Consider the following 57,081-nt stretch of genomic DNA (forward strand, 5'->3'; position numbering starts at 1 on the left):
CAGCAAGGCACTGCTGGTCACGGTGGGCGGACAGCCCCCGGCGCCGACGGGCTCCCGGCCCCTCCTGCTTGCGCGGGGGTGCCGGGCGCCCGGTGCTTTCCGCAGGAGGCATCACAGGGCCCCCTACGGCGGGCAGGTCAGATGTGGTCGTGCGCTGCCGCGGGCGCGGCGTGTCCGGGTGACGTACCGGCGCCGGGCTCTGAGGTGGGGGCGGTGGAGTTCAGGCGGCGGGACGGGGCACGACGCAGCCGCCGGATCGGGGTGACCGCGATCAGCGCCGCCGCGCAGCCTGCGCTGATCACGGCGGCGGCGAGCAGCAGTTCGTGGACGCCGACCAGGGAGCTGGCAGGTCCGGCGATCATCTGCCCCAGCGGGACGGCGAGGATCGAACCGGCGATCTCGTACGCGGAGACCCGGTTGAGCCGGTCCCCGGGGATCTGGGTCTGCACGGTGGTGGCCCACTGCACGCCCCAGAAGGCCCAGCCGACGCCGCTGACGGCGTAGCCGAGCAGAAGCACCGGCAGCGCCGGGACGAGGGCCGCGGTCAGCGGCATGAGGGGGAAGAGGAACAGGGCGACGGCGCCGCCGAGCAGCGGCCGGGCGGGGCGGACGCGGATGGCGAGGAGGCCGCCCGCGGCGCAGCCGGCGCCGAACGCGGCCTCGGCGTAGCCGAAGGCGGCGGTGCCGTGGGCGCCGGTGACGGACGCCGCACCGAGCGGCGTGAGCGGGCCCCAGACGAAGACGCCGAGGACCCACCAGATGAGGATGACCGCCCACAGCCAGGAGCGGGAGCGGAACTCGGTCCAGCCGGTGCGCAGGTTCTCCCAGGTGGAGGTGGTGCGGTCGGCGGTGAACGGCGGCAGCCGCAGGGACAGCAGGGACAGTCCGCCGGCGGCGAAGGTGGCCGCGGTGGCGGCGAAGGCCCAGGCGGGTGCGGCGGCTGCGACGAGCAGTCCGGCGCCCGCGGGGCCGGCCATGGTGGAGATGCCCTGGCCGACCCGCAGGACGGCGTTGGCCTTCTGCGCGTCGGCGGCGACCTGCGGCACCAGGCCGTTGACGCCGGGCTGGAACATCGCGGTGGCCAGACCGCCCAGGGCGGCGGCGGTGACGATGAACCACAGCGGGGGCCGGCCGGCGGCAACGTACCCGGCGAGGGAGGCGATGAGCAGGAACCGCGCCGCATCGGCGGCGATCATCACCGGGCGGGGATGGAAGCGGTCCGCGAGGACCCCGCCGAACACCACGAACACCGCGAAGGCGGCCATCCACGCGCCGAGCGCGAACCCGACGGCGCTCACCCCGTAGCCGAGGGTGAGCATCGCCACCGACAGGGCGACCGGCAGCATCGCATCGCCCAGCATCGACGCGATCCGGGCAGTGAAGTAGAGCGTGAAATTCCGTGTCCACAGCGGAGGTTGCACGCCTGCGGAGTCGCTCATCCTGCTGATCCTCCCCCGGGGGCACGGCGGGCGGCCCGTCCGCGCAGCACAGCATCGTAGGCGGAGCGGCGCCGCACGGGACACCGGGTTTTTTCGGCTCCCGCGTCCGCCGCCGGGCGTGGGAGCCGCCGGAGGGGTCAGGCCGGGGACGGCTGCCGGTTGGAAGACGGGGCCGAGCCTCCCGCACAATGGCTCCGCAGTCCACACCCCCAGACGAGAGGAACGCCGTCGCATGGCCGGCAACGCAGACATGGTGGCCTTCATCGAAGCACGGCTCGCCGAGGAGGAGCGGGTCGCGCTGGATGCCGGGGGCGCGAACTGGCGGTGTCCGGCCGACGTGCCCGGGGAGGTCCACGACCGGACGTCCGGGATCGCCTTCACGGTCAGGGACGCCGGCTACGACCGGCACATCGCACTCCAGGATCCCGCCCGCACGGTGGCCCGCATCGAAACCAACCGGGTCCTGCTCAGCGAGTACGTCGAGATCGCGGAACGGGACACCGACCGTCCGGAGGAGGACTTCACGTCCGGACGCGCCGTGGGCCTCGGCTTCGCGGTACGGCAGCTGGCCGCCGAGTACGCCTCGCATCCCGACTACACCGCGAAATGGCTCCCCCGCTTCATCCGCTGAGGGCTGGGCAGCCCCCGAGCTTTCAGGGGCTGTCGTACCCGGGCGAGGGGTCGTGCCGAGGGCCCCGGCGCCGGGCAGCGCGGGGCCCTCGGGTGCGGATCACGGTCAGGCGCCGGACTCGCTGATGTTGACCATCCAGCCGATCCCGAACTTGTCCGTGCACATGCCGAACACATCGCCCCACATCTGCTTCTCCAGCGGGACCGCCACCGTCCCGCCGTCGGAGAGCTTGTCCCAGTAGCCGCGCAGCTCGCCCGGCTCGTCGCCGCTGAGGCTGACGGCGAAGTTGCTGCCCGGCTTGTGCTCCATGCCGGGAGGAGTGTCGGCACCCATCAGGGTGAAACCGCTCGGGGTCTCCAGCTGACCGTGCATGATCTTGTCGGCGAACCCGGGCGGCGCCTCGCCGCCGAAGTCGCCGAAGGTGTTGACCGTCAAGGTGCCGCCGAACACGCCCTTGTAGAACTCCAGCGCTTGCTTGGCGTCACCGGCGAAACTGATGTACGGGTTGAGTCGAGAGGACACAGCATGATCCTTTCGTGACGTTTTGTCAGGAATGCAGCGTAGCCCCGGCCGGCCCCGGGGGAAGGGTCCCGCGCCTCGGTCCGTCGTGGAGCGGTGTGCCGCTGGACGGCCGGGGGCGGTGGCGGGCACCGGCGGGCGGCTGCCTCCGGGGTGCCGTTCGGCGTGCCGTTCGGGGTCAGGAGACGAGGTCGCGGGCCCGGCGGGCGGCCTGTGCGACGGGTCCCCGGTGGAGGGGGCCGTGGCCGGGAAGGAGCGTGTCGCCCGGCACGTCCTCGATGATCCGCAGCGAGGCCAGAGCACGCTCGCGTTCGGTGTCGAACATGACGGGAAGCAGCTGCGGCCCCTTGTGCCGTGAGGTGGGGTGGCCGCTGACGAGGGCGTCGCCCGAGATGAGGATGCCCGCATGCGGCAGTGCGTAGCAGGAGTGCCCTGCCGTGTGCCCCGGGGTGTGGACGGGGACCGGGCGCCCAGGCAGGTCAAGGGCGCCCGGGGTGGGGAACGCCCGCGGAGCCGTGACCCGTGTGTCCGTGGTGCCGCCCGAGCGCAGGGCGTGCACCGCCCACGGCAGGACACCAGGGCGCCAGGCGTTTCGCAGCACGGTGGTGATGCCGACCTGGTGCAGGAACTCCCGGCGGGCGTGCGGCACTTCGGCCTCATGCATCAGGACCGGGGTACCGAAGGAGTTGCTGAGGTGTTCGGCGGATCCGATGTGATCGTTGTGCGCGTGCGTGACGAGGACGGCCCTGACCGACTCGGGTGCGTGACCTGTCTCGGCCAGTGAGGCGAAGAGCAGTTCACGGTCGCCCGGATAGCCGCAGTCGACGAGGGTCGCCTCGTCGCCTTCGCTGAGGATGACCCAGTTCGTGTTGGAGCCGTGGACCAGGTGGACCCCGTCGGCGACCTGGATGAGCGAGAGTTGGGGCATGACCTGCCTGTTTCTCCGGAAAGGGGCAAGGGGGCGGACCGGGCCGTTCGGCGGTTCAGGCGGGGCGGCCCGCGAGATAGAACGCGAGGACGTGCGGGAGGTGCGCGGACCACTCCCGCACGCGCGCCTGCCGCCTCGCGCTCACCCGGCATTCGTAGAACGCCCCGTTCGCGTGCACGACACCCACCATCAGGCACGTACCGCGCACGGTGTGGTGGACGGTGCGGATCTCCGGCCAGGCGAAGGCGGCATGCCGGCCCTCCTGGTCGAAACAGACCCCCTGCGGATCCACGAGCACCGCGTTCCTCGTGTCGGCCGCCGCGAACTCGGGCCCCGCGGCGGGCGCGGGTGCGAGGGCGGGTTCGGGCGCGGGCCACGACGCGGGGGCGGGGGCCGGGGGCATGGGCGCAGGAGGTACGGGCGCTGCCGCGGGGGCCGGTCCGGGCGGCGGTGCGGGCTCGTACGGCGCGCCGAAGACGCCCGTGGGCGCAGGGACAGTGCCGGGCGCGCCGACCATCGGCGGCGCCGCAGCCGGACCGGGCACGTCGGCTGCGGGCGTCAGGAACGGTGACGGCGCAGGCGCAGGCGGGGGTGCAGGCGGGGGTGCTGATGCCCGTGCCGGTGCCGGGACCGTCTCGCGGGGCCGGTCGAGGTCCGCCCCCGGCATCAGTTTCGCCATCGCCCGGCGCAGTTCCTCCTCGGTGCGCGCCTCGTACAGCGGCAGCATCATGGGACTGGAACCGAACTGCCAGACCGCGCCGGTGCGCTTCACGACGATGTCGGGGCCGTTGCCGTACGTCATCGCGGAGGTGTCGCCGTCGAGGTACGCGTCGGGCTGGGTGTCGACCGACCAGGCGAACCCGAGGTCGCGGATCCGCCCCTCGGCATGGCGCGGCCCGTACCGCGCGCTCACCCATTCGGCCAGGTGTCGAGAAGTCAGCACGCCCCCGACCCTATGCCTTGTCCCGCGCCTCTTTGTCCGCGCCCTCGGTGAGTGCGGCGACGACGCGGTCGGTCAAGTCCTCTCGCGGATTCAGGGTGGTGGGGGTGTAGGAGAGCACGAAACGCCGCTGGTGGTCGCGGGTGGAGAACATGCGGGTGCGACAGCCGTACCACTCCCCCGTCTTGCCCCAGAACGTCACGCCGTTCACGGTGGCCTTCTGCAGGCCCATGGAGTAACGGGCAGCGCTGCCGTCCGGCATGCGCACACTCGCCGGCGGCAGCGTGAACAGCTTCTCCGTCATCCGGCGCGGCAGCAGCACTCCGCGAAACAGCGCCTCCAGGAAGCGGGACAGGTCCTCGACAGTGGAAACGAGTTCGCCCTCGCCCCAGCTCGAGGACGGGTTGTAGACGGTGATGTCGCGCAGAGAGCTGTCGCTCATGCGCAGATATCCGTGCACGTGGCTGCCGTGCAGGCGCGGATCGTCACCGGGCAGCCAGGTCCTCGTGAGGCGCAGCGGGCGAAGGAGAGCGCGCCGGATCTCCTCGCCGTAGGGCCGGCCGCTCAGGCGCTCGACGAGCAGGGCGAGCAGCACGTAGTTGATGCCGCGGTACTCCTGCACGGTGCCCGGCGGGAACTTCAGCGGTGCGTGGGTCACCGTCGCCACCAACTGCCGCGGCGTCCACCGGTCGTACCGGTGGTGCAGCACGTCTTCCGGTGTGGCCAGGTCCGGCAGGCCGCGGTGGTCGGGCAGGCCGCTGGTGTGCTGCAGCAGGTGGGCGACGGTGATCCGGGCCTGCTCCTGCGGCAGCAGGCCCGGGAGGTAGCGTCCGATCGGGGCGTCGAGTTCGACCTCGCGGCGGCCCGCCATCCGCAAAATGACAGTCGCCACGAACACTTTGGTGACGCTGCCCGCGCGGAACGCGTCATCCGGCCGTACCGCACGGCCCGTTGCCGTGTCGGCCACTCCCGCCGCGCCGTACCAGCAGCCCCGCGTGCCAAGGACGCGCAGCTGTGCGGAGGTGGCCGGCGGGTGGGTGAGGTCGGCGATGGCGGCGCGCAGTACGTCCGGGCGCAGTGGAGGGAGACGGGCGGCTTCGGTGGCTCGGCGCTGCGCACCCGTCGGAGCAACTGCCCGGGCGGGGGTACCTCCTGCCGCGGCGAGGAGGGCCGCGGCCGCGGCGCCGCCGACGAGGGATCGGCGCGAACAGGGCTGGAATGTCATGGAGTTCATGCTGTCGGCGCGATATCGGCGGGCCATCAGGGATGTCCCGCACGCCTCCCCGACCGAACCAGGACGCTCACCCGGGCATCTCCGCCGAGCCCTGTCTCTCGCCCCGCGGAGGTCGCGGCTGCAATGTCGCCGCCGGGGGGAGGAGCGGACCGCTTGCCGACCGGTTCGGGCAGGACTGGCTCGCGCGGGAGTGGCTCGGCCTGGGCGAACGCGCCGTTTAATCGCGCCAGTTGGGGCCAGAAGCGCATTAACGATCTTGGAAATGTGTGGGGGTGGCGGCAACATGACGGTTCCTGTGCGGCGATCAGGGGTGGTGCGGCGGCGGTCGGCATTCAGTCTGCGTCAGACGGCTCTCGGTTTCGCTCTGGTGGCGTCGCTGGTCTGCGGCGGCGGGCTGATGCTGAAGGCGCTGGTGAAGTCCGCCGACTCCAAGGAACTACTCGGTGTCGCGGCGGCGGCCGGCCTGGCCTTGTCGGCGCTCGCCGTGGTCCGCCGGACACGACGCCGGCACCGGGCCGGGAGTGTCCGCGCGGCGGCTCGCGACGCCGTCGGCACACAACTGCGGGCCGGGCCCGCGGAGCCTGTCCTCGTGCCCGACGCGCCCGTGCCGTCGGTGGCCGACAGCGAGGGGCACGTGGGAGCGGCGGACGGGGCGGGACAGGAGACGTCGCTGCTGGGCCTGTTGGACCCGGCCGCCTTCGAACAGGCCGTGGCAGCCCTGTGCGAACGCGACGGCTGCCGGGACATCGAGGTCGTCGGCGGTGCGGGCGACCTCGGCGCGGACGTGGTGGCGACAGCGCCGGACGGCCGGCATGTCGTCATCCAGTGCAAGCGCTACGGCCCCGTGAACAAGGTCGGCTCGCAGGACGTCCAACGGTTCGGCGGTACCTGTTTCGCCGTGCACGAGGCCCAGGTCGCGGCGGTGGTGACCACCGGCGCCTTCACCCTGCCGGCGACCGAGTACGCCGAGCAGTGCGGGATCGTCTGCTTCGACGCCGATGCCCTGGCCGCCTGGGAGACCGGCACCGGGCCGGCGCCGTGGGAGGCGCAGGTGGCCGCCGACGCTGACGCGGCCGACTGCTGAACACAGGGCCGGACCGCCTGCCGGGCTGCGGCTCTCGTGACACGGCCGTCGGCGACCCGCGGTGCCCGGGCGCCGCACGGCCTGGGGCCGCTCCTTCTACGGTGCGGCGCCCGGGTTTTCGAGGGCGCGCAGCACCCTGGCCGCCGCCCAGCGCACGCCGCCCGAGGCGTCGGACGTCAGCGCTGTGAGCACGCCGATCGCCGCCTCACCGCCCGGCGGGAGGGCACCGTGCTCCTGCGCGTACCTGCCGAGGCCGATCGCGGCCTGGTAGCGCACGTCGTCGTCCGGGTCGCTCAGATACGTCAGGAAGAGGCGTCCGTCGGCCTCGTCGGTGTCGTCCAGCAGGGACAGCACCGTCGCGCGGACACCGGGTACGGCATGGTCCAGTAAGTCCCGTGCCCGGGGAAGGATTTCGGGGTAGCTGCGCAGCGCGCTGCCGGTGTGCCAGAGCACCTGGGGGTCGGTCACCAGGCAGTGCATCAGCGCCTCCGCGGCCCGGTGGCGCTGATGCGGGGGCAGCCGGTGGTGGCCGAGACGGCCCAGGCCGGTCAGTGCCCCGGCGCGGACCTGCCGGTCCTCGTCGTTGAGGAGCGGGAGCAGCAGGTCGAGGGCTTTGCGGTCGCCGAGTTCGCCGAGGGCGGTGGCCGCGGCCGCCTGGATCGCGGGGTGGCATGGCCACTGGGTGAGGACCGACCGGATCTGCAGGACGGCGGTCGGAGTGCCGATGTCGGCCAGGACGTCCACGGCGACCGGGCCCACGTCGGGATGGTCGAGCCACGACACGGCTGCTGCCAGGACGCGGCGCCCGCCCCGCCGTCCGAGTGCGCGCAGCAGCCGGCGGGCCACGTCCGGGTGCCTCTCCTCCTGAAGGGCCGTCATCAGGAGGCCGGCCGTTACGCGCTCCTTGAGGTCGAGCAGTTTGCCCACCACCGCCTCGCGTACCTCGGGAGCCGGGTTGTTCAGGCCTTCGTGGAGGGAGTCGCGCAGCAGGTGCGCGTCGCGGGCGGACAGCATCTCCAGGGCCCGCGCGCGGGCCGCACCGGGGCCCCGGCGGGCGGTGTGCAGCACCTCGGCCCGCAGCTCGTCGTCCATCTGTGTCGCCACCAGGCCCCGGGCATGCCCCCAGACGCGCCAGTCGGGGTCGCCCAGCAAGAGCACCAGGGCCGTACGGTCCCCGGTGGCCTTCAGCCGGGTCAGTGCGGTGAGGGCGTTGACCCGCACATGCCGGTCGGGGTCGCGCAGCAGACGGCCGAAGGCGTCGATGACGGCCGGGCCGGTCAGCTCCAGCAGGCGGGCGGCGACCGAGGCACGGCGGCGCACCCGAGCGTCCACATCCCGCATCAGAGCGATCAGTGTCTCGTCCGCACCGGGCGCGCCGAGGCGGCCGAGGCTGTGTGCGGCGGCCGCGCGCACCACGGGCTCGGTGTCATGACCCGCCCGGACGAGCGCCGGCACATGCTCCGGCCGCCCGATCCGCCCCAGCCCCTTGGCAGCAGCAGCCCGTCGCCACGGCTCAGGTGCCGCGAGCTCGCCCAGGAAGAAGGCGATCTGATGGTCAGCCCCCATAGCGTCCCCCCTTTAGGAGAAGAGACGCCCGCGGGGCCCCCGGGTTGCGCCGCGTTCGAGCACTTTTCACAGCAGGCAGGCAGGCAGGGGGTCGGTACCGGCGGCCGCGGTGCGGGCAGGCAGGCAAGGGGCGGCCGGGTGGGTGCGGTGGAGGCTGCGCGGATACGCTCCGCGGATGCCTGTGCAGCAGTACGCCTCCTTCGCCCTCACCAGCACGCGGACCACCCCGCAGGAGATGACGGCGGCACTGGGGATCGAGCCCGACGAGAAGGACGTGGTGCGCGGAAGCCGCTCCGCCGTACCGGCCCATCACCGATGGAAGATCGTGTGCCGTCGGCCCGGTCTGCGTCTCGACGAGCAGATCGCCTGCGTCCTCGACCGGCTGCGGCCCCATACCGGCCGACTCGCCGCACTCGCAGGGCAGTTGGACCGGCGCGAGGGACCGGGGTCCGCGGTCCTGCAGATCGTGCGCCGCTTCCACGGCGAGGACAGCGCGCACAAAGGCGGCCTTCCCGAAACCGTGGAGGCCCCGAACCTGTTCGGTTGGCACCTGGACCGCGACATACTCGGATTCCTCGCCGCCACCGGCGCGGTCGTGGATGTCGACGAGTACGACCTGACCGGCGGCCCGCACGCCGACTGACCCCGGCACGCCCGGCAGGACCGACCGCCCGGCACCGGCCGCCGCGCTGCCGCACGGCGTGCTTCGATGAAGAGGTGACGGTATTCGTCGGCACCTCCGGCTGGCAGTACAAGGACTGGCGGGATGTCCTGTACGCCGGGGGTGTGCCCCAGCGGTTGTGGCTGGAGGAGTACGCGGCCGGGTTCGCGACCGTGGAGAGCAACAACGCCTTCTACCGGCTGCCGTCCCGGGAGACGTTCGCCCGATGGCGCGAGCGCACCCCCGAGGGCTTCGTCATGGCGGTCAAAGCCAGCCGGTATCTCACACACATCAAACGGCTGCGGGAGCCGGCCGAACCGGTCGCACGACTGACGGAACACGCCACCGGCCTCGGCGACCGGCTCGGTCCGGTGCTCCTGCAACTACCCCCCACCCTGCAGGCCGACGCCGCCCTCCTCGACGACTGCCTGCGCTGCTTCCCGGCCGGTACCCGCGTCGCGGTCGAGCCGCGCCACGACTCCTGGTGGACACCGCAGGTCCGTGCGGTCCTTCAGGCCCGAGGCGCCGCCCTGTGCTGGGCGGACCTGCACTCCCGGCCCGCCACACCGCTGTGGCGCACCAGCGGCTTCGCCTATCTGCGGCTCCACCAGGGCCGGGCCCGGCCCTGGCCCCGCTACGGCAGGCAGGCCCTGGCGACGTGGGTACGCCGGCTGACCGACACCTGGCCCGACACGTGCGATGCGTACGTGTACTTCAACAACGATCCCGGCGGGGCCGCCGTCCGGGACGCGATGGCGTTCGCCCGCCTCACGGATGCGGCCGGCCTGCAGGTCACCCGCACCCCACACCAGCTGGCATCCGGTGCCGGAAGCACGGACTGACCGGCACCGGATGCCAATGTCAACAGCCTGGGCCGTAGCGGTCCGCCACTACTGGACAAATCACTTCTGGCCCGGTTTGTATGGATGCCACGTCGGAATGTCGAGCGGTCGTCCGACAGGGGCCGAGGCCCTGGGCGACGGCTGTCACGCGCCACACCACGGCGCACATGCGGGAGGCAGTCACATGGACATCACGACGACTGCCGGGCCGGGCCCGGAGCACGCCGTAATGAAGCTGGCCGGAGAACTGGACATCTCCACCGTCGGTGACATCCGCGCGGCACTCGCCGCGGCGGTCACCGCATACCGCCAGGTCGTACTCGATCTCGAAGACCTCGCATTCTGCGACTGCTCCGGTATCGGCGCACTCGTCGCCGCGAAAAACTCCGCCGCCCGCCGCGGCACCCGCCTCACCGTACGCAACATTCCCGACCATCTGGCGCGGCTGCTGCACATCACCGGCACGCCACTGGCGGCCACACCCACCACGGGCCTGACCGTCGGCGGCGCGGCCCGCCACCTCCCCCACGGCACCGCCGCCTGACCCCAAGCGGGGACCCGCCGGATGGGCACCCGGGCCCCGGCCCGGGATGCGGCCCGGCAGAAGCACACAACCCACTCCGACCGCGGTGGCCGACACCACCCATCTCGTGTCCCGGCTCCGTACGCAGCCCTTGAGCACCAGGCCACTCCGAACACCGTCGGATAGAATCTTGACGACATACCCGTCATTACGGTCACGCAACGTGTTTCCGATGGACGACGTGGATCGCGCCCTCCCGAGACGTGGCCAGGGAGGCGGCGGAAGATCCAGAAGCGGTGCGATGAGGGATGATTCTGGCAGTCCTGTTTGCCCTCTTGTCGGCGGGCAGCAATGCCCTGGGGACCGTACTGCAGCGGCGCGCGGTGCTGAATGTGCCCGAATCCCAGTCCAGGCGGCTCGGCCTGCTCCGTAACCTGCTCCACAATCCGGCCTGGTTCGGCGGAATCCTCGGAGTGGTGTTCGCCGCACTCTTCCAGGCTCTGGCCCTGGCGTCGGGGTCCCTGGCCGCCATCCAGCCGATCTTCATCCTCGAACTGCCGCTTGCCCTCCTGATCGGCAGCGCCGTGTTCCGGGTCCGCATCTCACGGACGGCATGGCTGTGCGTGGTGTTCATCTTCGCGGGATTGGCACTCGCCCTCTTCTCCACGGCGCCCAGCGGCGGGCGTTCCCAAGTTCCCGGAGTCTTGTGGGTACCCGCCCTCGCCGCTACCGGCGGGATGGCGGCAATCCTCGTCGTGACGGGGCTGCGGCGTCCTCGCGGCGTGGCTCGTGCGGCGTGCCTGGCAGCCGCCGCGGCCATCGGTAATGCCGTCACGGCTGCGCTGGTCAAGTCGGCCATGACCGTCCTGTCCGAAGAGGGGGCCACCGGCTTCCTGCTCGCATGGCAGACCTACAGCTTCGCGGTCGTGGGCGGGGCATCCGTCTTCCTGCTCGGGTACGCACTGCAAGCAGGTCCGCTCATCGCCTCGCAGCCGGCCCTCACTCTCGGTGATGCAGTGGTGAGCTTCGGCCTGGGCATAACCCTCTACGCGGAGTCGCTGCGTCAGGGGTTGTGGCTCGTGCCCGCCCTGTTCGGCGCCGCCCTGCTGTCCTACGGCGTCTTCACCCTTTCCCGCACCCGGTGCCTGGAGAAGTGCATCACCCCGGACGCCGAAGACGATCCGCACCAACAGGACCAGAACACCACTGCCCCAACCCTGTGACGGGCCGAAGGCAACAGCTAGACATGCCGTGAGCAGGGGAGAATCCGGCGCATGGCCGGCCTTGAGGTGTGCCGCGCATGCACATCCAACGCATCGCACAACGCCACGCCCCCCGGCCATGCGCCCCACCTTCTCGCCTCTACGACAGCGAGACGGCGACACGAGCACTGAGTGACCGCCCAGCTCCTTTCCGTCAGGTGGGGCGAGTTTCAGAGGCACCGTGCAGGGCGACGGCACGCCGCCCCGGCCACGATCGGATCGGGCGCTGGTCGCTGCTCGGGCAGCGGGGCGGGCAGCGGCGCTTCCGACGACCTCGTGGGTAGCTCTGCGCTCACGACCGTCGAGCTCGATGAGGCACTCGCGGCCTTGGCGGAACGAAATCTCAAGGACGCCACCGCCGTCCTGCGCGGGATGCTGCGGCCGGCTGCGCCGAGAACGGTTCGACGAACGGATCGTGGCGACGTTCGCTGTCGGCCACATCCCTCCCGCCTGGCTCGCCCAGACCCGGATGGGCACGGCCTCTCGCTCGGCCGCGGTCGGCTCCGAGTGGTTCCGCACGCCTTCCAGGCATGACCGACCCTGGGCGCCCGGCTCGCTGTCGGCCAGGAACCCCCCGATGACTGGCCCGAGTTCGTCGGAAGGTTCGTAGACGCCGCCGAACGGCAGTGCTTCAGCGGGCACCGATTCGCCACCATCGTCGGTCGACTGTCGAGTCCTCAACTGCCCGGCCCGGGCCTCCTGCAGCCGTTCGGGAGCGTGCGCCATGACGCTGCTCACCTCCGGCAGGGGAGGGAAGCGGCACCAGCAACCGCGATCATTACACGCATGACATACCCCGACCGCCGCACCGTATTGACCGGCACCGCCCTCAGTGCCTCCCTGCTCAACGCCTCCGCCGTCGCACCCGCCTACGCGGCCGACCTCTACGCATCGAACACCGATCTCTACGGCAAGCTCGCGGGGAAGGAGGGGACGGACTTCAGCCGTCGATACAAGCGTCACGAGCTCTTCGACAACAGCACCGATCGGAGAGGTCCCGTCAACCGGACCACGACCATGGCCCTCCACGGCGGCGGAATCGAGGGCGGTACCTCCGAGTTGTGCCTGGCGATAGCCGGATACCACCCTGCGACGCTCGCGGTCACCCCGGAAGGAGGCCCGGTCCACGACTACTGGATGTTCGAAGGCCTGCGCCCGTCCAACAACAGCGACCTGCACGTCACCTCGACGAACAACGACGACCGGACCGCGCTCTCCATGGCTGCCGGCAGCCTCAATGTCCTGAGCCTGCACGGATGTACGGCGGCGCAGGCCGAAGTTCCCACAGCCCGGCCCGAGGCGGTCGTCGTCGGCGGCCTCAGTGCCGACTTCCGGACCTATCTGCGTGAGGAGTTCCAGGCCGCCGGTTTCCAGACCATCGACGGCTCAACCGTCCCTGCCCTCGCAGGCGAGGACCCGAACAACATCTGCAACAAGACCCTGCTCGGCAAGGGCGCACAGCTGGAGATGACCACCGAACTGCGCCAGAGCATGTTCGACCCCGGCCATTTCAGTCAACTCGAACGACCTACCCATACGAACGGCCTCTTTGACGCCTTCGTCGGTGCCGCTCGCAAGGCCATCGCGCGCTTGGAGGCCCAGACGGACCAGGTCATCCCCTGATCCGTGCGTGCTCCACAACCGACGAACCCGCACAGCGGCCCGAGGCGAGCCGACGAGCCGTCCAGTCGACGAGACGAAGCCTCGCGGCCGCCATCGCGATCAGCGCCCACCGCCTCCCCGATGTGCGGAACCCGGCCACCCCGCACTTCGGGCCGGTCTCCGCATCACGGGGCACGGCTGACGCCATGAACGTCGCCGGCCACAGCAGCAGACGGCGGGGCGGCGAGAGGAACAGGGCAAGGTGGTGGCGGGGATTTCGTTCCCAGCGGGGGCTGAGCCGAGGACACGGGACAGTCAGGCTGGTCAACTCGATGACTCACCTACGGCGGCCGGCCCCCGTCACAACCGCTTGGCGCTCCGCAGCGTCTTGGCGTAGTAGCCGTTGCCGTCCAGTCGGGAAACGCCGCCGACGTCGCCGATCGTGGGGCCGTTGACCTCCTCGCGGCTGGAAACGAAGATCAGGTGACCCCCGGTGTCGTAGCCGAGCACCATGCCGACGTGGTCGAGCCGGTCCTTGGTGCGGGCGTCGAGCTTGAAGAAGACGAGGTCGCCGGGCTGGAGCTGGTCGATGGAGGACGGCCGGCCGGCGGCCCCCACTCCGGACAGCGGGAGCACGTCGACGCCCTCGTCGGAGCGGGCCATGCCGTTGGCGGTGCGCGGCAGTCCGTCTCCCGAGGTGTCCGAGGACATCAGCGGGTAGCGGGTGCGGTAGCCGAGCACCATCCGTATGAAGCCGGAGCAGTCCAGGGACTTGGCGCGCATGGTTTCGGGGGTGCCGGTCTGGCCGTCCCGGAAGGGGTAGGGCAGGCCGAGGTAGTCGTAGAAGTCGGACTGCTCCAGGCGCAGGTCGCCGCCCTCGGCTCCGGAGGTGTTCAGCGGTCCGAAGTTGGCGTCACCGGCATAGGCGACGCCCTGCTTGTCCTTCTTCTGCGGCGCGCCGGCCACGTACTGGAAGGCGGTGGCGAAGAGGTCGTCCTCCTTGCTGGCCTTGTACTCGGTGTACCAGTCGGTGAACCACTTCTCCTTCTCGGCGCCCTTCTTCCAGGGCTCGGGCATCAGCCGCACCCAGTCCGTGGTGGAGACCTTGGAGGAGGTGGAGGCCGGTTCGGCGAAGGTCCGGGCCGGGCCGGTGAGGGTGGCCAGGCGCGCCCCGTCGGTGAACACCGCCCGGATCTGGCCGTCGGAGCCGCGCAGCACCGATCGCGCGGGGTTCTCCAGGCGGGCCCACTGGGCCTCAGCCTTGTCGTCGGAGGCGGACCCGGAGCCCTTGCCCTTGCCGCCTTCGAGGACGCCGATGTTGCGGACCTCCGTCACTCCCGGCGCCTCCTGCTTGCGCAGTTCCAGGGTGAGGTACCCGGAGGTCGCGACGAGCGCCAGCACTGCCAGTCCCGAGACGACGGGCCGCGACTTCTTCTTTCCTGCCATCGGTTGCTCCTCGGTTGTTCTGGGCGGCTTGTCAGACGGTGGGCATGATGCCGAGCAGCAGCCCGGCGGCGACGACGATGTAGGCCATGAGCGAGACCGTGCCGGTGGCCAGCAGGGTGGCTCCCTTGGGCTGGCGCACCATCTGGTAGGCGATCAGGCCGGGCACGATGAAGCCGAGGGTCTGGTTGCCGTAGAGCAGCGGGAACTCCAGCGACAGAAGGATCATCACCGTGCCCTGGAGCAGCACGCCGAGCAGCACCACCGAGGCGAACAGCCGCTTGCCGTAGAGGATCACCAGCCGTTGCATGATCTTGGTGCCGCCGTAGGTGAGGGCGGTGACGCCCACCACCATGGCCGCGCGCTGGACGTCCTCGATCAGCGTCAGGGCGAGCCAGCCCGGAGTGATCATGCCTCCGGGCGAGAGGTTGGTGGTGAGGTAGCACAGCAGCGAGAAGAACAGCCCTACGGCAATACCCAGGGCGGCCATCTCGGGGGTCAGTGCGGCGGTGGTCAACGGGATCTCCGGGCGTCATCGTGCGGCTCGTCGTGGGGCGGCCAGGTCTGTTGGGCGGATTCGTACGACTGCTGCCGCTGCGCGTCGCCGTACTGCTCGAAGGGCTCGTATCGCCCCTGCTGTGCGTACTGCCGAGGGGGCTGGTGCTGCTGGGCGGGGATGCGGACCACCGGGATCTCCTGGGTCTGCGAGGCCTGGTAACGCTCTTCGTAGGCGTGGGGGTACGAGGCGAACGGGTCCAGCCGGGGCGCCTGCGCATGGGTCACCGCGGCGGCGGGGGTCGGCGCCTCCTCGTCCGTGTCGCTCTCGTCGGCGGGGAGTTCGGCGAGGTACTCCAGCAGTTCCTCGCCCTGGCCGTGGATGTTGCCGATGGCCACCAGGGAGGAGCCGTCGGACATGCGGCCGAGCAGGGCCGGCATGAACTCGTCGGCGGCCCGCTTCTCGCCGCCCAGGTCGACCGCCCGGTCCCGCCACTCGGCGGGGATGGCGTCGATGGCGCTCTTGGCGGGGTGTCCGATGACGAAGACGTGGTCGGGCTGGAGGTCAGGGATGATCTCGCCCATCTGCCCGTTGCGCTCGACGCGGTCGGGGCGGCAGTTGATCACCACGTTCAGAGGGCGGCGGATGGCGCCGAGGTCGAGGAGCTGGTTGATGTTCATCAGCGTCGACTCGGGGTCGTTGGCCGCGAAGACGTTGGCGAAGGCGAGTCGGTTGCCGTCGGGGGCGACGTAGCGCTCCACGGAGAGGACGCCCGGGTCCGGCGGGGCGTCGTACATGCCCTGGAGCGCTACCTCGCGCTCCACGCCGAGCAGTTCGGCGACGACCAGGGCGATCGCCACGTTCTCCTTGAAGGTGAACCAGCTGAAGCCGCGCAGTTCCTCGTCGCTCACGGTCTCCGGGTCGGCGTACACCAACTGGCAGTTCCGGGCGTCCGCCTCCTCCTGGAGGATGTGGAAGCGCTCCTTCTCGGCGGTGACACAGATGCCGTCGTGGGGCATCGAGCGGCACAGCGAGCGGGCCACGTCGTCGAGGGTGGGGCCCATCTCGGCGAGGTGGTCCTCGCGGACGTTGCACAGCACGCCGATGGTGGATCGGATCAGCTTGCTCTGGTTGACCTCCTGGAGGGCCGGCATCACGGCCATGCACTCGATGACGAGCGCGTCGGGCCGGTAGGTGGCGGCCCGGCGGACGATGCCGATCTGCTCCACCACGTTGGCGATGCCGAACTTGCGGTAGACCGGCTCCTCGGTGGCGTCGGGGTGGATGAAGCGGGCCGCCGTTCCCGTCGTCTTGGCGACGGTGATCAGGTCACCGCCTCGCAGCGCGCCCGCGCAGAGCCGGGTGATGGAGGACTTGCCGCGGATGCCGTTGACGAGCACCCGGGAAGGGATGGTGTGCAGGGCGGCGTAGTGCCGCCGCTGCTCGATGATTCCGGCGACGAACAGAAACAGACTGCCGATCAGCAGGACGAAGTAGAGGTAGAGCACGCTTGGTCACCTTCCTCCGGCATCGAGCCGGGGCTCGGCGGGTCGGCGCGCCTGGTTCTGCCGGCGGGCCTGCAATTGCTGGCGGATCAGTTCGAGGCTGCGGACGACGGCGCCGACCTCGTCCTGGTAGCGGGGGTAGTGCACGGTCTTGAGGTCGCCGTCGGCGAGCTTCTCGGCGTCGGTGGCGAGTGCTCGCAAGGGCCGTACGACAACGAGGTGGATCCAGCCCAGGCAGACCACGATCAGGGCGAGGCCGAGCAGACCGGCGAGCACCGCCCGGTCCTCTCGCTCGTAGGCGGTGATCTCGAAGCGGTCGGCTTTCTGCCAGCTCACGACCGTCCAGCCGAGGTCGGAGGCGACGCCTCCGCCGGTGAACGGCGCTGCGGCGGCCACGGTGACGGCGCCGCCGTCCCGGATGAGCAGGCCGTTCTCCACGGGCCCGGCGCCCACCTGGACGTTGCCGGCGCGCACCAGGTCGGGCAGCGCGTCGTTCGGCAGCCCTTCGAAGGCGAGGAAGCCGTCGCTGGCGGCGAGGGTCCGCGCGTCGTCGTTGACGATCCGGACCTCGCCGAGGCCGGGCCGCTTCAGCAGCGAGTTGAGGAACTCCACCCGCACCTCGCCGACGAGGTGGGTGCCCTTGTGCTTCGGCACCGGCGCCCCGGTCTGGACGACGGGCTTCTTCTCGCCCTTGCCGGAGACACGGACCAGTGCCCCGGCCTTCTCATCGCTCCACTCGTGGGCGTCGCCACCCGCCCGGGCGACGACGTCGCCGTCATCGCCGACGACGTACAGCGCCTGGTAGCGGGTGTGCTCGCGCAGGGCGTCCTTCAGCAGGGTCTCGGTGGCGGCGGGGTCGTCGACGTCGATCAGGCGTGAGATGGAGAGCACGTCGGCCTGGGCCTCGTTCAGAGCCCGCCGGACCCGGTCGGCGACCAGATCGGTTCGGTCGCGCTGGTCGTTGACCATGGCGGCGGGGATGCTGACGCTCCCGTCCGTACGGTTGAGCAGGAGCCCCACAGGGAGGCACCACAGCAGCAGGAGTACCGCCGTCAGGGCCAGCGGCACGCGTCCACCGGCCCGGAACCTGCTGCGACGGGCATCACCGGCAGTGTCCGAGGAGGTCACGCCGCCGAGTTGGCCGCGGGTGCGCTCCAGTGCGGCGCCGATGCGGGCGGCCTCGCCCCAGCGGGGCACCGTGACAGGGCGGATCAGGTCGCCGCGGGCGAGCCGGCGGGATTCCAGGAACAGCCCGAGCAGCGGACGTTGCACGGTCACCCAGAGCACGGCGACCGCGAGCAGTCCGAGCAGGACCAGGGCGCCCGCAGCGAGCAGGCCGAAGAGCTGCCGGCTGTCCACGGTGGTCTGCTGCTGGACGACGGGCAGCATGGCGACGACCGTGAGGCCGAGGCCGGCGGCAACGCTCTCCCCGTCCTCCGGGTCGGCGGCAGCGAGGGAGGCGTACCCGGCGGTGGCGACGCGGCCGTTGTAGTCGTCGCCGACGAGGGTTCCGCTGACGCCGGGGTAGCCGCGGGAACCGGGTTCCCGGACGCTGACGGGGTTCTGCTCGGTCTCCTCGGCGGCTCGGTCGGACAACCGGCTCATCTGCTTCTGCAGGAAGGTGAGTTCTTCGCGCTCCGCGTCCGAGTTGAGTGCCTCGGACTGCTCGAAGCCGGCTGTGGCGAGGACCTCGCCACCCCGCGCGACGACGGCCATGCTGCGGAACGGGCCCAGGTTGATCGAGGGCACGGAGAGGCTGTTGGAGGCGATCAGCAGTTGCTGTGTCTCGCCCTTCCCCTCCAGCACGGCCATGGTCATCAGGCGCACGTCGCCGGTCTCCAGCCGCACCATGCGCGGGGTGAGGGCCTCGTCACCGCGGAGGACGTCCTTGTCCAGCCAGGCGAGCGGGATGCGCTCCCCGCGGGCGGCGAGCACCTCGCCGCTCTCCAGGTCCAGCACCGTGGTGCCGGTCCACTTCTGGTAGGCCTTGCCGAGGTCCGACAGAACACGCTCGGGGTCCGTCCCGCTGCCCGCGTTCAGCGCGGCGGCGGTGCGTTCGAGGTCGGTGACGCGCTCGTCGATCGAGGCGCGCAGGGCGATGGCGCCGTCCTGGGCGAAGTACTGCTGCGAGGAGAGCACCGCCTTCGGCACGACCGGCTCCGAGTCCGGGCCCAGCACCTTGGCCGTCAGACCGGCGAGGGCGAGGACCAGTACGCACAGCAGCGCGATCGGCGGCCGGATGCCGCCGAGCAGCGGCATGTCCGCACGTCTGCGGCTGCGCCGCCGGCCTTTCGGCACGAGAGGCGCGGCAGGAGTCGATGTCACTGGTCTTCTTCCTTGATCGCTGCGGGTGCTCAGCGCCCGGAGGAAGCCGCGCCGGCGCGCGGCAGCGAGACACTGCCACAGAAAAGACTGATAAGAGCCGACAAGGTTGTATCCGTCGGCGCGCAGGGACGTGTGGCCCTGGTCACTTCTCCAGCGACAGCCGCTTCAGGCCGTCACCGCCCGGAGCTCCCCGGTTGTAGAGGAAGCCGCGCGTGCGGTCCTCGGCCAGCCGGTAGCGGGCGATCCGGTCGTCGGAGAGTCCTTCGGGGTCCTCCAGCTCCTGCTGGACGTCCACCACCCGGAGGTCCTTGACGGCGCCCTTGGGCGCCTTGTCCCCGGCCTCGATCTCGGGCGGGACGTTCACCAGTGTGGTGCGGTAGCGGGCGGATACGTCCCAGCCGTCGGCGGTCTCGCGGAACTCGAACCAGCCGATGGCCCCCTCTTCGGTGAGACCGGTCGGCGAGGAGTGCCGGGCAACCTGGTTGCCGAGGCTGTAGGCGACCCAGGTGCCGTTGACCTTCTGGATCGGCTGCACCACGTGGGAGTGGTGCCCGATGATCAGGTCGACCCCGGTCTCCTCGGTGATCCTCTGCGCCATGTTCAACTGCGGGATGCTCGGCTCGTTGTAGTGCTCCAGACCCCAGTGCAGGGAGAGGATCACCACCTCGGCACCCTTGTCGCGGGCCCGCTTCTCGGCCTTCTTGACCTCGTCCGTGCTCGAACGGTTGAAGGCCCAGCTCTCCTTCGCGGGCGTGGGGTTGAGGAAGGACTCCCAGGAGTACGCGAGGTGGGCGACCTTGACGCCGTTGACGTCACGGATGTTGATCTGCTCTGCTTCCTTCGGCGTCCGCGCCGACCCCGTGTGCCCGAGGCCCACCTCGTCCATGGTGTTCAGCGTGCGGCGCACCGCCTTCAGCCCGTGGTCGAAGGTGTGATTGGAGGCCGTCGAGCAGGTGTCGTACCCCACATCCTTCAAGGTGGTCAGGATCTGCGGCGGAACCAGGAACTCCGGGTATCCCTCGAACGGCCCTTCGGGCTTCCCGACGGGCGTCTCCATGTGACAGATCGCCAGGTCAGCCTTGCTGATCACGGGCTTCACCCCGGCCATCAGCGGACCGAAGTCCAGTCCTGCCTTCCCGCGCCCGGTCTCCTTGGCGTCCTTGGACGCCTGCTCGACGAGCTCGGGATGGATGAGGACATCGCCGGCCGCGGCGACGGTGAAGCTGCGGCCGCCGGCCTTGGCCTGTGGTTGCGCGGCCTGTGAGCCGCACGACACGGTCAGACCGGTGGCTATCGCCACAACCGCCAGCAAGCGACCTATACGGAGAGACTTACGGAATGTCACTGAGCAAAATTTACATGATCCGCACAGGAAGCCGCCGGATTCCCATCACGAGAAGGTCACGCTTCCTACACGTTTTCGCTCAAGTGGGTTTGCTTCTGGCTCTGTTCGGTTGCCAGGCCGACACGCCCCCGAGCTCGGAAGACTCCGTTCCGCGCGCCCGGGAGCTGGTCGACCTGCGCAGCCGCATCCTCGGATACACCGCGAAGTTCCGCGCCGACTCCCCCTACACTCCGCCCGGCAAGGCGCAGCGCGCGCGGCTGGCGAAGGCGGTCGGAAGCCTGCTGTCGGGCGACACCCAAGAGGCGAAACGGCAGCTGTCCCCGCTCGGCCTCGGACTCACCCGCCTCACCGACACCGACTCCGGCCGCCGCTACGACGAGATCGCCGCCATCGGCACCGGTGAGAGCAGCCGCTGGGGCCGCCTCTACCTCAACGTCGACGCCACCGTCCGCTGGAACGCCCAGGTTCCGCACCCCGTCTCCGACCGCGACACGGAGGCCCTCGGCATCCGGCTTCTGGAGGAGAACCCCGGCGGCGCCCTTGTCATCGCCGGCGCACACCGCCGGGCCGGCCGGGACGACGACGCCGATGTCGCCCACCGCGAGACCAGCGCCTTCCATACGATCGTCGTGGAGCTGCAGAAGCGCGGGGTGCCCGGCGTCCAGCTGCACGGTTTCGCCGCATCGTCCGACCGCCCCTACGACGCCGTCGTCTCCACCGGTGCCGTCGAGACCGCCCCGGCCGAGGTGGCCGCCATGGCCGACCGCATGGACGGCAAGGGCCTGCGGGTCTGCCGGGCCTGGGCGGCGCGCTGCCCGCTCGAGGGCACGATCAACGTCCAGGGCCGCTCGGCGGAACGCGAACATGCCGGGTTCGTCCATGTCGAGCTGGCCCGGCACGCCCGCTCGGACGACGGCCGCGACACCGAAGAGGCCGCCGAGGCCCTGTCCGGGCTGGTCACCGCATGGAACGAGGGCTGAACCGAGGCCGGCGGGGACCACTCCCCCGGCGATAGCCTCCCTGGCAACGACCTCCTTGGCCCGTCTCCCTGCTCGGTGGCGGGAACGATTCTTCGGCCGGACGCGCTCGCTCATGTGCCGCGCCACCCATGTCCGGGTCCGCGCTCCATGATCCTCCGGTACGAGAAGGACTCATACCTCGCCCGTTGTTGCCACACATCCGACCGCGCAGCCATCGCCGTCGGCCACCCCGATCCATGTTCATCAGCGCCCACTATTCACTCAGTACATACACGTAGTGCATACTGATCTACATGACCACCCGTCACATTCTGCTGGGGCTGCTCGCCTCGGGTCCCAGCCATGGATACGACTTGAAGCGACGTCACGACGAGCGCTTCCCCGAGGCCCGCCCTCTGGCATACGGGCAGGTCTACACGACCCTGCAACGCCTGGTCCGAGACGGTCTCGCGGCGGTCGACGGCACCGCGTCGGAGGGCGGTCCGGAGCGGACCGCGTATCGCACGACGGACGAGGGCGCGCGTGAACTGGCCCGGTGGGCGGGTGAGATCGCGCCGCCAGCGCCCTTCGTGACGAACGAGATCTTCGCCAAGGTTGTCGTGTCGATCCTCACCGGCGGAGACGCCGACGCCTATCTGCTGGCCCAGCGCGCCGCCCATATGGGGCGGATGCGGGAGCTCACGGCGGTCAAGACAGCTCCCGGCACGGACCTGACGACCATGCTCTCGGCCGACTACGCCCTCAACCACCTCGACGCCGACCTCCGTTGGATGACCACCACGGCGGCCCGGCTCACCACCCTGACCGTGGAGGTCTGCACAGCATGACGAACGGGACCATGACATCGCCGCTGCTCGCGGCCCGCGATCTGGTGAAGGTCCATGGCAGGACCGAGGCCCTGCGCGGCGTCTCTGTCGAGCTGCGGGCCGGCGAGATCCTCGCCGTTACCGGGGCCAGCGGCAGCGGGAAGTCGACCCTGCTGCACTGCCTGGCCGGGATAGTACGGCCGGACTCCGGTTCGGTGACGTACGACGGCGAACGACTGGACAGGCTGCCGGAGAAGCGGCTGAGCGAGCTACGACGCACCGCATTCGGGGTGATCTTCCAGTTCGGGCAGCTGATCCCGGAGCTGACGGCTCTGGACAACGTGGCGCTGCCACTGATGCTGGCCGGCACCGCCCGCACCGAGGCGCGGGCGTGCGCAGGGACGCTGCTGGAGCGGTTCGGGGTGCGCGGACAAGAGGATGTACGTCCGGGAGAGATGAGCGGCGGGCAGGCACAGCGGGCGGCGCTGGCTCGCGCGCTGGTCACCCGGCCCAGGGTGGTGTTCGCGGACGAGCCGACCGGTGCGCTGGATTCACTGGCGAGCGAGCAGGTGATGACGGCGTTGGCCCACGCGGCCCGGGAGTCCGGCACGGCGGTGCTGCTGGTCACGCACGACGCCCAAGTGGCCGCGTACGCCGATCGCGAGGTCCAGCTTAGGGACGGTGCCGCGTCGAAGCTGGAGGTGACGGCATGAGCACGGTGGCTTCCGACGTCCGCCTGGCTTGGCGGCTCGTACGCGGGTCCGACCGGCGAGAGTGGTGGAGGGTCACGCTGACGGCGGCGGGTGCGGCGCTCGCGACGGGCTTCGCGCTGGCGGCCGTCACACTCGCCTCCCTCCAGGGCAGTTACGCCATCTCACACTTCCACGGCCTCCTGAACCAACCCAGCAGTCGTGCGGCGGTGGCCGGCGGCCTGCTGCTGTTGCTGGTACCGGTGCTGGGCTTCCTCGGCTAGTGCGCCCGGATCGGTGCCGTGCACCGCGACCGTCGGCTGGCCGGGCTGCGGCTGGCCGGGGCGACACCCTGGCAGGTGCGCCGGATCGCCGCGCTCGAGACCGGTCTCGCCTGTCTGCTGGGCTCGGCGCTCACCACCGCCTTCGCGGTGGTGCTCCTGTTGGGCATGTGGAGCGGTCCGACCACGTTGACCTGGGCAGGCATCACACTGGTCGCCGGCGGAGTGCCGCTGCTGGGCGCGGTAACGGGGGTGCTGGCACTGCGCCGTGTTGTGGCCTCGCCGCTGGGCTGGGTCCGCCGGGTGCACCCGATGAAGGACCGGAGACCAGCACTGTTGTTCCTGGGTGGCCTGGTGATGTTGCTTGTCGGGGTGGCGCCGCTCGCCATGCACAACGGCCATGTCTCCGGCAACCAGGTCGACTGGCGGCCGCCGTTGACCGTCCTGAGCCTCGTCGTCGCGCTCGGCGCCGGCACGGTGTGGCTGTCCGGCGCGACGGCGCGGCTCACCGGGCAGCTGCTCGCCAAGCGTGCGCGGACCGCGGCGCCGCTGATCGCGGCGGAACGCCTGCGCATCGACCCGTGGGCCCCGGCCCGCTCCCACGCCGCTGTGCTGCTGGTGACAGTGGTCGGGACGGTCCTTGTCTGCGTTCAGCACACGATGCGCACTCAACTGGCCGGGCAGGGATATCTGCCCGCCGACATGGCCTACTACAGAACCGGCCTCAACCTGACAGGGGCCGCCGTCCTGGTCGCCCTCGCGATCGCCCTCGCCGGCCTCGCCGTGGGCACCGCGGAGTCACTGACCTCCCGCCGCCGGGCCTTGACAGCCCAGGTGGCGGCCGGAGTACAGCGCCCGGTCCTGAACCGCGCCCTCATCCTGGAGACGGCTCTCCCCCTCGCCCCCGGCTTGCTGCTGGCCGGCGCAGGAGGCTTGGCGATCGGCATCTCGTACTCCATGGCCACCGGCGTCGGTTCGGTGCCGTGGACCGCCATGCTGGTCGCGCCCGCGATGTACGCGTCCTGCCTGCTGGCGGCGGCGACGGCGTTGCCGCTTCTCGGACGCTGGGTACAGCCGAGTGAGCTGCGGTACGCCTGACCGCGCTCCATCAAGGCTGGACGGCGACGACCACCTGCCGCCCGGATGCGCGCCTTCGGTTGCGGTGCGGGCGGGGACGCCCGCCCGGCTCCCGTGCCCGACCGATGTCACAGCCACTCAAGATGCGCGAGACGGACGGTGATCCAACACGATTCAGGATGCCCCCGTGGGTGCAGGGCTTCGCTCGCGTCCGGATCGCCGGCAGCGCCGTCAGAGCCGCCGCGGCCCATTGCGCTTCACGTCCGACCTATGCCGAATGGGTACCGGCACGCGGTGGCTCGTGGCCTGCCGACGGGGACCGTTCGATGATGGGGCGCCAAGAGGTGACCTGGGGGCGGCGGCGCAGCAGAGCGCGTCGTTCGCGTTCGGTCATGCCGCCCCACACTCCGAACTCCACCCGGCTGTCGAGGGCTTCGGTCAGGCAGTCGACGCGCACCACGCAGGTCGTGCAGACAGTCTTGGCCCGCTTCTGTGTCGCGGAGTCGGCGAACAGGCCTTCCGCGTGGGATTCCCGGCACGCGGCCTGCTCGCTCCAGTACGCCCGCTCCGTCACTGTCGGTCCCCTCCCTCGCGCCCGTTCCCCTGCAGTGAGCCTAGTGGGTTGAAAACGAGCAGGTCACGGCCTCAGTTCCCGCATCCGCGAATCGCTCCCCTCGGGCACCGGAACGGCGCGCCCTCCGGGCGGGCCCGTGGCGCGGTCCGCAGGGGATCCGTACGGGCCCAGTCTCCTGCGCGCGGCCCGGCGTTCACGATCGTGTGGCCATGGATGCCCTCTCACTGGCTGTCGCCCAAAACGTCACGGATGTGAGGGAGTTGGTCCCCGGCCTCCAACTACAACGACTCATCGCCCGGCACCGTCGGACCCCGCATACAACTCGTCCCGACAGCGTGACGATTCCGCGAACGCTTCCCCCACCGCGGCATCGCCCTCATGGCCTTCATCGTGGTCATGTGCAGCTTGGCCCGAGCACGTGATCAGACGAGAGCCCCCACGTCCGGCAACTGCCCAGCTGGGCTACCCAGTTCGCGACGCCGTTCGACGTCAGTCAGGCAGCGCCACGGTGAGATCCACCTCGACGAGCTGTCCGGGAAAGCCCAGCTGGGCAACGCCCAAGAGCGTGCTGGCGGTGGTGAACGCAGGCCCCAGGGCAGACTCGGTGAGCCGACGCCATGCGGCTCCGAGACGGTCCCTCTCGTCGCTCCGCACGTAGATCACTGACCGCACCACGTGTTGCGGCTCGGCACTCGCCGCGGCCAGAGCAGTGAGCGCGTTCGCGACCACCTGGTCGACCTGCGTCTCGAGGGAACCGGCACCGACGAGGTCACCGTTCCGATCAAGCGGGCACTGTCCCGCCAGGTAGGCCGTACGCCCTGCCTCCACCACCGTGATGTGGTGGTAGCCGGGCGTCTCATGCAGCTGCTCGGGGTTGATGCGGGTGATCTTCTCAGTCATGCCCGCGAGTCTGCCTGGCGTGGTGTCGGCACGCACCGCCATTTCCCCACCGGCAAGCACTCCGCAGCCCCTTGAGGTTGAAGAACAGGCTCAGCGGATGCACCAAGGCTGGTGCAACGCCCTGTGACTCTCGCGGGTTGACTGCTTTGCACTCCCTTGACCTGCGTTTTTCAGGTGAGAACGTCCCACGTCAGGGCCTGTCAACGAGCGGGCCACACCTACCTGGTCACCACTAACGTGCACAGTCGGGCGCCGCTCGATCACGCCCACAGAAGGCCGATTCGGCCGGGCGGAGAGCAGAGCAGCCAACCAAACAATAGGTGAGCCTTACCTCATCTTCAAGAGTCGGCACCGCCGAATCGCACATGACCCCATCACCCCCATCGGGGCCGGAGAAATTGGGAGTACTCAAGGTGACCACGGTCCACGACCCGCTCCTCACAGAGGAGTCCGGAGCCGATGTCGTCGGTACGGCGACGGCCCTGCTCGATGCCTACCGCCCCGACACGGACCGCCTTTTCGCCTCACCAACCCGAACGCTGCTCGCCCGCGGAGACGGTCTCGCGGTACCGCACGACGCGCGGCCGCTCACCGAGCGGGTCGACGAAGTCCTCGCGCAAGCCCGCACCGCCGGCCGGCCCGACCCCCTGGTGATGGGAGCGATCCCCTTCGCCCCCTCCGCGCCGGCCGCCCTCACCGTCCCGGACCAGGTGCGCCGCGGCCCCGCCCTCGGCAGGGACCCGCTGATCGCGTTACCTGCTCCCGCGCCGGAGGACATCAGCTGGGACATCAGGCCCGTGCCGGGCCCGGACGCGTACACCACGGCAGTCACCACGGCCGTAGGCCGCATGACGGCGGGCGAGTTCCGCAAGGTCGTCCTCGCCCGGGCATTGGACCTGCACGGCGACCGCGCCCCCGATGTGCCGGGCATGCTCCAGCGGCTCGCCCGGCGCGACCCTCGCGGCTACACCTTCGCCGTCCCGACGGGCACAGGCCGCACCCTCCTGGGGGCCAGCCCCGAACTGCTCATATCCCGGCAGGGCCGCAGCCTTCGCGCCAATCCGCTGGCCGGATCGGCACCCCGGAGCAGCGACCTCGCCGAAGACGTACGCAGAGCCGCCGCGCTGCTCGAGTCGCCCAAGGACCTGCTCGAACACGCCGTCGTCGTCAGCGCCATCGGCGAGGCACTCGCCCCCTACTGCGCGGATCTCATCGTCCCCGAGCGGCCGACGCTGGTGAAAACAGCCGCCATGTGGCACCTGTCGACGACCATCACCGGCAGGCTCGATCCAGTACCGGCGTCGGCACTCGAACTCGCCTGCGCGCTGCACCCCACACCCGCCGTCTGCGGCGACCCGACCGACGTGGCGCGCTCCGTCATCGGCGAACTCGAGACCTTCGACCGCGGCCTGTACTCGGGCGTCGTCGGCTGGGGCGATGCCGCGGGAGACGGCGAATGGGTGGTGACCATCCGCTGTGCGGAAGTCGGCCCCGACAGCCTGCGCCTGTTCGCCGGTGCGGGTGTCGTGGCCTCGTCCGACCCGGCGGCCGAAACCGCCGAGACGACCGCCAAGTTCCGCACCTTCCTCGAAGCGGTCGGGGCTCGCCTGTGACCCTCGACGCGCCGACCTGGCCGGCCGCATACGCCGAGCGCTACCGCGCCGCAGGCTACTGGCAGGGCGAGACCTTCGGGCAGATGCTGGCGGCCAGGGCGCAGGAGTTCCCCGACCGTGTCGCCGTCGTCGACCCCGCCGGCGAGGGACGCCGGTGGACGTACGGCGAACTCGACCGCCGCGCCGACCGGCTCGCCGCCGGATTCCTCGCCGCCGGGATCGGCCCCGGCGACCGGGTGGTGGTGCAGCTCCCGAACATCGCCGAGTTCTTCGAGGTCGTCTTCGCCTTGTTCCGGATCGGCGCGCTGCCGGTGTTCGCGCTGCCCGCCCACCGGGAGACGGAGATCCGGTACTTCTGCGAGTTCTCCGAGGCCGTGGCCTATGTGATCGCGGACCGGCACGAAGGCTTCGACCACCGTGAGCTCGCCACGCGTGTCACAGCGCAGAACACCACGCTGCGCCATGTGTTCGTGGTGGGAGACCCGGGCGGACACACCGCGCTCGGATCGGTACCGCGGGAACCGGACGACCGGCTCCACTCCCACCGAGGCCCGCAGGCCTCGGACGTGGCCTTCCTCCAGTTGTCCGGCGGCAGCACCGGCGTCCCGAAACTCATTCCCCGCACCCACGACGACTACCTGTACTCCGTGCGCGCATCCAATGAGATCTGCGCGGTCGACGAGAGCAGCGTCCATCTCGTCGTCCTGCCCGCCGCTCACAACTTCCCGCTCAGCTCCCCCGGTTCGCTGGGCACCCTGTGTGCCGGTGGCCGCGTCGTCCTGTGCCCCGCCCCCGCGCCCGACACCGCCTTCCCGCTCATCGAGAGCGAAGGCGTCACCATCACGGGTCTCGTCCCCCCGCTCGCCCTCCTGTGGACGGAGGCCGCGCCGCACACCAGCCACGACCTCAGCAGTCTCGAGGTCCTGCTGGTGGGAGGCGCCAAGCTGAGCGAGGAGGCGGCCCGGCGCATCGGGCCCGTGCTCGGATGCGCCCTCCAGCAGGTGTTCGGGATGGCGGAAGGTCTCGTCAACTACACACGGCTCGACGACGACGAGGAAACCGTCGTCACCACACAGGGCCGTCCGATATCTCCCGACGACGAGGTCCGCATCGTCGACGAAGAGGACAGGGACGTTCCCCCCGGCGGGACCGGCCATCTCCTCACTCGCGGTCCCTACACCATCCGCGGCTACTGGAGGGCACCCGAACACAACGCCCGCTCCTTCACCCCGGACGGTTTCTACCGCACCGGCGACATCGCCCGGTCGACTCCGAGCGGGCACCTCGTCGTGGAGGGGCGCGCGAAGGACCAGATCAACCGCGGCGGGGAGAAGATCGCGGCGGAAGAGGTCGAGAACGTCATCCTCGGACATCCCGCCGTCCACGACGTGTCCGTCGTCTCCGTCCCCGACGACTACCTCGGCGAGCGTTCCTGCGCCTACGTCATCCTGCGGCCGGACGCCGAACTCCGCCCCGCGGCTGTCCGACGGTACGTCAGAGAGCGCGGACTGGCGGCCTACAAGGTCCCCGACCGGGTGGAGTTCGTCGAGGCATTCCCCTCAACGGGGATCGGCAAGGTCAGCAAGAAGGACCTCCGCACGACTGCGGCCCGCCCCCGTCACTGAAAGGCACTGTTTCATGGCGCTGCCCGCCATCGCCCCGTACCCGATGCCCGACGCCACCGACCTGCCCGAGAACCGGGCCGACTGGACCGTCGACCCGGGCCGGGCGGTTCTCCTCGTCCACGACCTGCAGAACCACTTCCTGTCGGCCTTCGGGAGCCACACCTCGCCGATGCCTGAACTCCTGGCCAATACGGGCCGGTTGACGCAACACGCCAGGAACCACGGCATACCCGTCGTCTACTCCGCCCAGCCCGGCGGCCAGAGCCCCCAGGAGCGTGGGCTCCAGCAGGACTTCTGGGGCCCCGGACTGCCCGACGACCCACACGCCTCGGCCATCGCGGACGCAGTGGCTCCGCAAGCCGGCGACACCGTCATCACCAAATGGAAGTACAGCGCCTTCGTGCGCTCCGACCTCGCCGCGCTCCTCGAACGCCACGGCCGCGACCAACTGGTGATCACCGGCGTGTACGCCCACATCGGTGTGATCGCGACGGCATGCGACGCCTGGATGCGTGATGTCGAGGCGTTCGTCGTCGCCGACGCCGTCGCCGACTTCGGCGAACGAGAGCACCGCTCCGCACTGCACTGGGCCGCCGGCCGGTGCGCCGTCGTCACCACGACCGACGCGATCCTCACCCAGGGGGAGTGAACCATGGCGCTCACCGTGCAGAAAATGCGTCAGGACGTCGCGGACGTCCTCGGCGAGGACCCGGCCTGCATCGCCGACGACGAAAACCTCGGCGATGCCGGCCTCGACTCGGTTCGCCTGATGAGTCTGGTCGAGCGGTGGCGGCGGGAACACGCCGCCGAGATCTCGTTCGTGGATCTCGCCGAACGCCCGGCCATCGAAGCGTGGGCCGCCCTCCTGGGAGCTCACGAGTGACGGCCGCACGCACCGCCGAACCCGCCCCCGGGTATCCGGCACCGGACGCCACGGCCGGGCTCCCGCTCACGGCCGCGCAACAGGGCATGTGGTTCGCCCAGGCGATCGACCCCCACAGCCCGGCACTCAACACGGCCGAGTACGTCGTCCTCGACGGGGATCTGCGACCCGAACTCCTGGTGCAGGCACTGCGGCAGACCGCGGCCGAGGCGGAGACCCTCAGCGTGCGGATCGTGGAAACCCCCGACGGGCCACGGCAGTTCCCCATCGATCCGGCCGCATCCGGTACCGGATTCCCCCTGCACTCGGCCGATCTGCGCGCGGAAGCCGACGCGCTGGCGGCGGCCCGCGCCTGGATGGACCATGACGTTGCCCGGCCCTTCGACCTTGCCGCGGGCCCACCGTTCCGCCACGGCCTGCTCAGGGTCGGGGACCGGCAGTGGCTCTGGTACCAGTGTGTGCACCACATGGTGCTGGACGGCTTCGGCTACATACTGCTCGCCCGCCGCGTTGCGGAGGTGTACGCGGCACTGGCTGCCGGGGCGAAGCCGGCGGAGCGCACCTTCGGCCGGCTCACCGAACTGATCGAGGACGATGCCGCCTACCGCGCCTCCGACCGTTTCACCGCCGACAGAAAGCACTGGACCGAAACACTCGCGGACCGCCCGCAGGCGCCAGTGCTTGCCGGACGCAGCATGCTCGCCTCCCCCACATTCCTGCGGCGCGGCACGACGGTGCCCTCGACCCTCACCACCCGACTGCGCGCGCTCGCCGAGGACTTGCGGGCGACCTGGCCCGAAGTACTGATCGCGGTCAAAGCCCTGTACGTCTCCCGGGTCACCGGCACGCCGGATGTGGTGCTGGGGATGCCGATGATGGGGCGCCTCGGCTCGGTCGCCCTGCGGATCCCCGGCATGGTGATGAATGTGCTGCCGCTGCGGCTGACCGTCACCCCGGACACCACCCTGGCCGGGCTGACCCGCCAGGCCGTGCTCGCCGTCCGCAGCGCGCGCCGCCACCAGCGCTACCGCATCGAGGACATCAGACGTGACCACGGCCTGCTCGGCGAGGGACGCGCGCCGGTCGGCCCGCTGATCAACATCATGCCCTTCGACCATCCGCTGTCCTTCGGGAACGTCAGCGCCACCTCGTACAACCTCTCCGCCGGCCCGGTCGACGACCTCACACTGAACATCTACGACCGCGGCGACGGGCAGGGCCTGCGGATCGACCACGACGCCAACCCCGCCCTCTACACGACCGACGCCCTGGCATCGCACCAGGAACGCTTCCTGGACCTCCTGGCCCGTGCCCTCGAAACCGACCCGGCGGCGCCCCTCGCGGCGCTGGGTATCGCGACAGCCGGGGAACGCCGGCGGGTGCTCGTCGACTTCAACGACACCGAGCGCCTCCTGCCCACCACGACCCTTGCCGCACCGATCGAGGAGCAGGCGCGCCGTACCCCGACGGCACCGGCTCTCATCTTCGCCGAACGGACCGTGACGTACGCCCAACTCGACGCGCAGGCGGGCCGACTCGCCTCCCGGCTGGTCTCCAGGGGAGTCCGGCCCGGGGCACTGGTGGCGGTCGCCCTGCCGCGCTCCGCCGAACTCGTCGTCGCCCTCCTCGCGGTCCTCAAGGCCGGAGGTGCCTACCTGCCACTCGACCCGGGTCATCCCCCGGGGCGGATCGGCGCCATGCTCGAGGACGCGGCCCCCGTCTGCCTCCTCACCGATGCGGCGACCCTCCCGCGCCTGCCCCGCACCCATGCCGCGACCCTCGTCGTCGACCACACGGACGCCCCGGCGCCGCCGCCGTCGGACACACCCCCTGGGCTGACACCGCGACATCCCGCCTACGTCATCTACACCTCGGGATCGACCGGCCGCCCCAAGGGAGTGGTGGTCTCCCACGCGGCGATCGACAACCGGCTGCGCTGGATGCAGCACACCTACCCGCTCTCCCCCGGCGACCGCGTGCTGCAGAAGACACCGTCCGGTTTCGACGTCTCCGTCTGGGAGTTCTTCTGGGCGCTGCGCGAGGGCGCCACGCTCGTCGTGGCGGCACCCGACGGACACAAGGACCCGCTGTACCTGGCCCGAACGGTCCGGGAACTGGACGTCACCGTCTGCCACTTCGTACCGTCCATGCTCCAGCTCTTCCTCGCCGAACCGGAAACCGCACGCTGCACGACACTGCGGGACGTCTTCGCCAGCGGCGAAGCCCTCCCCCGGGACGTGGTGCGCGCATTCCACCGCACGCTGCCCACAGCGCGGCTGCACAACCTGTACGGACCGACCGAAGCCGCGGTGGACGTCACCCACCACACCTGCGAACCCGGGCGCAGCGGACCCGTGCCCATCGGCCGGCCCGTATGGAACACCCGGCTCTACGTCCTGGACACCGCGGGACAGCCCTGCCCGCCCGGCGTCACCGGAGAGCTCCACCTCGCCGGCGCACAGCTCGCCGACGGGTACCTCAACCGCCCCGAACTGACGCAGGAGCGCTTCGTCGACGACCCCTACGGACCCGTCGGCTCCCGCATGTACCGCACGGGCGACCTGGCCCAATGGAGCGCCGACGGCGAGATTCTCTACCTCGGACGCACCGACCATCAGGTCAAGCTGCGCGGGCAGCGCCTCGAACCCGGCGAGATCGAGGCGCACCTGGCGGCGGTGGGCGGCGTGACGGGCACTTGCGTCATCGTCCGCGAGGACCGGCCCGGTGATCAGCGTCTTGTCGCCTACGTCACCGGGAGGACGGCGCCCGACCAGGAGAGCGTTCGGGCACATCTGGGCACCGTCCTCCCCGACTACATGGTTCCCTCGGCAGTCGTCCGGCTCGACGCCTTCCCCCTCACCCCGAACGGCAAGCTCGACCGCAAGGCGCTGCCCGCCCCGGTCGCCGACAGCACCGTGGGCCGTGCTCCCCGCAATCCGACCGAGGAGACACTGACGCGGCTCTTCGCCGAAGTCCTCGGAGTCGAACGGGTCGGTGTGGACGGCGCGTTCTTCGACCTCGGAGGCACCTCGCTGCTCGCCGCACGCCTCATGTCCCGCATCCGCGACACCCTCGGTCACCGGGCGCCGATCGGCACTCTCTTCCGTGCTCCGACACCGGCTGCGCTGGCCGAACGACTCACCGGCAACGACGGCACCGACACGGCGCTGGAGGTCCTGCTTCCCTTGCGGGCGAGCGGGGAGCGTGTCCCTCTGTTCGTGTTCCACCCCGCGGGTGGGCTCAGCTGGTGCTATTCGGGACTGCTGCCGCGCCTCGGCACCGGGCAGCCCGTGCACGGACTGCAGGCCCGCGGACTGAAGCACGACGAACCACTGCCCGCGACGATGGACGAGATGGCGACCGACTACGCGGCGCAGATCCGCGGTGTCCAGCCGCGCGGGCCCTACCGGCTGCTCGGCTGGTCCGTCGGAGGAGTCGTGGCCCACGCCGTCGCCGTGAACCTGCAACAGGCAGGTGAGCCTGTCGACCTCCTCGCACTCATGGACGCCTACCCCTCCGACCAGTGGCGCGACCTCGCCGGCCCCACCGAGGCCGACGCACTCAACGCCCTGCTGCGCATGGCCGGTTACGAAGGCGGCGCAGGGACCCTGACCCGGGACGGAGTCCTGGCCACCCTCCGCAACGAGGGCAGCGCCCTGGCGGCGCTCCCCGATCGGGTCCTCACCGCAGTCCTCGGCGTCGTCACCAACAACGCCCGCCTCATGCGCACCCATCGACACCAGATCTTCGACGGGGACCTGCTGTTCTTCAGAGCGGCCGCACCCAGAACCGAGGACTGGCTCACCCCCCTCGCCTGGCTTCCCTATCTGACCGGGCAGCTGGACGAGCACCCCCTGGACTGCCTGCACCCCGAGATGACGCAGCCGCGGCAGCTCGACAGGGTCGCGGCCGTCCTGACGTCCCGGCTGGACGCACTGGGGGCCTGACACGCCGGACGTACCGGCAGAACCGCACTCCCCACCCGCAACCCCTACAGGAGGCACCAGCAATGTCCCCCCGACGATCCCTCGTACCGCGACGAGTCCTGCTCGCCGCGGTCGTCTCCGCGACCTGCGCGCTCGGCCCGTTCACCACGGCAACTGCCGCACCGCTGGCCTCTGTCCACACTCGCCCGGCGCATCGCACGGTGGACTCCGCAGAACTCGCGCAGGGGCTCTACCAGTCCGCCTACTCGGCCCGGAACAACACTCTGTGGGTCACCAGTTCGGTGGGGTTCCCGCCCGTGACCCAGTCACAGCTCCTCAAGGTGGATCCCAGGAGCCTGAGGGTGACCGCGGCCTTCACACCTCCCGTCACCGACGCTGCCACCGGTGCGCGCGAGGCCGTCTACGGAGTGGCGGTGGACGACGAGCACAACACCGTGTGGACCACCAACACGGTGGACAACTCCCTCGCCGTCTACAGCCAGCGCACCGGACGTCACCTCGCCACGGTGCCAGGGGTGAAGCATCCGCGGGACGTCGTCGTCGACGCCCGTCGCAACCTGGTCTGGACGGCCGGGCTGGAGGACGGCAGCCTCGTCGCCTTCGACACCCGCACCTACCAGGAGAAGAAGCGCATCACCGTCCCCGGTGCGGCACCGGCCGGCCTGGCCGTCGACACCCGAACCGGCACCGTTCTCGCCGCCGACCTGACGAACAGCCGCCTGATCGTCCTTCGGCCCACGTCGGGGACGCCCACGTTCATCACCGTCGGCCAGGGCGCCATCGATGTGGCCCTGTCCACCGACGGCACCACCGCCTACACCGCCAACCAGGCTGCCGGATCGATGTCCGTGGTCGACCTGCGGGCGGGCGTCGTACGCCAGGAGATCCCGACAGGCGCCGGGAGTCTCGCCGTGGCCACCGACGACCGCACCGGGCATGTGTACGTGGCCAACCGGGGATCCGGCACGACCACCGTGGTCGACCCGCGCGAGGGCACCGTTCTCGCGGACCTGCCGACCGGCACGAACACCAACCACGTCGTGTTGCACCGCGGCACCGCCTACGTCGTGGACAAGGCCGCCGCCGGCGCGACCGCTCTGGACAGCGTCCACCGCATCCGCACCACCGGCTGACGAAACGGCCCCACCTGAGGGCAGGCCGCAGCTTGGGGCACATCGCGACGGTGCGAGAGCCGGAAGGACTGAAGTCCGGCGTTGCCCGGGACGCTGAAGCGTTCCGGGCAACGTGCAGGCGGGTCGGCGACAAGGCTGCCGGCAATGCGCCGTACCCGCTCCCCCGGTCCCGCGCCCTTTGCGGGCGGATGCGGGCGGGGCGCGCGTTCACCAGGTTCAGCCGTAAGGGCCGGGCGAGCTGTACAAGGACTCGGGGCTGTCCGGGACGGGGGTGTACTCCAAGGAGCCGTGGCGGCGGTGGCGGCCCGACCGGTTCGCGTCGTACGCCGGTACGTTCGGCATAAGTCGTCCTTCGGCGGCAAGCATCTGCGCCCGCAGAAGCAGGTCCTTGGAGTTCAGACCGAGTTCTTCAGCGACGGTCTGAAGATCAAGGCCGGATTGGCAGCTCCACTGCAGCACGGAGTCCATGCCGGGCGTCCACGTCACCGGCGCATCCATCGTGGCACTCTCCACCGCGGGTGGATGTGCGGGCGATCCTGTTTCCGGGCGTTGATGGGGTACATGGGCGGGCATTGTGTCGTCGAGCGGCTCCCATACGGGATCCGGGACGGGTGACATCAGCGGGGCGGGCGGTTCCACCAGGGCGCTGAGCAACTGGTCGGCGACGGCACGGGCGTCCTCCTTGCCGACCGTGCGGCGTGCGACGCGCACCTCGCGTTCGTTCAGCCCCATCAGGTCGGCTACCGCCCCGTCGCTGCCGACCGTCACGGCGAACGCCGCCAAGGCCCTGGTACGGCTGGCCACCGCCTCGTCCATCACCGCCTGCGCCTCACGCACTCGATCATTCGTGCTGCAGAACGCCTCAGCCAGAAGCGTGTTGCGTTCCCATAGTTCACGTGGCTCCACGAAGGCACCAACGTCTCAGAATTGATCGAGATACCCGATCACGTCCATATCACTCAAAGCGCCTATAAGCAGCCCGAGACGGCAGCTGATCATCACAACCGATCATCTGGTCAGACGGTGTCTCGATCGTGGCCGCGAACCCGTGCGCGGTGCTCGACAGGCTGGGACGCGGATCGGAAAGGGGCGGCGGGTGGGGATGGATCGGTTCCTCAGTTGCCCTCCGCACCGACATCTCCGCCGGCGCAGTCGGGCTTACCATCCGGCGCCGTTCGGTGCGGCCGGTATGCGTGTTCAGCGCACCGCGGGCACCGAGCCGCACTAGGTTCGCGTGACGAGGACGCTCGCACCCACGACCAACTCGCCGAGATGTCTTGGCCGCTGACCCGTCGCAGGAACTCCGGCAGACGGCTACGAGGAATCGACCGAGTCCAAGTCCGGCGCACATCGCCCCGATGCAAGGGAAGGCCGACAGAACGGTGCGCGGTGACAATGCCATCTCCGCAACGGGGGACAGTGTGGGGCGCTATCGCCTTGCGCGCCGAGTCGGAAGCGGAGGGCAGGGCACCGTATACGAGGCTTACGACCCCGACGGGACGCGAGTGGCCGTCAAGATCCTGCATGCCGCACCGGCCGTCGGCTCTGCAGCGATGCGACGTCTCGCAAAGGAGATCGAGGCCGCCCGCAGAGTCTCCTCCACCTGCACGGCCCGGCTGATCGATGCCGCTGTTGACGGCTCCCGCCCCTATGTCGTCAGTGAGTTCATCGATGGTCCGACTCTGCGTGAGGCTGTGCGGGCGCAGGGTCCCTACAGAGCCGACGACCTGAAACGGCTCGCCCTCGGCATAGCGGTCGCCCTCTGCGGCATCCATGACGCGCACGTCGTGCACAGGGATCTGAAACCCGACAACGTCCTGCTCGGGTCCAATGGACCCACGGTGATCGACTTCGGCGTCGCACGGCTGCTCGAACTCACCGCAACGGAGACCGGCGGCCTCCCGGGAACGTTGGCCTACACCGCACCTGAGGTTCTGAACGGGCAGGCGGCCGCGCCCCCTGCCGACGTCTTCGCCTGGGGCGCCACCGTCCTGTTCGCTGCTACGGGGTGCGATCCGTTCGGCGGAGAGCACCTCGAGGAGATCGTCCGGCGTGTACGAAGCGGCAGGCACGACAGGTCGATGGTCGGTGAGCCGTTGCGCGGTCTGGTGGGGGCCGCCTTGAGCACGGAGCCCGACGACAGGCCAGGCATGATGGGCGTGCTCTACGCGCTGACGTCGAGTTCCGGGGACTCCTCAGGCCCTCAAGGCCCTCGAACAGTGGAGAATGCCACACGCAGCGCCCGCCTGCTGACCTCGCCGAAGGGCTTGCGTCCGCTGCTGCCCTTGGGCGAGATCGCCGAACATGCCTTCGCCCTCCTCAGCCCTGCTGAACAGGACTGTGCGAAGGAGGTGATGCTTCGCATGATCGTCCCCGGCGACGAACACGATGGCGGCCACGACACGACTCGCGGCATCAGCCTGGAAGAGCTGGTGGACCTCGCCGCCCCAGGTCGCGCGGTCTCGATGCGCAAGGTACTCGCCACCTTCACATCGACAGGCGTCATCACCGGGACTGCCGGAACCATCGCCGTCCGCAGTCCTGCGTTGCTGGTTGCCTGGCCCCGGCTTCGCCAGTGGATTTCCGTGGACCGCGAAGGATTGCGCATCCACCGTCGTCTCGGGCGAGGCGCGCGGGAATGGGAAGCTCACGCCCGCCATGACGATGCGCTGCTGCACGGTACCGAGCTCGCTCGCTGCGTGGAATGGTCACTGACCGCGCCGGCCCATCTGCGTCTCAACTCTGCGGAACGGACGTACTTGGCGACTTCTCGCCGGGTCCGGCGCCGCCGGCGGATGCAACGTCGCCGGTGGGCGGTGGGCGCGGCCGTCCTGGTCATGCTCACTCTGGCCAGCGGCACGGTCGCCTGGAACCTCAATACCCTGAGCGAGGAACGACGCACCCGGCTGGAACAGGAGCGGGTGCAATCGTCGGTTCGACGCGCCGTCTCCCGCGCGGATGCGCTGCGCCGTTCCGATCCGGCAACCGCGATGCTGCTCAACGCAGCGGCGTGGCAGATCGCACCCTTGGAAGAAGCACGGGCCGGCCTTATGGCTGCGGCCACGCAGCCGGAGCGCAATACACGTTCCACACAGGCGCATGGCGACAGCAGCATCTGGTCGCACGACGGGAGCACCATCGCCTATCTGCGACGGGGTTCCGACTCGATCACCGTCGCGGACGCAGCCACCGACCGCGTCACGGCCACGTTCTCCCCGCCGAGCGGATGGCTCGCGACAGCCGACACGACGATCAGCGCGACCGGAACAGTCCTGGCCTATTCCAGTGCGTCCGGGGTCAGGCTCTGGAGGCCACAGGGAAAGTCATTGGCAAAGAGAACCTACGGAACGAGTCGGGGCATCCCGCTCGCCGTGAGCGATGACGGCCGACGCCTGGTTCTCCGAGAGGGAGATGCTCTGCACCTCTGGGACACAGTGACCGGGCTCAGGACTGCCCGCATCCCCTACGCGAACGTGGAGCCGTCGATCGCTCTCAGCCGCGATGGCAGAAGGCTCTCGGTCTGCCTGGCCCGAGAGGCGGTGCAGTTGTGGAACGCCGAGTCCGGGCGGCCCGTGGGCCGACCTCTGCTGCAAGGCACCCTGGTTGACGCCTGTGACATGCAGTTCAGCCCCGACAGCCAACTCCTGGGCACGGCCGCCGATGTGGCCCGCGACGAAGCGGGCATCGCCCACGGCACCGGCCGGATCCGCCTCTTCGACGCCGTGTCAGGCGCGGAGAAGCAGACGCTCGACTATGACGCCGACACCAATCTGCGGGCTCCTCGCCGCGTGTCCTTCAAATTCAGCCCGGACAGCCGGTACCTGGCCATCGCGGAACTGCGGACGCTCATCGTCCATGACATTGCCGACGAGGCCACCGTAGCCCGCTACGAACTCCCGGTCCTCGACAGCGTCCCTGTCCTTCACTACGGCCCGGACGCACGCACCCTCCACTTCGCCCACCGGGGTGTCATGCGCACCATCGCATGGCGGCCGCGAAGCCGACAACACGCGGCCGGCTCACACCAAGGCGCGGTATTCAGCCCGGAAGGCAGGCGTACTGCGTTTCTACGAGAGTCCCGAGGAGCGGGTCAGCACGGCCCCTTCGTCGAGGTTCGGGACACTGCCGACGGCAGCGTCGTCGCAGGCCCCTTCCCCGCGACCGGCACCGCGGCGCACAAGCTGTCGCTGAGCCGTGAGGGCGGGCGGTTGGTAGTAGCCAGTGGAACCACCGCCACCATCTGGGACACCCACCGGCACCAACGCCTCGCTGAGTTGCGCCCCGTCAAGACGGACCTGCAGAGCGGCGCCTGGCATTCCATCTCCTCCGGTGCCGTCATCAGCCCGGACGGCACCCAAGTGGCCACAAGCGACGCCCATGGGCTGCTGCTGTGGACTGCCGCTAGCGGACGGGTCGACCACACGATTCCGAAGGTGCGCGGGGTGCCGCTCGCCTTCACGCCGAACGGGGGATTCATCGCCACGGACGCCGGCGAAATAGTTGACGTTCACACGGGTACGGTCCACGAACCCTTTGGTCAGAACGCCGCAGTCAAACGGGTCGTGGCCAGTGACGACGGTAGGGTCCTCGCCGCCGCCGAGGGCGGAGGCGACGTCCACCTGTGGGACGTTCAGCGCAGGCGCCAGATCGGTACCATCGAACCGGATCCTGAGATCTTGATCGGATCCCTCGCGCCGGCAACACCCGACGAGATCGCCCTGTCCGCCGACGGCCGCACACTCGCCACCGCGTCGGTCCAGGGCGGTCCCCTGGATCTCTGGGACACCGGCACGTTGCGCAGGATCGGCGACGAGATCCTGCAGAGCACCCGTGTTTCGGGAATCAGCTTCACGTCTCGGACCGGGGACCTGGTCGTCGCGTCCGACACAGGCACTTCTTCCAACGCCCCGCTGCTGGAGAGCTATGCCCTCTCACCGGAAGCCACGATCAAGGAAATCTGCGCCTCCGCAGGCCGCTCGCTGAGCCCCACGGAATGGCGTACGCACATCCCCGATGTCCCCTTTCACAAGGTGTGCCCCGGGTAGGCGGAGGCTCCGCAATCGTCACAGGCGCCGTCGGAGCCCAGCGCCCGACACGGACAACAGCTCGATCAGCGACGATCGGAAACGCTCCCGTGCGGACTGCGCCTCCCGCACCGCCTCACGCACCTCGGGCGGGATCGGGTCCACCACCACGCCCGTACGGGACCTGCCGACCACAACGGAGCGCAGCAACAGAGTCGCGCGGGCCATCGCCTCGAACAAGGGCTGCGTCAGCCCGCTGGTGTCATCGGCCGATGCCACCCATAGGCCGTCCACCAGCAAGGATGCCGCAGCCTCGTCCGCCTCCCGTCGCAGCTTGCCGAACTCCTCGTCGAAAGCCGCCGGTTCCAGCTGCTCCCCCGCCTCCAAACGGTTGAACGAGGCCACAATCGCCTGCATCCAAAAGCCGCCCACCAAGCGCAGGGCCACGATGCGCTCGACGCGCGCCTGAACGACCCGCGCCACCTCCAACTCACGCGCATGCTCGCTCTGCAGACGCTGCAGCTCCAGTGCACTACTGATACGCAGCTCTTCCAACCGAACCTCATGATGGTGCACCCGCTCGTACTGGGTCGCCGTCGAAGCAGCCTGACGCCGCTGCAGCCGAAGCGGGCCGAACCACCCCACCAAGCCGGTCACCACCGAACCCACGAGCGCTCCTGCAAGAACCAGCCACGCGCCGCCTTCTCCCATCCCCGAATCCTCGCAGGGGAAAGCACGTCCACGCCGGGAATCCCTGCGGACGGCCGGGCGTCGGCGAGCAGCCGAAAGGTGGGGCCCGTTGGGGACGAGGCGCCGACAGCGCAACGAGGCTCCGACTCCGGCGCAAGGCACCCGTCCCCGGCCCGGGGCCCTGGTCCTCGGCAACACGGGCCTCGCACACTGGCAGTTCGGATGCATGCGCGGCGGTGCCGCCAGTGCCGACCTTCGCGTCGGTCCTCTTTCTCCTTGAACGCCATCTCTACAATCACGGGGGACCGGGCACGTCCACAAAAGGGGCGAGTTCGATGGCCACACTCGATCTCCAGGTGGGCCTCCGGGAGCGAAAACAGCAACTCGCCACGTCGACCCCTTCGCATGCAACAGTCCACTCTCCGGTGCGCCGCCGTATACAGAGAAGAGAAATGTTTCTGCAATTCGCGCCCTCAATTGCTCCCGCGATACGCCCCAGTACCCCGCCCAACCGTTTCGGGTTTCACGTTCTCGGGAACCCAGAGGATTTCGTTTTCGTACGAATCAGTACTCAGCCGTGTCACACAGCCGCAGACAGGAGCGTCGATAGACGGTCGATGAGTTGAAACCCTCCCGACGTGGAGGTTGACCACTTTCCAGTCAATCAGTACGCGTCCTCCGCACGGATGCACACTCCACCCACCCTTTACGCCCGCCCCGATCGCAACGCTGGTGACGCCACCCTTGCCTCATCCTGCACTGACGCAACTCGGCTACAGCCGCCGGCCAATTGCCACTAAGAAGCATAGTCGACTACATTTCGACGGTGTCGCAGGTAAGGGCGAAATACTTCCGCTTTTCCGCTACGAAGCCAGGTCTCTGCCCCCTACTCTCGTGATGTCCCGGACGGCAAATGCCTTTCCGATGATTCCGGGCACTACAAGAAATGAGGACCTGATGAAGCGCACCCCGAGGGCCCGTCTCGCCGCAGTCGCGGTGGCCGCGCTCGCCGCCGCGGGCGGCACGCTCGCCATCGCCCCCTCCGCCCACGCCGCCCCGAGTGACTGCACCGCTCTGCTCGCGGCTTCCGGCTACTCCAGCACCGACACCAACCTGGCCTGCACCATCGGTGGTTCGGGCCTGCCCGCGGACCAGCTGCTGTGCCGGCTGATCCTGCAGAACGTGTCCTCCGTGCCGCCGGCTCTCGCGCAGACGGCCTGCACCCTCGCCAAGCTGTAACCAGCAACGGCACACACCCTGGGAAGACGCCCGGTATGCGCCTTCCCAGGGCTCTGTCATTCCTGCCCACCCCACCCTCACCCACGCACCACACGGCGACATTGCCTCCGCACACCGGCACGCCGGGACCACGCCCAGCGAATCGTTCGCTCGCGTCGTGCTGTCGCCGCTTCCGGCGTGGCGCCGGCGCCGGCGCGTGACCCGAACAGGGGGAAGCGACGGACGAGTTCGGCGTCGCAGGGCCGCAACACCCGGCGACCCAGCGGGCGTCTGAGTGCACAGGCCGCGCCCGTGAGCCGCCGGCCCCCGAAGTCCACGTCGGGCCTTTCGACGTAGGCGATCCGCCGCGACGCACCAGCCGCAAGGCAGGGGGGTGTCAGACCTTCCCGATACCGAGTGTCGTCGCGCGAGGCAGCATTCCTGAGCCGATGACCTCCAGCCAGAGCGGGCCGAGGAGGTCGGCGAGCCGCGTGGTCCCGTCCGCGCCGAGCGACTGCCAGGGGGAAGCGGCCAGTTCGTCGGTGTGACGCTCGATCTCGGCGCGCAGGGCGCGGCCCGCGTCGGTCGCGGTGCCGTCGGCGTTCAGCAATCCCCGTGCGGAGAGCCGCTCGCGCGCGGCCTCCCACTCAGGCTCGTTCCAACCACGGCCGGCAAAGGCGTCCGCCGGCGCCGCGCCGACCGCGGCGAAGGACACGAGCGCCTCGACGGCATCAAGGCCTGCGGTCAGGAGCGCGGCGAGATGGCCGTCTCCGCGGTGCTCACGAATGATCGTCGCAGCCTGCCACAGCACGAGGTGCGGCGCCTGCGGCCAGGGCAGTTCGGCATTGGCGGCAGCGAGCGGGCGCCCCTCGGTGCGCGCGGCCTCCGCCGCTCGGCGGGCCAGCGCCGCGGCCTCGGCGAGATCGTCACCGCCGGTCCGCTCGCCGAACAGCGCGCGGTACGTCCGGTCGACGCCGCGCATCCGGGCGGCAAGCACCTCGCCCGGTGCGGCGACGTCCCAGGCGGCGGGGATGTGCTCGGCGACCATGCGCGGACTGAAGCTGTAGAACGCCGAGGCAACCTGGCGGGACCCGGGTGCCCCGAGCGGCGCAGCCCGCATGGCGAAGTAGCTCGGCCAGCGCTCACCGGTTTCGAACCCCAGCGACTCGGCCTCCTCGAAGACCTCCGGCGCAAAGTAGAGGACGGCGTGCAGGGGCTCCAGGAGGTGCCACATCTGCCGAACACGTCCGTTGTCATTGGCCATAGCGGTTACTCATCTCCGCGAGACATCAATCTTGTCACCGCCTAGATTGTGTTCCAGGGAGCAGTCTTGTCAATGCCTAGATTGCGCTAGCCTGCTCCTCATGACCCCCGAACGCACCTACCATCACGGAGACCTGCGAAGGGCCGTGCTCACCGCAGCCCTCGACGTCATCGCCTCCGAAGGACCGGCGGCCCTGTCCCTGCGCGACCTGGCCCGCCGCGCAGGCGTCTCTCATGCCGCGCCGGCGCACCATTTCAAGGACCGCGCGGGCCTCCTCACCGCCATCGCCACCGAGGGTTACGAACTCCTGGCCACAGCTCTCGCAGAGGCAGAGGATCTGCGCGATCTGGGCGTCCGCTACGTGCGCTTCGCCGCTGCACACCCAGCGCACTTCCAGATCATGTTCCGCCCAGAACTTCTGCGCCCGGACGATCCAGAGCTTCTCGCCGCGCGCGAGCGGACGCGCAGCCGGCTCCGCACGGCAGTGGAGGGATACGGCGACGATCCGGCCATCAGCTCCATGGCGGCCTGGTCGATGGCCCATGGCTTCGCAACGCTGCTGCTCGCCCACAGCCTTGATGGCCCGCTGGACGGGCGCGACCCCGAAGAGGCCTTCCGGGCGCTGGCAGGCGAGATGTTCCGGCCGGCCGGAAAGCGCGCGAAGGGCTGACTCGACAGGACGGAGCAGGCGCCGGCCTTGCCCACCGGCATCAAGGAAGCCCTCCGCCGCAGCATCCCGACCCCCGGCGGTCCGACGAGCGACTCCCCCAGGCGGTCAGCCCTGGTCTGTCACTTCCGCAGACGCTTTGGCGCCCCGACCCAGGGGAGGGCCGCATGGTCCGCGACCGCGCTGTCAGTCCCGCGTGCCAGGGTGTGCCACATGGCTCTCATCACGCTGGACATACCCACCCCCGCCCAACTCCGTCCGCGCTGGGCCGCCTTCGCCGCGGTGGTCGCAGCACGCGGCTGGGGAGACGGCTGCCGCGCCGACGACGCCCGCTGGCACTACGACGACGGTGGCGGGAACTGGCTCGACCTGCACCACTTCGAGGACGGGCGGGCCCTGCTCGTCGGCCACGATCACGAGTACAGCAACACCTACTACGGACCCGCCGCCGAGTACTTCCAGCAGGCGGAGACAGACCTCCTGGCCGGCGCGCCCGCCTGGTGGGAGCCGCCCGTACGAGCCGTACAGGACGCCGGGCAGTGGGTGGGCTTCGTCTACGGCTTCGAGAACGGACGATGGCAGTCCGCACAGTACGAGCCCGACGACGGCTTCGCCAGCGTGGGCCTGCCCGCACTCAGCGCGGAGATGACGGTGGAATTCGTCACCGAGTACACCAAGGACTCACCGGGCAGGCAGGCACCACCGCCGGCAGAGGCGATCGAAGCGCTCGTCGCAGCGGACTGCCTGATCACGGAAGACCTGCTGACCGCCGTCATCGGACCCCAACCCACCACACCCACGGCATGGAACCCAACAGCGGGAGTGGCCGCAGCACACGCATTCCGCACATGGCCACGCCCTTCGTAGCGCTCGATGGCCACGATCGCCGACTACTCCCCTATCGGCAACTGAGCCTGGGTGCGGCCTCGGAGCAGGCAGTCGTGCCGAGGTGTCCTCGTCGACGGCTGCGTATGGCTCAGGTGGAGACAGGAGAGGGGGAGAGAGCAGTGCGCAGCGCGAAGGCGCCGAGCAGGCCGCCTGCCGTGAACCGCTGGGCGGTCATGGCGCGGGGCCGGGCGGCCAGAAATCCCGACACCCGTGCTGCGCCCAACATGATCACAGCGTTCACGGAGATCCCCACGATGATCTGCACACCACCGAGCTGGAGCAGTTGTCCCCAGGCCGCACCTGCCTGCGGGTCCAGGAACTGGGGCAGGAGTGCGGCATACATGAGGGCGATCTTGGGGTTGAGCAGATTGGTCAGCAACCCCATAGAGAACAGGCGGGCGTCGGAGACCGGAGGCAGGTCCGGAGCCGGGGCGAAGACGGAGCGGCCGCCGGGCTTGAGCATGTCCCAGGCGAGGTAGGCCAGGTAGGCGGCCCCGGCGAGCTTGACCACCGTGAACGCCACCGGCACGGCGGCGAACAACGCGGACAGGCCCGCGGCCGCGGCCACCAGGTAGCACACGAATCCCACCGCGGTGCCGCTGAGGCTGACCAAGCCCGCTCTGCGGCCCTGGGTGATCGCGCGGGAGGCGAGGTGGATCATGTTCGGTCCCGGCGTCAGGGCCATGCCCAGTTCGACCAGGGCCACCCCTCCGACGGCGGTCAGAGTGATCACCGGTCAACCTCCTGATTGTTCATCGAGTCCCTGATGCGGAATGGGGTCGCCGGTCGCGACGGACGGCTGCTGCGCAGCAGCAGCAGCACTTGTCTCGCTCTCCGCAGAATAGGGCCTCGCCGTTCGGTGCCTTCGTGCGCCCCCGACCCCGCCTCACCACCAGCAGTCGATGTCGGCCGATCCGCCACGGACGACCGGATCGGTGCTCGTGCCGCTGATCCTCAGACGGCCGCCGTCCCGTCTCCAGTCCAACTCGTATGTGCCTGCGGCGACGGGCCGGTAGCCGTCGTCGACCGTCCAGGCTGCCGACTTGCCCAGGCCCAGGCCGGTGCGCCCCACCGCGTACGCCTCGCCGTTGCCGATCACGAGAAAGGACGTCTCCCTCACGACGGCCGTGCATCCCCCCGGCCCCGCAGGTCGTAGAACGTGGTACTCCGCGTTCGAGATCAGGTCGTCCGCTGCTCCCCACGCAATGCCCAGCATCGCGGTGACGATCAGCAACCTGGCTGCCACCCGTGCCGATCCGGCTCGCTTCTGCGGGAGGCTCGGAGCATCCGCCGCGTGGTCCACCCGGGTGAGGGCCCACCGCAGAACGAGCGCCATGGCAACGAGAATCGCGCTCACCACCCAGCCGGGCACCACCCGCCCCTGCACGACCAGAAGGAGGCTGCTCCAGCTCGCCACGGCGGCAAGTGCCGGACTCCCGACGCCTGCTGCTGTCGCGACGACGGGCGACAAGGTCACGCTGTACTGGGCACGTGTTTCGATCACAGCGGGTACGACGCTCTGAACACGCCGACCGTTGCCCTGAGAGTCGGAAACACACCGACTCTTTGAGCTTCGACCAGCGTCCATCGGCGCGCGCTGAATCAGGCCTGTTGCCGCGGTGCTGGGTGGATTCCTCGGCAGCCGAGCGGTCGGCTCGGGCCCTCTCACCGTAGTGGTCGGGCCCGACGGTAGCGCGCAGGCTCCCAGAAGGAGCCGAGAAGCTTCGCCAGGACGAGGCTGAGCGCGGTCAGGGTGTCCAGGCCGGAGGGCGCTTCTCGCAGAAGGCCAGGGCGCCTTCGGCGGCCGAGTTCGTGTCGAAGACGGGTGCGGTGTACGGGTCCTGGACAGTGAATGCGGCATGGTCGTCGAGGCCGCGGGTGGCGTCGACGACCTGGCGGGTGATCCGTACCGCGTGGGGGGAGTTGGCGCTGATTCTTCCGGCGAGGGCGATCGCGGCGTCCAGGGCTTTGCCCTCGCCGGTGAGCTGGTTGACGAGACCGTGGCGGGCGGCGTCCGTGGCCGGGAGCGGGGAGGCGGTCAGGAGCATTTCCATGGCCAGGTGGTGAGGGAGGCGGCCGGGGAGACGAATGGCTCCGCCTTCGGAGGCGATGAGGCCGCGGGCCACTTCTGGCAGCGCGAAGAAGGCGGTGTCGGCGGCGGTGACCAGGTCGCAGGCGAGGACGAGTTCGAAGCCGCCGGCGACCGCCGCCCCCTCGACGGCGGCGATGAGCGGCTTCGACCGGCGGGCGCGGGTCAGGCCGGCCAGTCCTCGGTCCGCGACCCTTGGTACTCCTTCGTCGGGGAATGCCTTGAGATCCATGCCGGAGCAGAAGTGGCCGCCCGACCCGGTGAGGACACCGACCTCGAGGTGCGGATCGTCTTCCAGGGCCGCCAGTGCGGCGTCGACGGCGTCGGCCAGCGTCTGGTTGATCGCATTACGGACGCGGGGCCGGTTCAGGGTGATGACCAGGACGCCGTCGTGGCGATCGGTCAGCACCAAGGGGTGCGTGGATTGCGTGCTCATCGTGTCCTTCCGGATCAGGAGGTGGTGCCGTCGGCGAAGTGGGGGGTCAGCGCCGGATCAGTGGGAGGGCTGCGAGTCCGCGCATGACACGGGCCGGGCGCCAGGGCAGTTCGTCCGCCGGCTTGGCCAACTCCACGGCGGCGAGCCGTTCCAGTAGCAGGGGGAAGGCCACAGCGCCTTCCAGACGTGCCAGGGCCGCGCCGATGCAGAAGTGGGGCCCGTACCCAAAGGCGAGGTGATCGTTGGGTGTGCGGCCCAGGTCGAGACGGTCGGGATGCGGGAAGCGCTCCTCGTCGCGGTTGGCGGACCCGATCAGCAGACTCACGATGTCGCCCGTGTCGATGGTCAGGCCGTGCAGGTCGATCGGGGCAGCGGCGCACCGGAATGTCGCGTCCCGGACAGGCGAGTCGTAGCGCAGGAGTTCCTCGACCGCGGTGGTGACAAGACGGGAACCCGCGTCCTGCGCTGCGAGGCGGGCGGCCTCGGCAGGGTGGCGGAGCAGGGCGAGCATCCCGTTGCCGAGCAGGTTCATCGTGGTGTCGTGGCCGACCAGCAGCAGGAGGTAGGCGGTGGAGCGCAGTTCCTCCTCACTGATCGTCCCGCTCTCGTCGCCGGCTCGCACGAGGGCGCCGAGCAGGTCCATGCTGCCGGGCCGCTCGCCGGACCGCTTCTGGGCGATCAGCGTGTCCAGCAGCATGTGGAGATCCCGTTCGGCGCGGGCGGGGTCGGCAGACACCTCGGGGGCGATGGTGGCCATGAGGGTGTCTCTGGTTTCCGGGGTGTCCAGGTGTTCGGGGACGCCGAGGATGGCGCAGATCATGCGGAACGTCAGCGGCGCCGCGAAGTCCGCGATCAGATCGACGTGTGTGTGGTGCTCGACCCGGTCCAGCAGGCGGTGCGCGACCTCATTGATGAAAGGTTCCAGCATGGCGATGCGGCGCGGCACGAACGCGGTATTGACCAGGGTCCGCAGCCGGGTGTGGTCCGGCGGATCGGCGTGGACCAGGTGCCGGTTGAAGCCGGCCGGGCCCGGCACGTATCCCGGAACCCGGTCCGGGTCCTTGCTCAGGCGGGAATCGGTGAGCATCGCGCGTACGTCCTCGTAGCGGGAGACCTGCCACACCACGGGCCGTCCCGGCCGCCGTTCGCCATGCGCAGGCGCATGACGGCGCAGCCACGCAAAGTACGGGTACGGATCCCGCACCCGCGCGGCCACGAGGTCGGCCGGTGGGTGGGCGGCTTCAGCAGACACGGCTTCTCCAGCACAGTGTTGATCAACAGACACCACACCAACGAAGCCCCTCACCAGGAGATACGGCGGCACACAACCCTGCGGGCGCATTCAATCCCGCCGTGAGGAACACACGCGAGCCGAGCGCACCCCCCGACACGCCCCCGCATGATCGCGCTACCCACCGCGCCAACTCCCTTTTCCGACTCGCATTCGGTTGATGCGGCGCTCGACGGTTCCGCTGTCCGCAGGGCTCGCGGTCGTCCGCCGGTGGTCTTGGCCCCTGTTGCCTCGCCGCTACCGATGGCCACGTCGATCTGTCGGCACGGGAATCACCGCGCGGATGCGGGTTCGTCCAGGTGGTCGCGGATCGCGCGGGAGGACCTTGGGTAAGCCCCGCATCGTCCGTCGGGTCGTCGAGCCGTGGTCGGGGAGAGGTTTTGCCATACGGTCGACCGACGATCGTCCCTGCTCAGATAGCTTTCCGGCATCCGTTGAAGGCGATCGGCGGGCTGCTTGTGCCGTGGTGGAAGCAGCCCGACAGGAGGCATGCGATGAGTTCGATCAACGTCGTGGCGACGGCGGCCGCGCTGCCGGCTGCTTGGAGTTCCTGCACCCTGGGGAAGGTAGGGGCGGCCAGTGTGAAGGTCCTGCGCATGGACAGCAGCCCGGTCCGGGAAGAGATTCACGGGGCCGATGAAGTGCTGCTGGTCCTCGGCGGGCGACTGGAACTGCTGGTGGAGGGCACTGAGGTCGCCCTGGAAACAGGCGAGATGTACCGGGTACCGGCAGGCGCTCGGCACGCTGTCGGCCCGGGCAGCCACGGCACGTTGCTGATAGTGGAGGAACCCGGGGCGTGAACACGCTCGCACGGCCGGGGCCGGTCCACGGCCCCGGTGCGCAACCGCTCTCTCCGCCGCCCCTCCGCGAACTCGTCGCCGCAGCCCCACTGTTGTGGCCTCGGCCAGGTCCCTGGGCGGAGAGCCATATCAGCGGGGAGCCGCCGGTAGCAGATGAGGGCGCAGGCGACGCTCGTCAAGGCGAGGAAGGGTCCGGCACCACGCTCGTAGCGACGGTGGACGGCAGCAGGCGAGCCACGAGCCTTCGCCGTGTGATCCGCAAGGAGCCCGTCGCCAGGCTCGCCCCCGCTTCAGGCCGGCAGGACATCCTCGCCCGCCGTCATAGGGACGACCAGATCGGCGGACGGCGCCTCGGCCTCTACCGACGTCCCGAAGTCCGACAGCGTCATGGTCGTCATGGCCTTCATACCGCCGAAGCAGGACAGCCGGACCTGGACGGCGCGCCCCTTCCCGTCGACCCACACGTCCGCGTAGACGGGCACGTCTTCGCCCAGCTTCTCGCGCAGATCGGCCAGCCCATGTTTCGTCTCCGCCGTCATCCCGAGCGTCGCCGTGGCGTGGTCGATCGTGCCCCGATAGTGCACCGCAGGGGCACCGTTCACCTGCTCCTTGCCCTCGTCGGACACCTGCGCATGGCCATCACCTGGCGGAGCAGGTGCTCGGGATCGTTCAACGGCGCACGCAGGAAATAGCGCGTCAGTGCCTCGCTCCGGTCGGCCGCGGCCCACATGCCGGCGCCCACCGCCCGGGAGCCCCGCACGTAGACGGCCTGTGACCCGAGTGGTTCGTTCGCGGCACTGCCTGGGCAGGTCACCGTCCCGCCGGGGTCGTGGCGAAGGGCGAGGCGTGACAGCCGGTGCCAGACATTCGAACTCCGCTGACGTCAGCTTCCGCACGCCGTCGCGATCTGACGAGGGCGTTGCACGACTTCAACGGCAGGTTCGCTTTCGCGAGTCATCCCGTAACCGTGGGGTACGCGTCGTAGCGGAGTACGGGGGGTCGCGGGAAACCTGATGGTTCGACCGGCGCGAGACCTGCCCGCATGGCGCTGGTCCTGTCGAAAAGTGGTGCGGTCGTGGGGTTGTGGGGATGGTCCGAGCGCGTCAGCGCCGGTTGGAGCGGGGCAGCCGGCCGGCTCAAGCATCGCCGTGAGGCGGCCGAGGCCACCGAGTGGGCTGACGGGATCTCCCCGGCACCGGTCTTTCCGCCCTCCGTCGATCCCAGACCGGAGCCTGCTGCCGCAATTCCGTGGGGCGTCCGAGTGGCCGCGGAGGTGGGGTGGCGCTTCCTGGTCCTGGCGGCCGGCTTGTGGGTGTTGATGCAAGCCATCAGTGCTGTGCGCCTGCTCGTCCTGGCCTTTGTCGCCGCGCTCCTCGTCACCGCCCTCCTCCAGCCGACCGTGGCCCGCCTCAACAGGCACGGTATTCCGCGCGGGCTGGCAACCGCGTTGACCGCACTGTGCGGATTCGCGCTCCTCGGGCTCGTCGGATGGTTCGTGGTCTGGCAGGTCATGGACAACCTCGACGACCTCTCCGCCCGTGTGCAGGACGGCATCGAAGAACTCAAGCGCTGGCTGCTCGACAGTCCGTTCCACGTGACGGAAACACAGATCAACGATGTCAGCGACAAGCTGAGCACCACCATCGGATCGAGCAGCAAGGAGCTCACCTCTGCCGGTATCCAGGGCGTCACCGTCGTCGTCGAGTTCCTCACCGGTGTCCTGCTGACCGTCTTCACCACGCTCTTTCTGCTCTACGACGGTCCTCGCATCTGGAAGTGGACGCTCAAGCTGGTTCCTGCCCTGGCTCGCCCGGCGGTGGCAGGCGCGGGCCCCCGGGCATGGAGCACCCTCACGGCGTATGTCCGCGGCACCGTCATCGTCGCGTTCATCGACGCCGTCTGCATCGGTCTCGGCATCTTCCTCCTCGACGTCCCGTTGGCGCTGCCGCTGGCCGTGGTCATCTTCATCGCCGCGTTCGTCCCCCTGGTCGGCGCCGTGGCATCCGGCGCACTGGCCGTCGTGGTCGCCCTCGTCACCCAGGGGATGTTCACCGCGGTCATGGTCCTGATCATCGTGCTCGCCGTGCAGCAGCTCGAGGGGCACATCCTCCAGCCGTTCATCCTGGGACGCGCCGTACGGGTTCACCCGCTCGCTGTGATTCTCGCGGTAGCCGCCGGCAGCCTGGTCGCAGGAATCGGAGGCGCTGTTGTCGCCGTTCCCCTGGTGGCCGTCGCCAACACAGTTGCCGGCTACCTGCACGGCCGGCACACGGCAACGGCCCCCTCCCCCACTCCGGACACCGCCCCCGCAACAGAGATACAGCGCCCGGACGGTCCGCCGCTGGATACCGGCGGAACACGCCCTCAGTAGTCGTGCATGCCCGCATCGGCCACCGGATGCGCGGACTCCCGCCATGAGCCGACGAACCCTGGCTTATGCGCAGGCGAACAGCAGCCACGTACTCGCAAGCAATGACCTGGTGGCCGGCCGGGAAGACGCACCTGGCCCGGCCGAGCCGGCTCGCACCGCTCGTTGTCAGACCCGGGTGGGACAGTGAGGCACAGGCTCAGAACCAGCGGCCAAGGAGGCTGTCATGGCTGTATCGCTGCGAGAGGTGCAGGACGGTGACCTCACCGACTTCTTCGCTCACTCGAACGATCCACACGCGGTCAGGATGGCGGCGTTCACCGCTGACGACCCGTCGGACCGCGCTCGCTTCGACGCCCACTGGGCGCGGAGCCGCCGCGATCCGGCGGTCGTCATGCGCACCATTACGGACGGGACCAGCGAGGCGATCGGACACGTCGCGGTGTTCGGCCCGCCAGAGGAACGCGAGGTCACCTACTGGATCGGACGGGAGCACTGGGGCCGCGGAGTGGCCACCGCCGCACTGCGGCAGCTCCTCGAAGTCGTTCCGGAGCGGCCGATCCACGCCCGGGCGGCTACGGACAACGGCGGATCGATCCGGGTGCTGGAGAAGTGCGGATTCGTCGTGGCGGGCCATGAGCGCGGATTCGCGAACGCGCGGGGCGAGGAGATCGACGAGGTCGTCCTCACTCTGACCCACTGACCCACTGACCCGGCTTCCAGGACGACGACGCGACACCCCTTTCCCCGTCACCCAAGTCGGTTCCGGTACAGGGGAGATGGGCATCCGCGTCCCCGCCGGCGAACCAGGAGTGAGTCCCCCGAACCGGGACCCAAAAATCCCCTCCCGCCATCGGACTAGGCAGCGGTTCCGTTCAAACCATGTCCGCCCCTCGCAGCAGGAGCTGCGCCACAGCGATGCCGGCGACCGCGATCGCCGACCGGAACGGCCACCGGCTCCGTGTTCCCGACGGCACTGCCGTGCCTGCCACGGCGATGACAACGGCAGCTGTCGCCGGCATCCAGTCCACAGCTGTAAGGGGTCCGGGCGGCCCCGATACCAGCACACCCACAGCCGCCAGCATGGCCATCGGGCTCAGCCACCGGCAGGCCGCCCGTCCCATCCGCTGGGGCAGTCCGCGCACGCCGGTCGCGAGATCGTCCCCGATGTCCGGAAGGACGTTCACCAGGTGCGCGCCCACGCCCAGAAGCGCGCCGGCCACCACGGCCCACCAGGCCGGCCAGGTCGGCGACGGCAGGCCGAGGGTGACGAAGGCAGGCAGAGAGCCGAAGCCCACGGCGTAGGGCAGCGGGGAGAGCACGGTCTGCTTCAGCCGCAGGTTGTACGCCCAGCCCGCGGCGGTGCCGGCCAGATGCACGGCGCCCGCGGCCGCGCCGCTGAGCAGAGACAGCGGCACGCACAGCGCCAGCGCCGTGCCCGCCGCAACCGCCACCGCCCTGCGCGGGAGTTCGCCGGCGGCCACCGGCTTGTCGCGGCGGCTGCACACCGTGTCGCGTTGCGCGTCGACCGCGTCGTTGCACCAGCCGACCGAGAGTTGACCGGCCAGTACCGCTGCCGCGACGGCCGCCGAACCTGCCGGACCGCGGCCGGAGGCCAGGGCCAGCGCGGTGACGAAGACCGTCACGGCCAGGGCCGGCTCCAGGTGGCAGGAGCGCAGCAGCGCGGGGACACGGTGTGTCGTGGAGGCAAGGGTCTCGGAGGGGTGTAGAGACACGAGTGCAGGTATAAGTCATGTGCCCCATGGAAGGCATTACCGACATGCGTGTCCCCGTCATCACCGGTACTGATGCCTTCTCCGTCCCCTCCGCGCCGCGCGGGCCGGCTGCCCCCGAGACGGCCACCACGGTCGCCGCCGTGCGCACCGCACTGCCGCCGCACCGCTACACCCAGGACGACCTCACCGAACCGATCGGTGACCTGTGCCTGCCCCCAGGGGCCGACCGCGCAGTGCTGCGTCGCCTGCATGCCTCCGCCGGCGTGCGCACGCGCCACCTCACACTGCCGATCGAGCAGTACGCCGAGCTCGGCGATTTCGGTCAGTGCAACGACGCCTGGATGGCTGCGGGCCTGGAGCTGGGAGAGGAAGCCCTCACCGGCGCGCTCAAGGAGGCGGGACTCGAGCCGGCCGACGTCGACCTACTGGTGTGCGCCTCCATCACCGGCATCGGCGCCCCGTCACTCGATGCCCGGCTCGCCGGACGCGTGGGGCTGCGGCCCGACATCAAGAGGCTGCCGGTGTTCGGCCTGGGGTGCGTTGCGGGGGCGGCCGGTCTCTCCCGGGTGCACGACTACCTGCGGGGCCATCCCCATGACACCGCCGTACTCCTCACCGTCGAACTGTGCTCGCTCACGCTCCAGCAGCGTGACGACTCCCCCGCCAATCTCGTCGCCGGCGCCTTGTTCGGTGACGGCGCGGCGGCGCTCGTCGCACGCGGCAGCAGTTGTGGCACCGGCGCCGCCATCGCCCCCGGAAGAGCCGGACCCTCGGTGGTCGCGACGCGCAGCCGTCTGTATCCGGACACCGAGCAGCTCCTGGGGTGGGACATCGGCGCCAGTGGGTTCCGCGTCGTGATCGACGCCGGTGTCCCTGGTATCGTGCGCGACCACTTCGGCCGGCACCTGCGCGCCTTCCTGGCCGAACACGGCCTCACCATCGACGACATCGAGACCTGGATGTGTCATCCGGGAGGCCCCAAAGTGCTCTCCGCTGTGACCGACACCCTCGGCCTGCCCGACGGCGCCCTGGACAGTGCGTGGCACTCACTCGCGACAGTGGGGAACATGTCGTCCGTCTCCGTGCTGCACATTCTGCAGAACACCTGGCAGTCCCTTCGGCCGGAGCCAGGTGCCTGGGGCCTGCTGATGGCGATGGGCCCGGGATTCTGCTCCGAACTCGTCCTGCTGCGCTGGTGAGCGGCCACATGACCTGGTACACGCTTCTCGTCCTGGCCGTCGCCGTCGAACGCGTCGCCGAACTCGTCGTCGCCCGGCGCAACGGGGCATGGACCCTGGCGCGCGCCGGTGTGGAGTACGGCCGCGGTCACTACCCGGTCATGGTCGCCCTGCACACGGGTCTGCTCGTGTGCTGTGTTCTCGAACCCATGATCGCCCACCGCCCGTTCCTGCCTGCCCTGGGATGGCCCATGCTGGCGCTGGCCTTGCTGGCCCAGGCACTGCGCTGGTGGTGCATCACCACACTCGGGCCGTACTGGAACACACGCGTCATCGTCGTTCCCGGAGCGCGTCTGGTCAGCGCCGGACCCTACCGCTTCATGCGTCATCCGAACTACGTCGCCGTCGTGGTGGAGATCGCCGCTCTTCCCCTGGTGCACTCAGCGTGGGTGACCGCGACGGCGTTCACGCTGGCCAACGCCATGCTGCTCAGGGTCCGTGTCCGCTGCGAGAACACGGCCCTCGCACGGGCGTTGCCCGCGTGAGCGGCGGCCACGACCTGCTGATCGCCGGAGGCGGGCCGGCAGGACTGGCGACCGCCTTGTACGCCGCGCGCGCCGGTCTCGACACCGTCGTGGCCGAGCCACGTCAGGTGCCGGTCGACAAGGCATGCGGCGAGGGACTGATGCCCGGCGCCGTCCACGCCGTCACCACCCTCGGCCTCCAGGTCGCCGGCCACCCCATCACCGGCATCCGTTATGTCCAGGGCCCACGCCAGGTTCAGGCAGCGTTCCGGCAAGGCTCCGGCCTCGGTGTCCGCCGCACCAGCCTGCACAGCGCTCTGCACCGGGCGGTTCTGCAAGAGGGTGTGCCTGTACTGCCCGTGCGAGTGGAGGACGTTGAGCAGGACACCACAGGTGTTTCCGTCCCCGGCACCGGTCTGCGGGCCAAGTGGCTGGTGGGCGCCGACGGCCTGCACTCACCGGTACGCCGCTCCGTCGGCCTGGCAGTGCCACCCGGCCGGTCACCTCGGTACGGGCTGCGCCGTCACTACGCGGTGCCTCCCTGGTCCGCGTATGTCGAGGTGCACTGGGGGCCGCATGCGGAGGCGTACGTCACCCCGCTCGGCCCCGAACTCGTGGGCGTCGCCCTGCTGACCGCCCAGCGCGCCCCTTTCGACACCCAACTGGCGGGCTTCCCCGAGCTCGCGGCCCGCCTCCCTGCTGAAGCGGCCGCGACGGTGGTGCGAGGCGCGGGGCCGCTCCGCCAAACAGCGCGCGCCCGATTCCAGGGGCGGGTACTGCTGGTGGGCGACGCCGCCGGATACATCGACGCGCTCACCGGCGAAGGCATCTCCCTAGCCCTCGCCGGCGCCGAGGCCTTGGTCCACAACGTGCGCCGAGGCACACCGTGGCGCTACGAGACCGACTGGAAGAGCGCGACCCGCCGCCATCGCCTCCTGACGGAACTCCTGGTACGGGCCAGACAACGACCCGCGCTCGCACCGCGCATCGTGCCCACGGCGGTACGCCTGCCACGCGTCTTCGCGGCCGCGGTGAACGCGCTGGCCTGAGACCCACCCCGGGCCGGCTCGCCCCAGGGGGACCACAGCACGGCACGCCGCAAGACATCCCCGAGGCTCACGGCCACTTCCGTGCGGGGCGTCGGCGGCGAGCGCGAGCCCGCACGGGGCGGGACATGGTTGTGGCTGTTACCGCACGTCGATACTTCGACAACGCGTCGGCGCACACCGCCCGTCGGTTCCCGCCGCCTCCGCTTCCGCGGGCCGACTCCGGCAGGGCTTACCTGCTCCTACCGCTGGTTCGGGATCCGGAGCGTGAACACCGTCGACCCCGGACCGCTCGCCAGCTCGCTCGACCGCCGTGTGCTGCAATCAGTGACTGTGCCACCGCAAGCCCCAGGCGGCTGCCGCCGCGGTCGCGGGTGCGGGCCTTGTCCACGCCGTAGAAGCGGTCGAAGACCCGCTCCCTGTCGGCGGAGGGGATGCCGGGACCGCGGTCGGCGACCCGGACAACCGCTGTGCCGGGGGTGAGGCGAGTTCCAGCGACACCTGCGTGCCGCGGCGAGGACGGCTGCGAGGTGTTCGCGGTGGACGAGGGGCAGCGGGTCTTCCGTACGGGGGACTTCCCCTCGCCGGGCGAGCGCTGCGTGGCAGCTCGGTGACCGCTGGGTGACCGCCGCGTCGTCACCCGAATCCAAAGCCTCCCTCGACCCCGGGCGCGGGATCTACCCTGGCCGCAGGGCCAGTTGGACGAAGCGGTGCTCCCCCTCCCCCACAGCGCCCCGCAGATCGCGGTTCTTGAGGCGTCGTCACGGAGGCGTTGTACATGGTGTCCCTCGACCCACCCAGCGATGAGGAACTCACGCGGAGGGCCCAGGCGGGCGAGACCGGAGCCCTCGGGCTGCTGCTCGCGCGCCACCAGGCGTCCATGCGCGCGGTCGCGCTGGGCCTGCTCGGCTATGGCCCCGATGCGGAGGACGTGGTGCAGGACGCCGCCCTGACCGCACTGCGACGCATCGGTGACGTACGGGATCCGGCGGCGGTCGGGGCGTGGCTG

General features: G+C 70.1%; 50 protein-coding genes and 2 pseudogenes (1 of these 52 running past the window's edge). 29 read left to right on the forward strand and 23 right to left on the reverse strand.

Features of this window, described 5'->3' with window-relative positions:
• Positions 1 to 137 precede the first annotated feature (137 nt).
• Complete coding sequence (locus tag ACFWU3_RS22540; protein WP_384440351.1) at positions 138 to 1,439, reverse strand: MFS transporter; 1,302 nt, start codon at positions 1,437 to 1,439, stop codon at positions 138 to 140.
• A gap of 232 nt (positions 1,440 to 1,671) precedes the next feature.
• On the opposite strand from ACFWU3_RS22540, the gene ACFWU3_RS22545 reads away from it, so the two are divergent.
• Positions 1,672 to 2,070, forward strand: coding sequence for a DUF6221 family protein (locus tag ACFWU3_RS22545; protein ID WP_384440354.1), 399 nt, complete (start codon positions 1,672 to 1,674; stop codon positions 2,068 to 2,070).
• A 105-nt stretch (positions 2,071 to 2,175) separates the two neighbouring features.
• On the opposite strand, the gene ACFWU3_RS22550 is transcribed toward ACFWU3_RS22545, so the two are convergent.
• From ACFWU3_RS22550 to ACFWU3_RS22565, 4 genes are all read right to left on the reverse strand, one after another.
• Positions 2,176 to 2,592, reverse strand: a complete 417-nt coding sequence (locus tag ACFWU3_RS22550; protein WP_384440357.1) for a VOC family protein — start codon at positions 2,590 to 2,592, stop codon at positions 2,176 to 2,178.
• A gap of 175 nt (positions 2,593 to 2,767) precedes the next feature.
• On the reverse strand, positions 2,768 to 3,517 hold the full coding sequence (locus ACFWU3_RS22555) for an MBL fold metallo-hydrolase (RefSeq protein WP_384440360.1): 750 nt from the start codon (positions 3,515 to 3,517) through the stop codon (positions 2,768 to 2,770).
• A 55-nt stretch (positions 3,518 to 3,572) separates the two neighbouring features.
• A complete protein-coding gene (locus tag ACFWU3_RS22560) occupies positions 3,573 to 4,460 on the reverse strand; it encodes a hypothetical protein (protein ID WP_384440363.1) in 888 nt (295 codons plus the stop codon).
• 10 nt (positions 4,461 to 4,470) lie between these two features.
• On the reverse strand, positions 4,471 to 5,682 hold the full coding sequence (locus tag ACFWU3_RS22565) for a serine hydrolase domain-containing protein (RefSeq protein WP_384440365.1): 1,212 nt from the start codon (positions 5,680 to 5,682) through the stop codon (positions 4,471 to 4,473).
• 292 nt (positions 5,683 to 5,974) lie between these two features.
• Between ACFWU3_RS22565 and ACFWU3_RS22570 the strand changes: the two genes are divergently transcribed.
• Positions 5,975 to 6,775: a restriction endonuclease gene (locus ACFWU3_RS22570; RefSeq protein ID WP_384440368.1), complete on the forward strand. Its 801-nt coding sequence runs from the start codon at positions 5,975 to 5,977 to the stop codon at positions 6,773 to 6,775.
• Between the two features lie 96 nt (positions 6,776 to 6,871).
• Here ACFWU3_RS22570 and ACFWU3_RS22575 read toward each other — a convergent pair whose 3' ends face one another.
• The gene (locus ACFWU3_RS22575) at positions 6,872 to 8,341 is read right to left on the reverse strand and encodes a HEAT repeat domain-containing protein (protein WP_384440371.1); all 1,470 of its coding nucleotides are present in this window, start codon (positions 8,339 to 8,341) and stop codon (positions 6,872 to 6,874) included.
• A 175-nt stretch (positions 8,342 to 8,516) separates the two neighbouring features.
• Here ACFWU3_RS22575 and ACFWU3_RS22580 point away from each other — a divergent pair, with 175 nt between their 5' ends.
• The 5 genes from ACFWU3_RS22580 (at position 8,517) to ACFWU3_RS22600 (ending at position 13,252) form a co-directional block, all read left to right on the forward strand.
• Entirely contained in the window at positions 8,517 to 8,984 is a 468-nt protein-coding gene (locus tag ACFWU3_RS22580; RefSeq protein WP_384440374.1) for a DUF4279 domain-containing protein, read from the forward strand.
• A gap of 74 nt (positions 8,985 to 9,058) precedes the next feature.
• Positions 9,059 to 9,844, forward strand: a complete 786-nt coding sequence (locus ACFWU3_RS22585) for a DUF72 domain-containing protein (protein ID WP_384440377.1) — start codon at positions 9,059 to 9,061, stop codon at positions 9,842 to 9,844.
• Positions 9,845 to 10,028: 184 nt separating this feature from the next.
• A complete protein-coding gene (locus tag ACFWU3_RS22590; protein ID WP_384440380.1) occupies positions 10,029 to 10,388 on the forward strand; it encodes an STAS domain-containing protein in 360 nt (119 codons plus the stop codon).
• A 287-nt stretch (positions 10,389 to 10,675) separates the two neighbouring features.
• On the forward strand, positions 10,676 to 11,590 hold the full coding sequence (locus tag ACFWU3_RS22595) for a DMT family transporter (RefSeq protein ID WP_384440383.1): 915 nt from the start codon (positions 10,676 to 10,678) through the stop codon (positions 11,588 to 11,590).
• Between the two features lie 825 nt (positions 11,591 to 12,415).
• The gene (locus ACFWU3_RS22600; RefSeq protein WP_384440386.1) at positions 12,416 to 13,252 is read left to right on the forward strand and encodes a poly-gamma-glutamate hydrolase family protein; all 837 of its coding nucleotides are present in this window, start codon (positions 12,416 to 12,418) and stop codon (positions 13,250 to 13,252) included.
• A 339-nt stretch (positions 13,253 to 13,591) separates the two neighbouring features.
• Here ACFWU3_RS22600 and ACFWU3_RS22605 read toward each other — a convergent pair whose 3' ends face one another.
• The 5 genes from ACFWU3_RS22605 to ACFWU3_RS22625 form a co-directional block, all read right to left on the reverse strand.
• On the reverse strand, positions 13,592 to 14,677 hold the full coding sequence (locus ACFWU3_RS22605) for a C40 family peptidase (protein WP_384440390.1): 1,086 nt from the start codon (positions 14,675 to 14,677) through the stop codon (positions 13,592 to 13,594).
• 31 nt (positions 14,678 to 14,708) lie between these two features.
• On the reverse strand, positions 14,709 to 15,191 hold the full coding sequence (locus ACFWU3_RS22610) for a poly-gamma-glutamate biosynthesis protein PgsC/CapC (RefSeq protein ID WP_352208869.1): 483 nt from the start codon (positions 15,189 to 15,191) through the stop codon (positions 14,709 to 14,711).
• Positions 15,188 to 16,678, reverse strand: a complete 1,491-nt coding sequence (gene pgsB / locus ACFWU3_RS22615; RefSeq protein WP_384440394.1) for a poly-gamma-glutamate synthase PgsB — start codon at positions 16,676 to 16,678, stop codon at positions 15,188 to 15,190. Before pgsB ends, ACFWU3_RS22610 begins: the two co-directional genes overlap by 4 nt.
• 6 nt (positions 16,679 to 16,684) lie before the next feature.
• The gene (locus ACFWU3_RS22620; protein ID WP_384440513.1) at positions 16,685 to 18,934 is read right to left on the reverse strand and encodes a HAMP domain-containing protein; all 2,250 of its coding nucleotides are present in this window, start codon (positions 18,932 to 18,934) and stop codon (positions 16,685 to 16,687) included.
• A gap of 208 nt (positions 18,935 to 19,142) precedes the next feature.
• On the reverse strand, positions 19,143 to 20,309 hold the full coding sequence (locus ACFWU3_RS22625; protein WP_384440516.1) for a CapA family protein: 1,167 nt from the start codon (positions 20,307 to 20,309) through the stop codon (positions 19,143 to 19,145).
• Between the two features lie 119 nt (positions 20,310 to 20,428).
• On the opposite strand from ACFWU3_RS22625, the gene ACFWU3_RS22630 reads away from it, so the two are divergent.
• From ACFWU3_RS22630 to ACFWU3_RS22645, 4 genes and pseudogenes are all read left to right on the forward strand, one after another.
• On the forward strand, positions 20,429 to 21,325 hold the full coding sequence (locus tag ACFWU3_RS22630; RefSeq protein ID WP_384440397.1) for a hypothetical protein: 897 nt from the start codon (positions 20,429 to 20,431) through the stop codon (positions 21,323 to 21,325).
• Between the two features lie 293 nt (positions 21,326 to 21,618).
• Positions 21,619 to 22,152 (forward strand): PadR family transcriptional regulator, encoded by a 534-nt coding sequence (locus ACFWU3_RS22635; RefSeq protein ID WP_384440400.1) that lies wholly within the window; start codon positions 21,619 to 21,621, stop codon positions 22,150 to 22,152.
• A complete protein-coding gene (locus tag ACFWU3_RS22640) occupies positions 22,149 to 22,844 on the forward strand; it encodes an ABC transporter ATP-binding protein (protein ID WP_384440403.1) in 696 nt (231 codons plus the stop codon). Before ACFWU3_RS22635 ends, ACFWU3_RS22640 begins: the two co-directional genes overlap by 4 nt.
• Positions 22,841 to 24,199: pseudogene (locus tag ACFWU3_RS22645) on the forward strand (ABC transporter permease). The gene ACFWU3_RS22640 and the pseudogene ACFWU3_RS22645 overlap by 4 nt, the downstream one beginning before the upstream one ends.
• Positions 24,200 to 24,500: 301 nt before the next feature.
• Here ACFWU3_RS22645 and ACFWU3_RS22650 read toward each other — a convergent pair.
• Positions 24,501 to 24,791: pseudogene (locus tag ACFWU3_RS22650) on the reverse strand (WhiB family transcriptional regulator); the annotation flags it as partial.
• Positions 24,792 to 25,241: 450 nt separating this feature from the next.
• Complete coding sequence (locus tag ACFWU3_RS22655) at positions 25,242 to 25,652, reverse strand: RidA family protein (protein ID WP_384440406.1); 411 nt, start codon at positions 25,650 to 25,652, stop codon at positions 25,242 to 25,244.
• A gap of 413 nt (positions 25,653 to 26,065) precedes the next feature.
• Here ACFWU3_RS22655 and ACFWU3_RS22660 point away from each other — a divergent pair, with 413 nt between their 5' ends.
• The 6 genes from ACFWU3_RS22660 to ACFWU3_RS22685 all read left to right on the forward strand — a co-directional run bounded on the left by ACFWU3_RS22660 (position 26,066) and on the right by ACFWU3_RS22685 (position 34,853).
• On the forward strand, positions 26,066 to 27,265 hold the full coding sequence (locus ACFWU3_RS22660; protein ID WP_384440409.1) for an isochorismate synthase: 1,200 nt from the start codon (positions 26,066 to 26,068) through the stop codon (positions 27,263 to 27,265).
• Positions 27,262 to 28,890, forward strand: coding sequence for a (2,3-dihydroxybenzoyl)adenylate synthase (locus tag ACFWU3_RS22665; protein ID WP_384440412.1), 1,629 nt, complete (start codon positions 27,262 to 27,264; stop codon positions 28,888 to 28,890). Before ACFWU3_RS22660 ends, ACFWU3_RS22665 begins: the two co-directional genes overlap by 4 nt.
• 13 nt (positions 28,891 to 28,903) lie before the next feature.
• Complete coding sequence (locus ACFWU3_RS22670; protein ID WP_384440415.1) at positions 28,904 to 29,539, forward strand: isochorismatase family protein; 636 nt, start codon at positions 28,904 to 28,906, stop codon at positions 29,537 to 29,539.
• 3 nt (positions 29,540 to 29,542) lie between these two features.
• Positions 29,543 to 29,773, forward strand: coding sequence for a phosphopantetheine-binding protein (locus ACFWU3_RS22675; protein ID WP_384440418.1), 231 nt, complete (start codon positions 29,543 to 29,545; stop codon positions 29,771 to 29,773).
• Positions 29,770 to 33,720, forward strand: a complete 3,951-nt coding sequence (locus ACFWU3_RS22680; protein ID WP_384440421.1) for an amino acid adenylation domain-containing protein — start codon at positions 29,770 to 29,772, stop codon at positions 33,718 to 33,720. The genes ACFWU3_RS22675 and ACFWU3_RS22680 overlap by 4 nt, the downstream gene beginning before the upstream one ends.
• Before the next feature lie 62 nt (positions 33,721 to 33,782).
• Positions 33,783 to 34,853 (forward strand): YncE family protein, encoded by a 1,071-nt coding sequence (locus ACFWU3_RS22685; RefSeq protein ID WP_384440424.1) that lies wholly within the window; start codon positions 33,783 to 33,785, stop codon positions 34,851 to 34,853.
• A 216-nt stretch (positions 34,854 to 35,069) separates the two neighbouring features.
• On the opposite strand, the gene ACFWU3_RS22690 is transcribed toward ACFWU3_RS22685, so the two are convergent.
• On the reverse strand, positions 35,070 to 35,759 hold the full coding sequence (locus ACFWU3_RS22690) for a hypothetical protein (RefSeq protein ID WP_384440427.1): 690 nt from the start codon (positions 35,757 to 35,759) through the stop codon (positions 35,070 to 35,072).
• A 452-nt stretch (positions 35,760 to 36,211) separates the two neighbouring features.
• Here ACFWU3_RS22690 and ACFWU3_RS22695 point away from each other — a divergent pair, with 452 nt between their 5' ends.
• Positions 36,212 to 39,898, forward strand: a complete 3,687-nt coding sequence (locus ACFWU3_RS22695) for a WD40 repeat domain-containing serine/threonine protein kinase (protein WP_384440430.1) — start codon at positions 36,212 to 36,214, stop codon at positions 39,896 to 39,898.
• A gap of 18 nt (positions 39,899 to 39,916) precedes the next feature.
• Here ACFWU3_RS22695 and ACFWU3_RS22700 read toward each other — a convergent pair whose 3' ends face one another.
• Positions 39,917 to 40,588, reverse strand: coding sequence for a hypothetical protein (locus ACFWU3_RS22700; protein WP_384440433.1), 672 nt, complete (start codon positions 40,586 to 40,588; stop codon positions 39,917 to 39,919).
• 936 nt (positions 40,589 to 41,524) lie between these two features.
• Here ACFWU3_RS22700 and ACFWU3_RS22705 point away from each other — a divergent pair.
• On the forward strand, positions 41,525 to 41,806 hold the full coding sequence (locus ACFWU3_RS22705) for a hypothetical protein (protein WP_384440436.1): 282 nt from the start codon (positions 41,525 to 41,527) through the stop codon (positions 41,804 to 41,806).
• A 376-nt stretch (positions 41,807 to 42,182) separates the two neighbouring features.
• On the opposite strand, the gene ACFWU3_RS22710 is transcribed toward ACFWU3_RS22705, so the two are convergent.
• Positions 42,183 to 43,049 carry a hypothetical protein gene (locus tag ACFWU3_RS22710; RefSeq protein WP_384440439.1) on the reverse strand — a complete coding sequence of 289 codons (867 nt, stop codon included), beginning with the start codon at positions 43,047 to 43,049 and terminating at the stop codon, positions 42,183 to 42,185.
• A gap of 100 nt (positions 43,050 to 43,149) precedes the next feature.
• On the opposite strand from ACFWU3_RS22710, the gene ACFWU3_RS22715 reads away from it, so the two are divergent.
• Positions 43,150 to 43,719, forward strand: coding sequence for a TetR/AcrR family transcriptional regulator (locus tag ACFWU3_RS22715; protein WP_384440442.1), 570 nt, complete (start codon positions 43,150 to 43,152; stop codon positions 43,717 to 43,719).
• 210 nt (positions 43,720 to 43,929) lie between these two features.
• Entirely contained in the window at positions 43,930 to 44,583 is a 654-nt protein-coding gene (locus ACFWU3_RS22720) for a proteophosphoglycan 5 (RefSeq protein ID WP_384440446.1), read from the forward strand.
• Positions 44,584 to 44,692: 109 nt separating this feature from the next.
• Here ACFWU3_RS22720 and ACFWU3_RS22725 read toward each other — a convergent pair whose 3' ends face one another.
• Both ACFWU3_RS22725 and ACFWU3_RS22730 read right to left on the reverse strand, forming a co-directional pair.
• Positions 44,693 to 45,337, reverse strand: a complete 645-nt coding sequence (locus ACFWU3_RS22725; protein WP_384440449.1) for a LysE family translocator — start codon at positions 45,335 to 45,337, stop codon at positions 44,693 to 44,695.
• A gap of 153 nt (positions 45,338 to 45,490) precedes the next feature.
• Positions 45,491 to 45,940, reverse strand: coding sequence for a hypothetical protein (locus tag ACFWU3_RS22730; protein ID WP_384440452.1), 450 nt, complete (start codon positions 45,938 to 45,940; stop codon positions 45,491 to 45,493).
• Here ACFWU3_RS22730 and ACFWU3_RS22735 point away from each other — a divergent pair.
• Positions 45,939 to 46,127 carry a hypothetical protein gene (locus ACFWU3_RS22735; protein WP_384440455.1) on the forward strand — a complete coding sequence of 63 codons (189 nt, stop codon included), beginning with the start codon at positions 45,939 to 45,941 and terminating at the stop codon, positions 46,125 to 46,127. The two genes, ACFWU3_RS22730 and ACFWU3_RS22735, sit on opposite strands and share 2 nt — an antisense overlap.
• Before the next feature lie 225 nt (positions 46,128 to 46,352).
• Here the strand turns inward: ACFWU3_RS22735 and ACFWU3_RS22740 are convergent, their stop codons facing one another.
• Both ACFWU3_RS22740 and ACFWU3_RS22745 read right to left on the reverse strand, forming a co-directional pair.
• Positions 46,353 to 47,129, reverse strand: a complete 777-nt coding sequence (locus ACFWU3_RS22740; RefSeq protein WP_384440458.1) for a crotonase/enoyl-CoA hydratase family protein — start codon at positions 47,127 to 47,129, stop codon at positions 46,353 to 46,355.
• 46 nt (positions 47,130 to 47,175) lie between these two features.
• Positions 47,176 to 48,381 (reverse strand): cytochrome P450, encoded by a 1,206-nt coding sequence (locus ACFWU3_RS22745; RefSeq protein ID WP_384440461.1) that lies wholly within the window; start codon positions 48,379 to 48,381, stop codon positions 47,176 to 47,178.
• A 533-nt stretch (positions 48,382 to 48,914) separates the two neighbouring features.
• Here ACFWU3_RS22745 and ACFWU3_RS22750 point away from each other — a divergent pair.
• The gene (locus tag ACFWU3_RS22750) at positions 48,915 to 49,220 is read left to right on the forward strand and encodes a cupin domain-containing protein (protein ID WP_384440463.1); all 306 of its coding nucleotides are present in this window, start codon (positions 48,915 to 48,917) and stop codon (positions 49,218 to 49,220) included.
• Between the two features lie 290 nt (positions 49,221 to 49,510).
• Here the strand turns inward: ACFWU3_RS22750 and ACFWU3_RS22755 are convergent, their stop codons facing one another.
• The gene (locus ACFWU3_RS22755; protein WP_384440466.1) at positions 49,511 to 49,846 is read right to left on the reverse strand and encodes a hypothetical protein; all 336 of its coding nucleotides are present in this window, start codon (positions 49,844 to 49,846) and stop codon (positions 49,511 to 49,513) included.
• Positions 49,847 to 50,262: 416 nt separating this feature from the next.
• Here ACFWU3_RS22755 and ACFWU3_RS22760 point away from each other — a divergent pair, with 416 nt between their 5' ends.
• Positions 50,263 to 51,591, forward strand: a complete 1,329-nt coding sequence (locus tag ACFWU3_RS22760) for an AI-2E family transporter (RefSeq protein ID WP_384440469.1) — start codon at positions 50,263 to 50,265, stop codon at positions 51,589 to 51,591.
• Between the two features lie 223 nt (positions 51,592 to 51,814).
• The gene (locus ACFWU3_RS22765; protein ID WP_384440471.1) at positions 51,815 to 52,291 is read left to right on the forward strand and encodes a GNAT family N-acetyltransferase; all 477 of its coding nucleotides are present in this window, start codon (positions 51,815 to 51,817) and stop codon (positions 52,289 to 52,291) included.
• Positions 52,292 to 52,463: 172 nt separating this feature from the next.
• On the opposite strand, the gene ACFWU3_RS22770 is transcribed toward ACFWU3_RS22765, so the two are convergent.
• Complete coding sequence (locus ACFWU3_RS22770; RefSeq protein ID WP_384440474.1) at positions 52,464 to 53,324, reverse strand: UbiA family prenyltransferase; 861 nt, start codon at positions 53,322 to 53,324, stop codon at positions 52,464 to 52,466.
• 44 nt (positions 53,325 to 53,368) lie between these two features.
• Between ACFWU3_RS22770 and ACFWU3_RS22775 the strand changes: the two genes are divergently transcribed.
• Genes ACFWU3_RS22775 through ACFWU3_RS22785 form a run of 3 tightly spaced genes read left to right on the forward strand, consistent with a single transcriptional unit; the run spans position 53,369 to position 56,075 of the window.
• Positions 53,369 to 54,523, forward strand: a complete 1,155-nt coding sequence (locus ACFWU3_RS22775) for a type III polyketide synthase (RefSeq protein WP_384440476.1) — start codon at positions 53,369 to 53,371, stop codon at positions 54,521 to 54,523.
• A gap of 8 nt (positions 54,524 to 54,531) precedes the next feature.
• The gene (locus ACFWU3_RS22780; RefSeq protein WP_384440479.1) at positions 54,532 to 55,047 is read left to right on the forward strand and encodes an isoprenylcysteine carboxyl methyltransferase family protein; all 516 of its coding nucleotides are present in this window, start codon (positions 54,532 to 54,534) and stop codon (positions 55,045 to 55,047) included.
• On the forward strand, positions 55,044 to 56,075 hold the full coding sequence (locus tag ACFWU3_RS22785; RefSeq protein WP_384440483.1) for an NAD(P)/FAD-dependent oxidoreductase: 1,032 nt from the start codon (positions 55,044 to 55,046) through the stop codon (positions 56,073 to 56,075). Before ACFWU3_RS22780 ends, ACFWU3_RS22785 begins: the two co-directional genes overlap by 4 nt.
• 229 nt (positions 56,076 to 56,304) lie before the next feature.
• Here ACFWU3_RS22785 and ACFWU3_RS22790 read toward each other — a convergent pair whose 3' ends face one another.
• Positions 56,305 to 56,943, reverse strand: a complete 639-nt coding sequence (locus tag ACFWU3_RS22790; protein ID WP_384440487.1) for an ATP-binding protein — start codon at positions 56,941 to 56,943, stop codon at positions 56,305 to 56,307.
• A 9-nt stretch (positions 56,944 to 56,952) separates the two neighbouring features.
• On the opposite strand from ACFWU3_RS22790, the gene ACFWU3_RS22795 reads away from it, so the two are divergent.
• Positions 56,953 to 57,081 carry the 5' portion of an RNA polymerase sigma factor gene (locus ACFWU3_RS22795; protein WP_384440490.1) on the forward strand. The gene runs 381 nt beyond the window's last position, so the window shows 129 of its 510 coding nt (coding positions 1-129); the start codon lies at positions 56,953 to 56,955; its stop codon lies beyond the right edge, outside the window.

Origin of the sequence: Streptomyces sp. NPDC058685 (assembly GCF_042714725.1) — a bacterium.
Taxonomy (GTDB): Bacteria; Actinomycetota; Actinomycetes; order Streptomycetales; family Streptomycetaceae; genus Streptomyces.

Coding starts and splice junctions, on each gene's coding strand:
- ACFWU3_RS22740 (WP_384440458.1), bottom strand. CDS start 47,129: ATGAGCACGCAATCCACGCACCCCTTGGTGCTGACCGATCGCCACGAC.
- ACFWU3_RS22640 (WP_384440403.1), top strand. CDS start 22,149: ATGACGAACGGGACCATGACATCGCCGCTGCTCGCGGCCCGCGATCTG.
- ACFWU3_RS22750 (WP_384440463.1), top strand. CDS start 48,915: ATGAGTTCGATCAACGTCGTGGCGACGGCGGCCGCGCTGCCGGCTGCT.
- ACFWU3_RS22775 (WP_384440476.1), top strand. CDS start 53,369: ATGCGTGTCCCCGTCATCACCGGTACTGATGCCTTCTCCGTCCCCTCC.
- ACFWU3_RS22675 (WP_384440418.1), top strand. CDS start 29,543: ATGGCGCTCACCGTGCAGAAAATGCGTCAGGACGTCGCGGACGTCCTC.
- ACFWU3_RS22655 (WP_384440406.1), bottom strand. CDS start 25,652: ATGACTGAGAAGATCACCCGCATCAACCCCGAGCAGCTGCATGAGACG.
- ACFWU3_RS22715 (WP_384440442.1), top strand. CDS start 43,150: ATGACCCCCGAACGCACCTACCATCACGGAGACCTGCGAAGGGCCGTG.
- ACFWU3_RS22540 (WP_384440351.1), bottom strand. CDS start 1,439: ATGAGCGACTCCGCAGGCGTGCAACCTCCGCTGTGGACACGGAATTTC.
- ACFWU3_RS22705 (WP_384440436.1), top strand. CDS start 41,525: ATGAAGCGCACCCCGAGGGCCCGTCTCGCCGCAGTCGCGGTGGCCGCG.
- ACFWU3_RS22720 (WP_384440446.1), top strand. CDS start 43,930: ATGGCTCTCATCACGCTGGACATACCCACCCCCGCCCAACTCCGTCCG.
- ACFWU3_RS22735 (WP_384440455.1), top strand. CDS start 45,939: ATGGCAACGAGAATCGCGCTCACCACCCAGCCGGGCACCACCCGCCCC.
- ACFWU3_RS22765 (WP_384440471.1), top strand. CDS start 51,815: ATGGCTGTATCGCTGCGAGAGGTGCAGGACGGTGACCTCACCGACTTC.
- ACFWU3_RS22545 (WP_384440354.1), top strand. CDS start 1,672: ATGGCCGGCAACGCAGACATGGTGGCCTTCATCGAAGCACGGCTCGCC.
- ACFWU3_RS22670 (WP_384440415.1), top strand. CDS start 28,904: ATGGCGCTGCCCGCCATCGCCCCGTACCCGATGCCCGACGCCACCGAC.
- ACFWU3_RS22710 (WP_384440439.1), bottom strand. CDS start 43,049: ATGGCCAATGACAACGGACGTGTTCGGCAGATGTGGCACCTCCTGGAG.
- ACFWU3_RS22620 (WP_384440513.1), bottom strand. CDS start 18,934: ATGCCGCTGCTCGGCGGCATCCGGCCGCCGATCGCGCTGCTGTGCGTA.
- ACFWU3_RS22570 (WP_384440368.1), top strand. CDS start 5,975: ATGACGGTTCCTGTGCGGCGATCAGGGGTGGTGCGGCGGCGGTCGGCA.
- ACFWU3_RS22600 (WP_384440386.1), top strand. CDS start 12,416: ATGACATACCCCGACCGCCGCACCGTATTGACCGGCACCGCCCTCAGT.
- ACFWU3_RS22595 (WP_384440383.1), top strand. CDS start 10,676: ATGATTCTGGCAGTCCTGTTTGCCCTCTTGTCGGCGGGCAGCAATGCC.
- ACFWU3_RS22700 (WP_384440433.1), bottom strand. CDS start 40,588: ATGGGAGAAGGCGGCGCGTGGCTGGTTCTTGCAGGAGCGCTCGTGGGT.
- ACFWU3_RS22760 (WP_384440469.1), top strand. CDS start 50,263: ATGGCGCTGGTCCTGTCGAAAAGTGGTGCGGTCGTGGGGTTGTGGGGA.
- ACFWU3_RS22565 (WP_384440365.1), bottom strand. CDS start 5,682: ATGACATTCCAGCCCTGTTCGCGCCGATCCCTCGTCGGCGGCGCCGCG.
- ACFWU3_RS22580 (WP_384440374.1), top strand. CDS start 8,517: ATGCCTGTGCAGCAGTACGCCTCCTTCGCCCTCACCAGCACGCGGACC.
- ACFWU3_RS22605 (WP_384440390.1), bottom strand. CDS start 14,677: ATGGCAGGAAAGAAGAAGTCGCGGCCCGTCGTCTCGGGACTGGCAGTG.
- ACFWU3_RS22695 (WP_384440430.1), top strand. CDS start 36,212: ATGCAAGGGAAGGCCGACAGAACGGTGCGCGGTGACAATGCCATCTCC.
- ACFWU3_RS22730 (WP_384440452.1), bottom strand. CDS start 45,940: ATGGCGCTCGTTCTGCGGTGGGCCCTCACCCGGGTGGACCACGCGGCG.
- ACFWU3_RS22555 (WP_384440360.1), bottom strand. CDS start 3,517: ATGCCCCAACTCTCGCTCATCCAGGTCGCCGACGGGGTCCACCTGGTC.
- ACFWU3_RS22685 (WP_384440424.1), top strand. CDS start 33,783: ATGTCCCCCCGACGATCCCTCGTACCGCGACGAGTCCTGCTCGCCGCG.
- ACFWU3_RS22635 (WP_384440400.1), top strand. CDS start 21,619: ATGACCACCCGTCACATTCTGCTGGGGCTGCTCGCCTCGGGTCCCAGC.
- ACFWU3_RS22575 (WP_384440371.1), bottom strand. CDS start 8,341: ATGGGGGCTGACCATCAGATCGCCTTCTTCCTGGGCGAGCTCGCGGCA.
- ACFWU3_RS22780 (WP_384440479.1), top strand. CDS start 54,532: ATGACCTGGTACACGCTTCTCGTCCTGGCCGTCGCCGTCGAACGCGTC.
- ACFWU3_RS22590 (WP_384440380.1), top strand. CDS start 10,029: ATGGACATCACGACGACTGCCGGGCCGGGCCCGGAGCACGCCGTAATG.